The sequence below is a fragment of the Micromonospora sp. NPDC051925 genome (assembly GCF_044548625.1).
GTDB lineage: Bacteria > Actinomycetota > Actinomycetes > Mycobacteriales > Micromonosporaceae > Micromonospora.
Window position 1 is genome coordinate 113642 of the sequence record NZ_JBIUCH010000005.1, and the last position, 57671, is coordinate 171312.

Here is a 57671-nt window from a genome sequence, read left to right on the forward strand (position 1 = left end):
TGGATGGTGCCGCCCAGCGCCCGCATCCCGGCCAGCGACGGCCACTCGCGCAGCTCGCTGCCGGAGACCGGCAGGCCCCGGGTGAGGAAGAGCCGGGCCAGGCCGCTCATGCCGACCCCGCCCACCCCGATCAGGTGGATCCGGCCCAGATCCTCCGCGGTGAGCGTGCCGGCCGGAGTGAACTGCGCGGTGTTCATGCCAGGCACCTTCCCGTCGCGGTGGTCCGGCTCATCGGGCCACCGCCTCGTAGACGAAGTTCAGCAGGGCCACGTCGCCGTCGCGTCGCCCGTACCCGGCGGCGGCGGCACCCATCGCGTGCAGCCGCTGCGGGTCGCGCAGCAACGGGATCACGGTGCGCTCCAGCCAGGCCGGGGTCAGCTCCGCGTCGTCGACGAGCAGCCCGCCACCGGCCTCCACCACGGGCAGCGCGTTGCGCTTCTGCTCCTGGTTGGAGTGCGGGTACGGCACGTAGATGGTGGGCAGGCCGATGGCGGCCACCTCGGCGCAGGTCATCGCCCCGCCCCGGGCCAGCATCAGGTCGGCGGCGGCGTAGCCCAGCTCCATCTCGGACAGGTAGGGCAGTGCCACGTACGGCACCGGCAGGTCACTGGGGATCGGCACCGGCTCGTTGCGGGCGCCCATCACGTGCAGCACCTGCACGCCGTTGCGGGCCAGCTCCTTGGCCGCGCCGGAGACCGCCAGGTTGATCGACCGGGCACCCTGCGAGCCACCGGCGACGAAGAGCACCGGCAGGTCGGGGCGGAGCCCGAAGTGGGCGCGGGCGGCGGCGCGCACGGTGTTGCGGTCCAGCCCGGCGATGCCCCGGCGCAGCGGCACGCCGACCACCCGGGCGTCGCGCAGCGCCTCGGACTGGGCCGGCTGGTGCGGGAAGCCGACCGCGAGGTTCCTGGTGAACTTCATGCCGAGCCGGTTGGCCACCCCCGGCGGGACGTTCACCTCGTGGATGACGATCGGCATCTCGCGCCGCCAGGCGGCGAGGTAGCCGGGCACCGAGACGTACCCGCCGAAGCCGACGACCACGTCGGCGGCGACCTCGTCGATCACCTTGCCGGCGGCGCGGGCCGCCTTCCACATCCGGTCGGGGGTACGCATCAGGCCCAGGTTGACCGAGCGGGGCAGTTGGTAGGCCGGGATCTGCCGCAGGTCGTAGCCGGCCGGCGGGATCAGCTCGTTCTCCAGCCCCTTGGGTGTGCCGAGGCAGGTGATCCGGACGCCCGGGTCGTGTCGGCGCAGGCAGTCGGCGAAGGCGAGCAGCGGGTAGATGTGCCCACCGGTGCCCCCTCCACAGAGCACCACCGAACGCAGCGGACCCATCAGCGTCTCCTCTCGCTCGCCGACCCGCCCCGGGTCCGGTCCTGCCGGACGCCGCGCGGTACGGCCTGTTCGTCGGGTCGCCGCCCGCGCGCCCGGGGTACGGACCCCGGGGCAGCCGGTGGCGACGCCGGTCGGCTCCGCGCACCGGGAAGCGGCGGCAACGGGGCCCAGACTAGTCGGACCCATCGGGCGGGCGGACGGGCATGCAGGGCTCGGGCCGCGTCGGGTTCGGCACGGGCGAACGAGGCGAGCATGCCGACCGCCGCCAGGGTGACGACCAGGGCGCTGCCCCCGTCGGAGATGAACGGCAGCGGCACCCCGGTCAGCGGCAGCAGCTTGGTCACCCCACCGATGTTGATCACCGCTTGGCCGACCAGCCAGGCGGTGACGGCGGTGGCGGCGAGCCGGCGGAACGGGTCGGCGACCCGCCGGGCGATCCGCAGGCCGGTGTAGGCCAGCACGGCGAAGAGCACCAGGATGACGGTGCAGCCGACCACGCCCAACTCCTCGGCGATGACGGCGAAGATGAAGTCGTTGTGGGCCTCCGGCAGCCAGCCGAACTTGATGCTGCTCTTGCCCAGCCCGACGCCGAACCAGCCGCCGTGCTCGATGGCGTTGCGGGCCTGGACCATCTGCCAGCAGCCCTCCAGCCCCTGCTCGACGCAGACCTTGGGGTCGGGAGTGTCGAGGAACGAGGTGAGCCGGGCCAGCCGGTAGTTCTCCTGGCCGCGTGCCCCGGAGCCGGCACCGAGCGAGGCCACCGCGATCAGCAGGCCGATGCCGACCAGGCCGACCGCGGAGAGGGCGGCGAAGACCCGCAGCCGCACCCCGGCCGCCCAGAGCAGGCCGACCACGATGGCCAGCAGGCAGAGCATGCTGCCCAGGTCGTTGTAGCCGACCAGCACGAACAGCAGGCCGACCACCGGGAAGAGCGGGGTGGCCAGTTCCTTCCACCAGCCCAGCGCGGCCCCCTTGCGGGCCACCACGTGCGCGCCCCAGAGCACCAGTGCCAGCTTGGTCAGCTCGGCGGGCTGCACCTGGATCGGCCCGAGGTAGAGCCAGAGCAGGTGGGCCCGCAGCGGCCCCAGGGACGTCAGCCCGAACAGCGCGTCCAGGGCCACCAGCAGGTTGAGCACCAGCAGCAGCACCACGGCGACGCCGAGCATCGGTCGGCCCAGCGAGCGGAAGGTGCTGGCCGGCAGCCGCTGGCAGGCCCAGAACGCGACGATGCCGATCACCGCGAAGATCGCCTGCTTGGTCACCGAGGCGGCGGCGTCGCCCGCCTCGGCGTAGTCCCGCACGCTGGTGGCGGAGAAGACCATGGTCAGGCCGATCAGCAGCAGCAGGCCGGCGCTGGACAGCAGCAGGTAGTAGGAGGCCAGCGGGCGGGCCAGCAGGCCGCGCAGCGCCGCCAGGCCGCCGGCCGGGTCCAGCCCGGCCAGCGCCGCCGGCGGATCGGCGGTACGCCCCGCGCCCGCGACCCGCCGCGGCTGGGTCTCCGTCGTCGTACCGCTGGTCGTGCCTCGGTCCTCCCCCACCTGCCCATCATCGCCGCTGCGGGCGGCCCGTTCCTGCCGTTCGTCCCGGTCGGCGTGTCGAAATGCGGAACAGGGGCCCCTCCGGTAGGAGGAACCCCCGTCCGTGGTCGGGGCGCGGCGGCCGGCGCGGAACGCCGGTCAGCCCATGCTGGCCAGGAAGTCGCTGTAGAAGAGGCCGAGCGCGATGGCCACGCCGATGCCCGCGATGATCCAGAACCGGACCACGATGTTGACCTCGCTCCAGCCGGCCAGCTCGAAGTGGTGCTGGAGCGGGGACATCCGGAACACCCGCTTGCCGGTGGTCCGGAACGAGATGATCTGGATCACCACGGACATCGTGATGATCACGAAGAGGCCGCCGAGGATGGGCAGCAGCAGCACCGTCCGGGTGGACATCGCCATCCCGGCGATCAGCCCGCCGAGGCCCAGCGCGCCGGTGTCGCCCATGAAGATCCGGGCCGGCGAGGTGTTCCACCACAGGAAGCCCACGCAGGCCCCGGCCGCCGCCCCGGCGATCAACGCGATCTCCAGCGGATCCCGGACGGCGTAGCAGTAGTTGTTCGGGTTGGCGGTGTACGTCGGGTCGGCGCACCAGTGCCGGTACTGCCAGAACGCGATGAGCGCGTAAGCGGCCAGCACCATCACCGACGCGCCGGTGGCCAGCCCGTCCAGGCCGTCGGTCAGGTTGACCCCGTTGGTGGCCGCCATCACCACCATGATGATCACGATCACCGAGGCGATCTTGCCGATCTCAAAAGCCGGGATGTCCCGGATGAAGCTCAGCGTGGTGCTGCCCACGGTCTCGGTGTTGGTCGTCGCGCCACTGGCGTCGGTCATGCTGCTCGGGAAGTAGAGCGCGACCACCCCGAAGATCGCACCGACCAGGATCTGCCCGAACAGCTTGCCGCGCTTGTTCAGCCCGCCGCTGTGCCGCTTGCGCACCTTGAGGAAGTCGTCGATGAAGCCGACCGCCCCGGAGAAGACCATCAGCCCCAGCAGCACCAGCGCGGTGATGGTCGGCTCGACCTGGGCGATCTGCGCGTCCGGCAGGGTGGTCAGGGCGAGGTGGCCGGCGACGTACGCGATGACCGTGGCCAGGATGAAGACCACGCCGCCCATCGTCGGCGTGCCCTTCTTGCCCTCGTTGCTGGCGAGCCCGAGGTTCGATCGGATCGGCTGGCCGGCCTTGAGCCGGGCGAACACCCTGATCGCCAGCGGGGTGGCCAGCAACGACACCAGGAACGCCACGCCGATGGCGACGATGACCGCCCTCACGCGGCACCCCCCGCGCCGGCCCCGTCACCCTGGGCGTCGACACGCAGCGCGTCGGCCACCTCCCAGGTGCGGTACCGGGAGCCCTTCACCAGGACGACGTCGCCCGGTCGTAGCTCGCTACGCAGCACCTCGATGGCCGCCGCCTGATCGGTGAGCAGCACCGACCCTCCTCCCCAGTCACTTACCGCTGTCGCGCCCTCGTGGATCGGCGCGGCCGGCTCGCCCACCACGAGCAGCCGGTCGACACCGAGTTCGGCCGCGAGCCGGCCGACCTCCCGGTGCCCCTCGTCCTCGTACTCGCCCAGCTCGGCCATGTAGCCCAGCGCGGCGAACGTCCGTCCACCCCGGTGCATGCCGGCCAACGCGCGCAGCGCCACCGCCGTCGACGCCGGGTTGGCGTTGTACGAGTCGTCGATCACGGTCACCCCGTCGGGACGCGTGAAGACGTCCATCCGGCGGGTGGAGACCAGTCCCAGGTCGCCCAGGGCCACCGCCAGCTCCCCGAGCGGCATGCCCAGCTCACGGGCGACCGCCGCCGCAGCGAGCGAGTTGGAGACCTGGTGCCGGCCGGTCAGGCCGAGCCGCACCGGGGCGGTCCCCTCCGGGGTCACCAGGGTGTACGCCGGCCGACCCAGACCGTCCAGGGTCACGTCCACCGCGCGGACGTCGGCGGTCTCCGCCTCGCCGTAGCGGACCACCCGGGCGACGGTCCGGGACGCCATCGCGGCGACCAGCGGGTCGTCGGCGTTGAGCACGGCCAGCCCGTCGGCCGGCAACGCCTCCACCAGCTCCCCCTTGGCCAGGGCGATGTTCTCCACCGAGCCGAACTCACCCAGGTGCGCCACCCCGACGTTGAGCACCACCGAGATCCGCGGCGGCACCACGTCGCACAGGTAGCGGACGTGCCCGACGCCCCGGGCGCCCTTCTCCATCACCAGGTAACGGGTCTGCCCGGTGGCCTGCAACGCGGTGTACGGGTGGCCCAGCTCGTTGTTGAACGACCCCGGCGGGGCCACCGTCGGGCCGAGCCGGACGGCGAGCTGGGCGATCAGGTCCTTGGTGGTGGTCTTGCCCGACGAGCCGGTCAGCCCGATCACGGCGAGTCCGGGCAGCCGGTCCACCACGGCGCGGGCCAGCCGGCCCAGCGCGGCCAGCGCGTCGTCCACCAGCACCATCGGCACCCCGGGCAGTTCCCGGGTGCCGAGCACCGCCACCGCACCGGCGGCGACCGCACCGGCGGCGTAGTCGTGCCCGTCGACCCGCTCACCGGGGAAGGCGACGAAGAGCGCCCCGTCGGTGACCTTGCGGGAGTCGAACTCGACCGGGCCGGTGACCCGGACGTCCGGGTCTGCGGCGCGCAGTCGGCCGCCGACCGCCGAGGCGACCTCGGCCAGGCTCAGCGGGATCACCGCTGACCCGCCAGGTCGCCGAACCGGACGCGCAGCGCCTCCGCCAGCTCGGTGCGGTCGTCGAAGGGGTGCATCTCGCCGGCGATCTCCTGACCGCGTTCGTGCCCCTTGCCGAGCAGCGCCACCACGTCACCCGGCTCGGCCAGCCGGACCGCCTCGGCGATCGCCTCCCGGCGGCCCGGCACCTCGATGATCCGGGCGGCGACGGCGACGCCGTACGCACCGGCCAGCACCTCGGCCCGGATCGCCGCCGGGTCCTCGGTACGCGGGTTGTCGTCGGTCACCAGCACCACGTCGGCGCCCCGGGCGGCGGCGGCGCCCATCGCCGGGCGCTTGCCCCGGTCCCGGTCGCCACCGGCGCCGATGACGCAGATCACCCGCCCGGTTCCCGAGTCGCGCAGCGCGGCCAGCGCGGCCACCACGGCGTCGGTCTTGTGCGCGTAGTCGACCACGCCGCGCACCGGCGCATCCCCGCTGACCAGTTCCAGCCGGCCGGGCACACCGCCGCAGGCGGCCACCCCGGCGGCGGCGGTCACCGGGTCGACCCCGGCGGCGACCAGGCTGGCGATCGCCAGCAGCGCGTTCGCCACGTTGTGCCGGCCGGGCAGCGCCACCCCGGCGGGCAGGACGAGGTCGTCCGGACCGTGCGCGGTGAAGCGCTGGGCGTAGCCCACGCCGCCGACCCGGTCGGCCCACCAGGTGGCGGTCGGGTCACCGGCCGCCGAGTAGCTGACCGTGGCCGGCCGGAACAGCGGGCGCAGCCCCGGATCGTCGTGGTTGAGCACCTCGACCCGGCAGCGCCCGTCGAAGAGCTTCGCCTTGGCCGCGAAGTAGTCCGCCGAGTCGGTGTGGAAGTCGAGGTGGTCGGAGCCGAAGTTGGTGTAGCCGCCGACGGTGAACCGGACCCCGCCGACCCGCCCCATCGCCAGGGCGTGGCTGGACACCTCCATGACCACGGCGGTCACCCCGCGCTCCCGGGCGGCGGCGAGCAGGGCGTGCAGGTCGGTGGCCTCCGGGGTGGTCCGGACGCTGTCGATCACCAGGTCGCCCAGCCGGGTCTCCACCGTGCCGATCAGGCCGGTGACGTGGCCGGCGGCCCGCAGCCCGGACTCGATCAGGTACGCGGTGGAGGTCTTGCCGGCGGTGCCGGTCACCCCGATCACGGTCAGCCCGTCGGTCGGGTCGCCGTAGACCGCGGCGGCCAGCTCACCCAGGACGGCCCGGGGATCGGGCGTCACCAGGACGGGCAGCCCCGTCGCGCCGGCCATGGCGGCACCGGCCGGGTCGGTCAGCACGGCCACCGCGCCGGCCGTGGCGGCACCGGCGGCGAACTCCGCGCCGTGTCGGCGGGCGCCGGGCAGCGCGGCGTACAGGTCGCCGGGGCGGACCTCCTGGCTGGCGTGGGTCACCCCGGTCACGGTCACCTCGGCGGCGCCGGCCGGCGGCGCTACGGCGAGCCGGTCGGCGAGGTCGCCGAGCCGGACTCCGGGCACGGTACGGGGGCGTGGATTGCCGGGCACGGCGTCAGACCCTACCCGGTCGTCCGGTTCCGGCCGCACAGCCGCCCCGGTGGTTCGTCGGCACTCACCGATGATGTCCCGCCGTTCCCGGTCAGCGCGGAAAGACCTCGAAGTTGGGGGATTTCCCGCTCGATGGCGGGACCCGGTAGTGACGCAGGGTGAAGCCCATCAGCTCGCGGAACGCCGGTGCGACGACCGCGCCGCCACCGCCCTCGGGGTTCCACACGAAGACCGCCACCACGTACCGGGGCGCCTCCGCCGGGGCCATCCCGATGAACGAGGCCACCTCGCCCGGTTGCTGCTTGCCGTCGACGTACCGCAGGCCGGTGCCGGTCTTGCCGGCGACCCGGTAGCCGGGCACCGCGGCGGCCAGGCCGGTCGCGCCGTCGACGGTGGTGACCGCCTCCAGCAGGGTACGCAGCGCGGCGGCGTTCTGCGGGCTGAGCACCGAGCGGGTGACCGGGGCGGCGGACGGGGTGCGCTTGCCGTCCGCCCCGACCACCTCCTTGATCAGGTGCGGCTGCACGTAGGTGCCGTCGTTGGCGATGGTGGCGTACGCGGCGGCCATCTGCAGCGGGGTGGCGTCGACGCTGTGCCCGATCGGCACCGACCCCTCCGACGAGCCGCTCCACTGGTCGGCCGGGAGCAGCCGCCCGGACGCCTCACCGGGCATCCCCTCGCCGGTGGGCTGCCCCAGCCCGAACCGCTTCTGGTAGTCGATCAGCCGGTCCCGGCCGAGCCGGTCACCGATCTCGATGGTGCCGACGTTGGACGAGTACGCCAGCATCCCGGCCACGCTCAGCTTCTTGCCCTCGGCCGGGTGGGTGTCGCGGAAGGTGACGTCGCCCTTGGTGATGGTGTTCGCGACCGGCCAGGCGCTGTCCGGCGTGATGACGCCCTCCTGCAACGCCGCGCCGTAGGTGATCGCCTTGTGCACCGAGCCCGGGTCGACCACGAAGCTGGTGGCCACGTCCTCCCGGTCGGTGGGCTGGCTCTGCTCGGGGGTGGCCGCGTTGTAGGTCGGACTGCTGGCCTGGGCCAGCACGTCGCCGTTCTTGGCGTCCATCACCACCGCCGTGCCGATCCCGCCCCGGATCTGCGCCATCTGCCGGCGGAGCACCTGCTGCGCCTGGAACTGGAGATCCTGTTCGAGGGTGAGCACCAGCGAGCTGCCCGGTTTGGGTTCGGTGGTCTGGCTGTAGCCGCCGGGGATCGGCGCGTTGAGGTCACCCACGCCGGCCTCGTAGACCCGCCGGCCGTCCTGGCCGCGCAACACGTCGTCGTAGCGGGCCTCCAGCCCCTCCAGGCCGTCCATGTCCGGGCTGGTGAAGCCGACCAGGTTGGCGGCCAGGTCACCGCCGGGCACCTCGCGGCGCTCGTCGCGGTGGGTGCCGATGCCGGCGAGCTCGAGCGCCTCGATCTGCTTGGCCTTCGCGATGTCGACGCCCCGGGCCAGGTACCGGAACTGGAGCTCGCCCTGCCGCTTCATCTTCTCGGCCAGTTCGGAGACCGGGATGCCGAGCAGCGGCGAGAGCGCCTTCGCGGTCGCCGTCCGGTCCTTCACCAGGGTCGGGTCGGCGAAGACGTACCGCGCCTCGACGCTGCGGGCCAACGGTGCGCCGTTACGGTCCTCGATCGACCCGCGCGGGGCCAGCAGGTCGATCCGGGTGAGCCGATCGCTGACGCCACCCCCGGCGTACGCCGGGGTGTCCACGGCCTGGAGGACGACCAGCCGGATGCCGATGACGGCGAAGATCGCCAGCACGAGCACGGTGCCCAGCCGGAGCCGGCGACGCGGTTCGGCGAGCTTCGGCGGGCGGCGCGGCTTGCGCACCGGCCGCCGACCGGCCGGCCGGTCGGTACGGCGGGGCGCCTCGGTGCGGCGTGGGCTGCCGCGGCCGGGCGTGTCGGTCCGGCGCGGGCCGGCGCGGCCGGGCCGCCGCCGCGGCGCGGGCGGTTCGGCGAACTCGTCGTCGTCATCGGGGGCGGCGCGCGGCGGCACGGTCCGGATGACGCCGGTGCGAGCGGTCGGGGCGACCTCCCGGCGACCGGCCCGGTTGGCGGCGGCCCGGCCGCCGTCGAGCACCTGGAGGGCGGGCCGGAACGGGTCGCCGGAACGGCCGGCGCGCGGAGTACGCCGCTGCCCGCCCCGTTCCTCGCTGCTCTCCCGGATGGTCCGGCCCCGAGGGGTGTACGCCCGCGCGTCGGAGATCCCCCCGACGTCCCCGGTCCGCGACTCCCCCGTCCGTGGTTCGCCGGCCCTTGGTTGCCCGGCCCGTGGTTCGCCGCCCCGGGCGGCCCCACCACGAACCGCACCGCGCCGGGAGCCTGTGGCGTCCCGACGCGGTTCGTCCGATCTCGGCGGCACGGGTGCTACCCCCCGTTGCCCTGCTGGCTGGTGATCGCCGGCTGCCCGTCGGCCGGCTGCGGCACGCCGATCAGCCGGCCGTCCGGGAGCCGGATGTACGCCGGTTCGCCCGCCTCCACCAGACCCAGCTTGCGGGCCTCGGCGGTCAGGTTGCCCGGCTCCTTCGCCTCCTCGATCTGCTTCTCCAACTGCTGCTGGTCGACGTCGAGGCGGGCCTGCTGCTGCTGGAGCTGCTGGAGCTTGAAGGCGTTCTCGTTGATCTTGGTGTTGACCGCGAGGATGCCCAGCACCCCGCCGACCACCAGCACCACGATCAGCGCCGCGAACGGCGCGCGGGGCACCCGGACCGGCGGCGGCGGCGCCACCCGCAGCCGGGGCGACCCGGCGGTGGCGGCGGTCCGGGTGGCCGGCTGCTCCGCCGGCCGCAGCGCGGCGCTGCCCTGGGTGGGGAACTCGCGCGCCCCCCGGCCTGCCGTGCCCTGTCGACCGGCGAGGTCCGCCGGAGTCGCGGTACGGGTGGAGCGCTGCGCCGTGGTCCGGCCCCCCGACCGCGGTGCGCGCTGCCCGACGACCGCGTCGCGGCCGTCACGCTTGTTGACGTTCATGTCCCCTCCCCCTGTTCGTCCGTCCTGCCGTCCCCCGGGGTCGGCCCCTGGTCCACTGTGGAGCCAGGTGTCGACCCCGCCCCTGGTTGGTGCATCGCCCTGACCCGTCGGCGGGACCGTTCGCGGTCGGTCCGCCCCTGGTGCCCGGTGGCCGGGTCGAGGCGCTCCGCGGCCCGCAGCCGCACGGATGCGGCCCGCGGGTTCGCGGTGACCTCGGCTTCCCCGGCGAGCTCGGCGCCCCGGCTCAGCAGCCGGAACGTCGGACCCGACCCGGGCAGTTCCACCGGGAGGTCGACCGGGCCCTTACTGCGGACCCGGTCGGCGAGCGCCTGCTTGGTGAGCCGGTCCTCCAACGAGTGGTAGGACAGGACCACCATGCGACCACCCACGTCGAGCTTGTCGAGGGCAGCCGGCAGCGCCGTCTCCAGCACTGCCAGTTCCCTGTTTACCTCGATGCGTAAAGCCTGAAACGTTCTCTTGGCCGGGTGTCCCCCGGTTCGTCGCGCTGGTGCCGGAATGCTCTCCCTGACCAGCTCGGCGAGCCGGGCCGAGGAGGTGATCCGGCCACGCTCCCGCTCCCGGAGGATCGCCGAGGCGATCCGGCCGGCGAACTTCTCCTCGCCGTAGACCCGCAGCACCCGGGCCAGATCCGGATGGGAGTAACTGTTGACCACCTCCTCGGCGGTCACCCCCCGGGTCTGGTCCATCCGCATGTCCAGCGGCGCATCCTGGGCATAGGCGAACCCGCGGTCGGGCGCGTCGAGCTGCAACGAGGAGACGCCCAGATCGAACAGCACCCCGTCGATGCCCGGATAGCCCAGCCGCTGCACCACCTCGGGCAGCTCGTCGTAGACGGCGTGCTCCAGGTGGACCCGGTCGGCGAACCTGGCCAACCGGACCCGGGCGTGCGCCAGGGCCTCGGTGTCCCGGTCCAGGCCGATCAGCACCGTGCGCGGATGCCGTTCCAGCACCGCCTCGGCGTGCCCGGCCAGACCCAGCGTGGCGTCGACGTGGACCGTTCGGTCACCCCGGTCCAGCGCGGGGGCCAGCAGCTCGAGACACCGCTCGAGCAACACCGGCACGTGCGTGCCGCGTAGCTCCCCCATGTCGACCCCCACTGTGGAATAAGTCTTTTCGTGTCGCGCCCTGCCCGTCGGACGACGCCGTGCCGTCGTACCGCCAGATCCCCATCCGCTCCCGCCCCGGCTCCGGGCCACCGACCCGGAACGGAGATCGTGCCCCTGGCACCGGGGAAGGGGCGCCAGGAACTCGAAAGCGGCTGGAGATCTCGCAGTACGTCGGGCGTCGCCACGCCCTACAGACCGCCGGGCAGCACCCCCTCCTCGATGTCGGCGAAGTCGTCTTCGCTGTCGGCGAGGTAGCTCTCCCAGGCCGCCCTGTCCCAGATCTCCACCCGGGTGGACGCCCCGATCACCACCAGATCCCGGTCGAGCGCGGCGTAGGACCGCAGGTGGGCCGGGATGGTGACCCGGCCCTGCTTGTCGGGGACCTCGTCGTGCGCGCTGGCGAAGAAGACCCGGCTGTAGGCCCGGGCCGCCTTGTTCGTCATCGGCTGCGCGCGCAACTGGTCGGCGATCCGCTGGAACTCGGGCGTGGGGAAGACGTAGAGACAGCGATCCTGTCCTTTGGTGATCACTACACCCCCCGCCAGTTCGTCCCGGAACTTGGCCGGAAGGATCAATCGGCCCTTTTCGTCCAGGCGCGGAGTGTGGGTGCCGAGAAACATCGGCCCAACCCCCTCGCCCTGAGCGGCGTTCGCGGCGCCGCTGACCCCCTGGGCCGGTGGGCCCTCCCGGCCTCACCAATGCGCCCCACTCTACTCCACTTCCCTCCACCTGCAACCAGAATCGCCCGCCCGGCGCGTCGCCGTCGCGGATAAAGCCGCACGTCAGAGCCGGTGGAGCGAAGTGGAGGGCAGAGCGCCCCCGCGCCGCGTCCACTACCCGACATTGATCGACTCCGTCCGGTGGAGCGCCCGCCGACCGGACGCCCCGTCCACCCCGACCGAACGGTTCGCCGTCGGCGGCGATCTGGCGGGCGCGGGGGTCCGGTAACCTCGCTCGGGTGACGGACGCGAAGATGCCCCTGCGGGCGAAGGTGGCAAGCTCGGTGTCGCGGACCGCCGCGGCGCTGTCGCGCGCCGCCGGCCGGGGCGACGGCTCGGTGATCGGCGGTTGGATCGGGCTGAAGATCGACCCGGACCTGCTGGCCCACCTCTCGGCCGGACGCGCCATCGCGCTGATCTCCGGCACCAACGGCAAGACCACCACCACCCGGCTCAGCGCCGCCGCCGTCGGCGTGCTCGGCCGGGTCGCCACCAACTCCTTCGGCGCCAACATGCCCTCCGGGCACACCTCCGCGCTGGCCAAGGCCGGCAGCACCCCGTACGCGGTGCTGGAGGTCGACGAGCACTACCTCGCGCAGGTGTTGGAGGCCACCGAGCCGCACGTGGTGGCCCTGCTCAACCTCTCCCGCGACCAGCTCGACCGGGCCAAGGAGGTCGCCATGATGGCGCAGCTCTGGCGGGCCGCGCTGGTCCGGCACACCGACGTGCGGGTGGTGGCCAACGCCGACGACCCGATGGTGGTCTGGGCGGCCACCCCACCGGCCGACCCCGTGCAGGGCATCCGCCCGCCCCACGTCACCTGGTTCAGCGCCGGCCAGCGCTGGCACGACGACTCCTGGGTCTGCCCGGAGTGCGGCTCCACCATCCAGCGCTCCGGCGGGCAGTGGTGGTGCACCGGCTGCCCGCTGCGCCGCCCGGAGGCGCAGTGGACGGTGGAGGACGACGGCGTGCTCGACCCCGCCGGGGCCTGGCACAAGGTGACCCTCCAGCTCCCCGGCAAGGTCAACCTCGGCAACGCGGCCACCGCCCTCGCCGTCGCCGCCGAGTTCGGGGTACGTCCCGTTGACGCCGTCTCCCGGCTGCACACGGTGACCTCGGTCGCCGGCCGGTACGCCCAGGTCGACCGGGACGGCCGCAACATCCGGCTGCTGCTGGCCAAGAACCCGGCCAGCTGGCTGGAGGCGTTCGACATGGCCGACGAGGCGCCCACCCTGCTCTCCATCAACGCCCGCGACCCCGACGGGCTGGACACCTCCTGGCTCTTCGACGTCGACTTCGCCCCGCTGCGCGGCCGGCAGGTGCTGATCACCGGTGACCGGGCGTACGACCTGGCGGTCCGGCTCGACGTCAACGGCGTGCCGTTCCAGCACGTCCGGGCATTCGGCGAGGCGGTCCGGGCGGTCCCGCCGGGCCGACTGGAGGTCATCGCGAACTACACCGCCTTTCAGGACATCCGAGCGGAGTTGGACCGTGTCAACTGAGAGCCTGCGTATCGTCTGGATCTACCCCGACCTGCTCTCCACCTACGGGGACCGGGGCAACCTGCTGATCCTGGCCCGGCGGGCGCAGCAGCGCGGGATGCCGGTCGAGGTGCTGGAGGTCCGCTCCGACCAGCGGTTGCCCGCCACCGCCGACATCTACCTGCTCGGCGGCGGCGAGGACGGCCCGCAGGCGCTCGGCGCGCAGCGGTTGCTCGCCGACGGCGGCCTGCACCGGGCCGTCGCCCAGGGCTCGGTGGTCTTCGGCGTCTGCGCCGGCTACCAACTCCTCGGCACCTCCTTCTTCGCCAAGGGCACCCGGTGCGCCGGGCTGGAACTGCTCGACTTCTCCTCCGACCGCGGTCCCACCCGGGCGGTCGGCGAACTGGCCGGTGAGATCGACCCGAGGCTGGGCGTACCGGCGCTGTCCGGATTCGAGAACCACGGCGGCCGGACCCACCTCGGCCCCGGCGTGTCGCCGCTGGCCCGGGTCAGCGCCGGGGTCGGCAACGACGGTGTCACCGAGGGCGCCTGGCGGGGCAAGCTGCTGGGCACCTACTCGCACGGGCCGGCGCTGGCCCGCAACCCGGCCCTGGCCGACCTGCTGCTGCGCTGGGCCACCGGCGCGCACCAGCTGCCGCCGCTGGACGACACCTGGGCCGACCGGCTCCGCACCGAGCGCCGCGCCGCGGTGGCCGCCGCCGCCCGCCCATGATCCCCGCCGCCGGCCCGTGATCCCGGCCGGGCGACCGTGATCCCCGCCGTCCGGCGGCTGCTCGGCCAGCCGTCGGCCCGCCGGTTCACCCTGCTGCTGTGCATGCTCGCCGGGTTCGCGGCGCTGCTCCTGCTGGCACCCCGTCCGGACGTCGCCGACCTGCCCCGGCTCGCCGACTCCCTCGGCGGGTACGCCCCGGTCGCCGGGATCGTCGTCGGGGCGCTGCTGCTGGTGGCGCTGGTCCCGCGTACCTTCGTCACGCTCGCGGCGGGGGCCGTCTTCGGCCCGTGGGAGGGCGCGGCGTACGCGCTCGGCGCGGCGCTGCTGGCCGCCGCGCTCGGCTTCGCCGTCGGCCGGGTGCTGGGCCGGGAGTTCGTCGCCGAGCGGGTTCGCGGCCGGCTGGCCCGGCTCGACGGCTGGTTCGCCCGGCAGAGTGTCCTCGGCGTGGTCACCGTACGGCTGCTGCCGATCGCCGGGTTCGGCCTGGTCAGCTACGGGTACGGCACCACCGGGGCGCGGGTGACGCCGTTCCTGGTCGGCAGCGTGCTGGCCTCCGCCCCGACCGCCTTCGGCTACGCCGCGATCGGCGCGGCGGTCAGCTCCCCAGGGCAGGTCAACTGGTTCGCCGCCGCCCCGGCCAGCCTGGGGCTGATCGCCAGCGCGGTGCTGGCGTACCGCTGGTGGCAGGCCGAACGCCGACGCCGGCTCGCCGTCACCGACGCACGTCCCTGAGCGGTCGACGACGGCGCCGCGCCGATCGGGGCCGCCGGGACACCCGAGTCGTCCGAGCGGTGTGCCGCAGAGGCATCATCGTTGCCCTGCGGCACACCGCTGCACAGACGCCCGGCACCACCGACCCAGCGGCACGACGAGGACGGGTGATCGCGGTCAGGCGACCACGGAGACCAGTCGACCCGGCACCACGATGACCTTGCGGGGCTCCTTGCCGGCCAGCGCGGACGCGACCGCCTCCAGGGCCGCCGCCCGGACGACGTCCTCGGCCGCGTCGGCGGGAACCTCGATCCGGCCCCGCACCTTGCCGTTGACCTGCACCGGGTAGGTGACCGTCTCGGCGACCAGCAGCGCCGGGTCGGCGGCCGGGAAGTCCACGTACGCCAGGGAGCCGTCGTGGCCCAGCGTGCGCCACAGCTCCTCGGCGACGTGCGGGGCGAACGGGGCCAGCATCAGCACCAGCGGCTCGGCCACCTCACGCGGGGTCTCCGGCAGCCGGGTCACCGCGTTGGTCAGCTCGATCAGCTTGGCGATGGCGGTGTTGAACCGGATTCCCTCCATGTCGACCCGGACCCCGTCGACGACCCGGTGCAGCAGCCGGCGGGTGGCCTCGTCGGCCGGCGCGTCGGTGACCCGCAGCGCACCGGTCTGCTCGTCGACCACGGCCCGCCAGACCCGTTGCAGGAACCGGTACGACCCGACCACCGCGCGGGTGTCCCAGGGGCGGGACACCTCCAGCGGACCCATCGACATCTCGTAGACCCGGAAGGTGTCCGCACCGTAGGCCGCGCACATGTCGTCCGGGGTGACGACGTTGCGCAGCGACTTGCCCATCTTGCCGTACTCGCGGGTCACCTCGGCCTCGCCGTGCAGCCACCGGCCGTCGACCTCGACGACCTCCTCCGCCGGCACCGGCGTGCCCCGGGAGTCGCGGAACGCGTACGCCTGGATCATGCCCTGGTTGAACAGCTTGCGGAACGGCTCGAACGAGGAGACGTGGCCCAGGTCGTACAGCACCTTGTGCCAGAACCGGGCGTACAGCAGGTGCAGCACGGCGTGCTCGGCGCCGCCGACGTACAGGTCGGTGCCCCCGCAGTCGCCCTCGGCGCGCGGCCCCATCCAGTAGCGCTCGTTCTCCGCGTCGACGAACCGCTCGGAGTTGGTCGGGTCCAGGTAGCGCAGCTCGTACCAGCAGGAGCCGGCCCACTGCGGCATCACGTTGGTCTCCCGGGTGTACCGCTTCGGCCCGTCGCCCAGGTCCAGCTCCACCTCGACCCAGTCGCGCCGCCGCGACAGCGGGGTCTCCGGGTTGCTGTCGGCGTCGTCGGGGTCGAAGGTCTTCGGGGAGAAGTCGTCCACCTCGGGCAGTTCGACCGGCAGCATCGACTCGGGCAGCGCGATGGCCGCCCCGGTCTCGTCGTACACGATGGGGAACGGCTCGCCCCAGTAACGCTGGCGGGAGAACAGCCAGTCCCGCAGCCGCCAGGTGACCGCGCCGACGCCGTGGCCGTTGGCCTCCAGCCACTCGATCGTCGCCGCCTTGGCGTCGGCGACCCCCAGCCCGTTCAGGTCCAGGCCGCGTTCGGGCGCGGCGCTGTTGATCGCCGGCCCGTCCCCGGTGTACGCCGTGCCGTCGAAGCCGTCGGCCGGCTGCACGGTACGCACGATCGGCAGCTCGAACACCTCGGCGAAGGCCCAGTCCCGCTCGTCCTGGGCGGGCACCGCCATGATCGCGCCGGTGCCGTAGCCGGCCAGCACGTAGTCGGCGACGAAGATCGGGATCTGCCCGCCGGTGACCGGGTGGGTGGCGTACGCGCCGACGAAGACGCCGGTCTTCTCCTTGGTGTCGGCCTGCCGCTCCAGGTCGGTCTTGGCCGCCGCCGCCTTCCGGTACGCCTCGACGGCCGCCCGGGGGCTGGTGTGCCCGCCGGTCCAGGCGTCCCTGGTCCCCACCGGCCAGGCGGCCGGCACCAGCGGGTCGACCAGCGCGTGCTCGGGGGCCAGCACCAGGTAGGTGGCGCCGAAGATGGTGTCCGGTCGGGTGGTGAACACCGTGATGCGGGCTTCGCCCGGGGCGCCGGAATCAGCGGTCGAGGCCGCGAAGTCGATGTGGGCACCGGTGGAGCGGCCGATCCAGTTGCGCTGCATCAGCTTGATCGACTCGGGCCAGTCCAGCGTGTCCAGGTCGTCCAGCAGCCGGTCACCGTAGGCGGTGATCCGCATCATCCACTGCTTCAGGTGGCGCTTGAAGACCGGGAAGTTGCCCCGGTCGGAACGGCCGTCGGCGGTGACCTCCTCGTTGGCCAGCACGGTGCCCAGCCCCGGGCACCAGTTCACCGGCGCCTGCGAGACGTACGCCAGCCGGTGGTCGTCGACGATCTGCCGCCGCTCGGACTCGGTCAGCTCGGCCCATCCGCGGCCGTCCGGGGTGGGCCGGTCACCGGCGGAGAACTCGGCGATCAGCTCGGCGATCGGGCGGGCCCGGCGGGCGTCCGGGTCGTACCAGGAGTTGAAGACCTGCAGAAAGATCCACTGGGTCCACCGGTAGAAGTCGGTGTCGATGGTGGCCACCGAGCGCCGCTCGTCGTGGGCCAGCCCCAACCGGCGCAGCTGCGCCTTGTACCGCTCGATGTTGGCCACGGTGGTCGTCCGGGGGTGGGTGCCGGTCTGCACCGCGTACTGCTCGGCGGGCAGGCCGAACGCGTCGAAGCCCATCGCGTGCAGCACGTTGCGGCCGGCCATCCGCTGGTAGCGGGCGAAGCAGTCGGTGCCGATGTAGCCCAGCGGGTGACCGACGTGCAGCCCCGCACCGGACGGGTACGGGAACATGTCGAGCACGTACAGCTTCTCCGCGTCCGCGCGCGGGTGGGCGGGATCGGCCAGCGGGCCGGTCGGGTTCGGGGCGTGGAAGGTGCCCTCCCGCGCCCAGGTGTCCTGCCACCGACGCTCGATCTCGTCGGCCAGGGCCGCGGTGTACCGGAACGGGGGAATGTCGCCCGCCGGTGCGGCTGCCTCACTCATGGCTACTCCTTGGCGCGGTGTCGAACTGGCGCGGTCGTGTCGATGGGCGCGGCCAGGTGGACTGGCGCGGTCGTGTCGGGTCCGGGAGCCCTGCCGAGGGCACGAAAAAGCCCCTCGCACAGGAGGGGCCGCCGTGCTGTCGCGCGTCAGCGCATCAGCACGGCCCGGTAAGAAGCAGGAAGACTCCGGCCATGCCTCGCATTGTACCCCCTGGCACCCGCCGGCCGGGGGCCGCGTCCAGCTCGACGATCACCTTCCGTGACCATCCGGCCGCGTCAGGTCCCCCGACCTGACGAATATCCGCGGCATGGCCCGCCGACTTCCGGCAGGGGTCGGCGTTCACCGTAAACATGGTTAGCCTGAGAGACCAGTGCGATTCCTGCGGCAGACGAGGCTTCCCGTTGCGAACCGAACGACGGGTCCAGGTGCTCCTAACCGAGCTGCCGTCGCGGCGACGAGGGGAAGACCCGTGACACAACAGACCTGGGACGAGGTGGGCGGCGTCCTGCCGCACGACGAGTTCCGCGCCGCCAGCGAGGCCATCGTGGCCAACATCGAGCAGGTCATCGAGGGCAAGACAGCGACGGTACGACTCGCCCTGGCCGTCCTGCTGGCCGAGGGACACCTGCTGATCGAGGACGTCCCGGGCGTCGGCAAGACCAAGCTGGCCAAGGCGCTCGCCCGGTCCATCGACTGCTCGGTCCGGCGCATCCAGTTCACCCCCGACCTGCTGCCCAGCGACGTCACCGGGGTCAGCGTCTACAACCAGGAGACGCACGACTTCGAGTTCCGGCCGGGTGCGGTCTTCGCCAACCTGGTGGTCGGCGACGAGATCAACCGGGCCTCGCCGAAGACCCAGTCCGCCCTGCTGGAGTGCATGGAGGAGCGCCAGGTCACCGTCGACGGCGTCACCTACCAGCTCCAGACGCCGTTCATGGTGATCGCCACCCAGAACCCGATCGAGATGGAGGGGACGTACCCCCTCCCCGAGGCGCAGCGCGACCGGTTCACCGCCCGTATCGCGATGGGTTACCCGGGTCCGGAGGCCGAGCTGGCCATGCTGGACGGGCACGGCGCGGCCGACCCGCTCCAGGAGCTGCGCCCGGTCTCCGACGCCGACACGGTCCGTCGGTTGATCGCCACCGTCCGCAACGTACACGTCGCCGACGCCGTCAAGCAGTACGCCGTCGACCTGGTCACCGCCACCCGGGAGGCCCCCGACCTGCGGCTGGGCGCGTCCCCCCGGGCCACCCTCCAGTTGCTGCGCACCGCCCGCGCGGTGGCCGCCCTGGAGGGGCGCGACTACGTGCTGCCCGACGACCTCCAGGCGCTCGCGGTGCCGGTGCTGGCCCACCGGATCATCCCCACCGCGGACGCCCAGCTGGCCCGCCGCACCACCGACGCGATCGTCGCCGAACTGGTGCACCGGCTGGCCCTGCCACCGGACCGCAAGCGCCCCACCGGGTACGACACGGCCCGCCCCGCCGCCGGTAACGGCCGCCCGCCGTTCGAGCCGCGGAGGCCGTGAGGTGCGTGACGGGCTGCGTGGTCTGACCACCCGGGGCCGCTCGTTCCTGGCGGCGGCGATCGCCGCGGCGATCTCCGCCGGCATCCTCGGCGAACGGGACCTGCTCCGGGTGGCGGTGCTGCTCGCCGTCCTGCCGCTGCTCGCCGCGCTGTACGTCGGGCGGACCCGGTACAAGCTGGCCTGCAACCGTTCGCTGGACCCGCACCGGGTGCCGGTCGGGGCCAGCTCCCGGGTGGTGCTGCGGTTGCAGAACATGTCCCGGCTGCCCACCGGCACCCTGCTGCTGGAGGACCGGCTGCCGTACGCCCTGGGCAGCCGGCCCCGGGTGGTGCTGGAACGGCTCGGCGCGCACCAGGCCAGCTCGGTGGCGTACACGGTCCGTGCCGACGTGCGCGGCCGGTACGAGGTGGGCCCGCTGGTGGTCCGGATGACCGACCCGTTCGGGCTGTGCGAACTGAGCCGGGCCTTCCCCAGCACCGAACAGCTGACCGTGATCCCCCAGGTCACCCCCCTGCCCTCGGTACGCCTGCCCGGCGAGTACGCCGGCAGCGGCGACAGCCGGGCCCGGTCGGTGGCCGTGCACGGCGAGGACGACGCGGCCACCCGGGAGTACCGGATGGGCGACGACCTGCGCCGGGTGCACTGGAAGTCGACCGCCCGCACCGGTGAGCTGATGGTGCGCCGCGAGGAGCAGCCCTGGGAGAGCCGGGCGACGGTGCTGCTGGACACCCGGGCACACGGCCACCGGGGCGACGGCCCGACGGCCAGCTTCGAGTGGTCGGTCTCCGCCGCCGCCAGCATCGCCTCGCACCTGCGGCAGGCCGGGTACAAGCTGCGCCTGGTGACCGGGTCCGGGGTGGACGTCGACGCCACCGAGGCCACCGGGGACGGCCTGCTCCTCGACCACCTCGCCGACGTCCGGCTCGACCAGCGCGGCGACGTCGCGAGCCTGGTGCAGCGGGTCCGGCAACGCGCCGACGGGGGCCTGATCATCGCCCTGTTCGGCTCCCTGACCACCACCGAGGCGGAGCTGCTGAGCGGGCTACGCGGCAGCGGCGCGACCTGCGTCGGCTTCGTTCTCAACAGCTCCACCTGGCTCAACCTGCCCGAGCGGGCCCGGTTCGAGGCCGAACAGGCCCACGCCGCCGCCGCGTTGGCCCTGTTGCAGGGTGGCTGGCGGATCATCGGGGTGAACCACGACGGCCAGCTGCCGGCGCTCTGGCCGCAGGCCGGGCGCGGTTCGCAGGGCTTCGCGCTGCGCGCGGCGCTCGCCGAGACCGTTGCCGGGGGTGTCCGGTGAGAGGTCCGACGACAGAGAGGGTCACGTCGTGATCGCGTCCCGGAACATCGGCTTCGTGGCCGCCGCGGCGACCCTGCTCGCCGCGGCCCCGCTGTCGTCGATCTTCCAGCAGTGGACCTGGCTGATCCAGTCGGCCATCGCGGTCGCCGTGGTGGCCGGCGCGGCGGCGCTCACCCGGCTCGTCCGGGCCCCGCTCTGGGGTCAGGTGCTGGGCATGCTCGCCGGCCTGCTGCTCGCCCTGACCTGGCTCTTCCCGGGCGGCAGCGAGCTGGTCGCCTTCCTGCCCACGCCGGCGACGCTGGCCCACTTCGGTGAGCTGGCGCAGGGGTCGTTGCAGGACATGCGCTCGTACGGGGTGAAGGTGCCGGACACCACCCCGCTGCTGTTCATCAGCGTGCTCGGGGTGGGCGCGGTGGCGGTCGTCGTCGACGTGCTCGCCGTCGGGCTGCGCCGCCCGGCCCTGGCCGGGCTGCCCATGCTGGCCATCTACTCGGTGCCGGTGGCGGTCTACGTGGACAGCGTCCCCGCGCTGCCGTTCGTGGTCGGCGCCTCCGGCTACCTCTGGCTGCTGGTGACCGACAACGTCGACCGGGTCCGCCGGTTCGGCCGCCGGTTCACCGGCGAGGGCCGCGACGTGGACGTCTGGGAGTCCTCCCCGCTGGCCGCCGCCGGCCGCCGGCTGGCGGCGGTCGGGGTGGCGCTGGCCGTGGTGCTGCCGCTGGCCGTGCCCGGGATGACCGGCGGGCTGCTGGACCAGTTCACCACCGCCGGCGACGGCACCGGCAACGGACGCGCCGGGCAGGGCGGCGGCCCCGGCCGGATCGACCTCTTCGCGGCGCTCAGCGGGCAGCTCAACCAGTCCGAGGTGGCCGACATGGTCACTGTCACCACCACCGAGCAGAACCCGTTCTACCTGCGCTTCGGTGTCGCCGACGAACTGCGCCCGGACGGTTTCCGGGTACGGCCGCCCACCGGCCGGCCGGTCAACCGGGAGCTGCCCGACCCGTCGGACCGGGCCGGGCAGGGGGTGGAGCAGCAGACGTACCGGGCGACCGTGGAGGTCAACCGGACGCTGAACATGCCCTTCGTGCCGGTCTACACCGACCCGGTCAGCTTCGACGGGCTCAACGGCAACTGGTCGTACGACCAGAAACTCGGGGTGGTCTTCTCCAACCGGGACAACTCCCGGGGCAAGCGCTACTCGTTCGAGTACGTGCGCTCGACGTACACCCCGGCGGCGCTGCGCCGGGCCCGACCGCTGCCGGCCGAGCACCCGGTCCGGCTGGAACAGACCCGGACCCCGGAGGTTCGGGAGGTCGGTCTGCTGGTCAGCCGGCTGGTGGAGGGGAAGTCCACCGACTACGACAAGGTCCGGGCGATCTACGACTACTTCTCCCGGGAGAACGGCTTCAGCTACTCGTTGAGCACCAAGGGCGGCACCAGCGGCCAGGAGATCGTCGACTTCCTCACCAGCAAGGTCGGCTACTGCCAGCAGTACGCGGCGGCGCTGGCCTGGCTGGTGCGGGCAGCCGGCATCCCGGCCCGGGTGGCGTTCGGCTTCACCAACGGCAGCAACGCCAACGGCGACAGCTTCACGTTGACCAACCGGAATCTGCACGCCTGGACGGAGGTCTACTTCGACCAGTTCGGCTGGGTGCCGTTCGACGCCACCCCCGCGTACGGCGTACAGGGGTCGAACCGGTCGGCGTGGGCGCCGGACTCCGACGCCCCGGACCCGGAGCCGTCGGACACCACCGCCCCGGCCGCCCCGGGCGACCCGGGCGCCACTGCCGGACCGCAGCGGAACGAGGCCGCCGAGAAGGACATCGACCCCGGTTTCGACGCGACCGCCAACGCCCCCGTCGAACGCCTCCCGACCTGGCCGTGGTGGACGGTGGGCGCGCTACTCGCGTTACTGGCGCTGCTGGCCGTACCGGCGCTGCGCCGGCGTACGCTGCGCCGGCGACGGCACCGCTCACCCGTCCCGGTGCCGGCCGGCGTGGCCCCCGACGACGGGGCGGGCGGGAGCGTCCCGATGACGGTGCTGGGCGCGGACGCCGAGCGGGCTCGGGCGGACGCCCACGCGGCCTGGGACGAACTGCTCGACACCCTGGTCGACTACCGGGTGCGGATCGACCGGACGGAGACGCCCCGGGCGACCGCCGAGCGACTGGCCCGGGAGGCGGTCGGCGCCGACGCCGACTCGGCCACGGCGGTACGGCTGCTCGGCCGGGCCGAGGAACGCGCCCGGTACGCCCGTGACCCGCTCACCGGCGAACCGCTGCACCCGGCGTTGCGGACGGTGCGCGGCACTCTCGCCGCGCAGGCGGATCGGCGCACCCGGCTCCTCGCCGCCGTGCTGCCCCCCTCGGTGCTGCTGCGCTGGCGTACCTCGCTCGGCGACACCTCGGCTCACCTGGTGACGGCCTCCGGCCGACTCCGCCGCCTGCTGCTGCGCTGGAATCCCCGCCGACTGCTCGCCACCCGGCGCGCCTGACCCACCATCGTCGACCGCCCCCGCGCCGCCCCCGGCCGGGGGCGGTCGTCGTCCGTGGGGCGTAGCGGTGAGCGGGGCCGGACACGACGGTACGACGGAGGTGGCCGGACTGCGTCCGGCACCCACCGTCGGCGGTGACACCCGTCCACTCAGGGGTGGGCAGGGTTCAGCGATGTCCCTCCGGACGTTGCCGCCACCGATCCTCCATGCGGTCCAGCAGCGACGGCCGACGGCCGCCCCGGCCACGCGGACGACGGCTCGTCGTACCGCCCACCACGTGCAGGTCCGGTGACTGCGCCCGCCGGTGCGACTGCACCGCGTAGCCCAACGCGGCCAGCATGACGACGAACCCCGCCACTGCCAGTGGCGGAGTCTTGATCACCGCGCCGTAGACCAACAGGGCCAGGCCGACGACCACCACGCCGGCAGCGACGAGCAGGCGACGTCGCGTATGGAAACGCGGGTCACTGGCGCGCACGGCCGAGGCGAATTTAGGGTCCTCGGCAAGCGACCGCTCGATCTGCTCGAACAGCCGCTGCTCGTGCTCCGAGAGCGGCACGGCACTCCTCCCCGGTCACGTTGGTCGGCCCGGTCGGGCCGACAGACCGTGGCAGCCAACCGGCTGCTTGCCGCCAAGTCTACGAGGGGGGTCGCGCGTCGGAAAGCGGGACGACCTATGGTCGACTGCTATTTTCCCCGCGCCGGGGATCACGTTTGCCGAGCAGACTGGCTGGACCTATGACGGACCGCCCGAAACGGGCAGCCGCCGCGTCGGCGGCGGTCTCCGCTTCCCGCCATCCCCGCTCGGGTGCGCCGAGGGTCAGCTGCCTCGGCGTATCGGCCACCCCGGCCAGGTTCTCCACCCGGACGCCGACCAGCCGGACCGGCTCACCGGGGTCGAGAACCGTCCAGAGGCCCCAGGAAGTGTTGAAGATCTCCCGAGCCACGTCGGTCGCCACGCCGAGGGTCCGGGACCGGTTGACGGTGCGGAAATCGGACAGTCGCACCTTGAGCGAGACCGTCCGGCCGACCTGACCGGCCCCGCGCAGCCGGCTGCCCACCTTCTCGCTGAGGGCGAGCAACACCCGGCGGATCTCCTGCGGGTCGACGACGTCGACGTCGAAGGTCAGCTCGGCGCCGATCGACTTCTCCACCTGCTCCGGGCGGACCGGGCGCGGATCTTGCCCCCGGGCCAGCTCGTGCAGGTGGGTCGCGGACGCCACCCCGAGCGCCTTGCGGAGCATCCCGGCAGGCGCCTCGGCCAGGTCGCCGATGGTACGCAGGCCGAGCCGGCGCAACGTCTCGGCGGACCGCTCCCCCACCCCCCACAGCGCGTCGACCGGCAGTGGGTGGAGGAACTCCAGCACCCGGCCGGCCGGCACCACGAGCAGACCGTCCGGCTTGGCCCGGGTGGAGCCGAGCTTCGCCACGAACTTGCTCGGGGCCACCCCGACCGAGCAGGTCAGCCCCTGCTCGGCCGTCACCCGGGCGCGGACCTGCCGGGCGATGGCGGCCGGCGGGCCGAACAGCCGGCGGGCGCCCGTCACGTCGAGGAACGCCTCGTCGAGGGAGAGCGGCTCGACCAGCGGGGTGACGTCCCGGAAGATCCGCATCACCGCCTCGGAGGCCGCCTGGTACTGCGGGAAGTCGGGCGGCAGGTAGACCGCACCGGGACAGAGCGCCCGCGCCCGCGCGGTGGGCATGGCGCTGCGGACGCCGTACCGGCGGGCCTCGTAGCTGGCGGAGCTGACCACCCCGCGCGGCCCGATGCCGCCGACCACCACGGGCCGGCCGCGCAGCTCGGGGCGGCGGCGCACCTCGACGGAGGCGTAGAAGGCGTCCATGTCGACGTGCAGGATCGGGCTGGCCGAGTCGTCGGCGTCGGGCCCGAAGCGCGGGTCACCGCCGCGCGGCAACGACTGGCTCCGACCCATCCCCGCAGGCTAGCCCCCTGGTACGACAGCCGACCCGCAACGGTCAGCCCCGGACCACCAGCAGCGGCACGGTCATCTCCGCCGCGGTGTCCGCCCCGTGGTACGCCACCAGCCGGGACACCGCCGGCGGCTCGGCGCGGGTGGCCAGCACCACGTACGTGTCGCGGCAGGTCACCACCACGTCGCCGACCCGGCCCAGGTGTTCCTCGCCGACCGGGCCGAACCAGCCCTCGGCGACCACCTGCTCGCGGGTCCGTACCCGGGCGGCCGGCCCGAGCACCGCCGACCAGGTGGCCACCACGTCGTCCACCGCGCCCGGTTCGACGTGCAGGTAACGCACCCGGGGCTCGCCGGCGACCACCCGGACGCCGGCCCGCAGCCGCAGGTCGGTGTCCAGGTCGAAGCGGTGCGCCACCGGCACGTCGAGTTGACCGTGGTCGGCGGTGACCAGCAGCGCGGCGTCCGACGGCAGCCCGTCGACGAGCCGGGCGAGCAACCCGTCCACCTCGGCGACGGCGATCCGCCACGGCGTCGAGTCGACCCCGCTGAGGTGCCCGTGCCGGTCCAGGTCGGGGTGGTAGCCGGAGACCAGCGTCGGCCCGGTCCCGGCGGCCAGCGCCGCCAGCATCGTCCGGGCCAGGGCGTCCACCCCGGCGGCCCCCCGGTAGTCGCCGCCCCGGTTGGCGGCCAGGGTCAACCCGCTGCCCGCGTACTCCGGGCGGCTCACCACGGTCACCGCGACCCCGGCGGCGCGGGCCCGCTGCCACTGGGTGCGGACCGGCTGCCAGTGCAGCGGGTCCGGGTCGCCGTCCCAGTCGATGTGGTTGAGCACCCGGTCGGTGCCGGGCACCCGGACGGTGAAGCCGAGCACGCCGTGCGCCCCGGGGGCCGCGCCCGCGCCCAGGGTCACCAGGCTGGTCGGGGTCGTGGAGGGGAACCCGGAGGTCAGCGGCCGGCCCACCGTCGCGGCCAGCCCGGCCAGGGTCGGGGCGTACCGGGCGGCGGTGGGGAGCTGGTACCAGCCGAGGCCGTCGACGAGCAGCACGGCGATCCGCCGTACCCCGGCCAGGCCCGGGACCAGCCCGAGCAGGTCGACCGCGCCCGGCACGCCGAGCACGGCCAGCGCGCTGGGCAGCACGTCGGCCAGGCTGCCACCGCCGTAGCACGGCGACACCGCCGCCAGCGGGTCGACCGGGGGCGTGGGCCCGGCAGCCCGGGGCACGGGCGCACCGGTCGGGGGCCCGGCGGTCATGCCGGGCGGCGGGCGAACAGGTGCAGCTGGGCGGCGAGATCCCGGTACGGCGACCGGCCGGCCAGCGACCGTTCCAGCTCGACCAGGGCGGCCGACTGACCGTCGGCGACGGTGGCGGGGAGCAGATCGGCGAGGACGCGTACCCCGTGGATCTCCTCCACGGTGAGGCCGGCGGCGCGCAGCAGCGCGGCGGCCCCTTCGGCGTCGAACCGGCGGCGCAGGGTGTCCCGTGGGCCGGTGGCGCCGTCAGCCGCGGCGGCCAGCGCGGCGGCGACGGTCAGGTGGCCGCTCATCGCCCGTCCCAGCACGGCGGCGGCCCGCCCGGCGACCAGCACACTCGCCGCGCCCCCGGGCCGCAGCGCGGCGACCAGCGCGGTCGCCACCGGGACCGGGTCGTCGACCACCTCCAGCACCGAGTGGCACAGGACCAGGTCGACGGTGGCCGGTTCGACCAGGCCGGCCAGCGCGTCGCCGTCACCCTGCACGGCGCGTACCCGATCGGCCACCCCGGCCTCGGCGGCCCGGCGGGTCAGCGCGGCGAGCGCGTCGGGGCTGGCGTCGACCACCGTGACCCGGTGGCCGGCCTGGGCGAGCGGCACGGCGAACCCGCCGGTGCCGCCACCCACGTCGAGCACGGTCAGCTCGACGTCGGTCCGCCGGTCCAGCTCGGCGGCGAGCACCGACCAGATGACGGCGGTACGGGGGGTCAGCGGCGGCTCGGCGAACCGGCCTCGGGTGCTCTGTTCCACCCGGTCGAGCCTAGTCACCCATACCACCCGACCCCCCGCTGGCGGTGCCGTCGCCGACGGCTCAGATCTCCCCGCCGCCGGCCGGGTCCTCCTCGGCGCGGGACCGGCGGGTGTTCGCCACCGGGCCCTCGGTCACCTGGTACTCACGCGGCTCGGCGTCCTGGGCGGGCGTCCAGCCGGCACCCAGCCGGGTGCGCCGGGCGTTCGCCAGTCCACCGGTGTACGTACTGTCCATCGTCACTGGTCATCCCCCTTGCCGCGAGCGGGCCGCTCTGCCCGCGCGTGCCGGAAGTCTCCCGTCTCGCGGCCCGGAAAACCGTAATGTGGATCACTTCACCGGAAGTCGCGGGAGGCCGGCGCGACCGGCGGCGTGATCGGGTCCAGCCGGTCGGCGGTGAGGTTGGTGACCCCCTCGTGCCGCTGCAACCGACCGCGGACCACGAGGGCGACGCTGGTGCGGGCAACTCGACGATAGCGCTGCCACAGCCCGGGGGAGCACGTGACATTCAGCATTCCGGTCTCGTCCTCCAGGTTGAGGAAGGTGACCCCACCGGCGGTCGCCGGGCGCTGCCGGTGGGTGACGATCCCGCCGACCCTGATCCGCCGACCCGGCTCCACCTGGCCGAGCCGGGCGATCGGCACCGCGCCCAGCGCGTCGAGCCGGTCGCGGACGAACCGGGCCGGGTGGCTCTCCGGGGACAGCCCGGTGGCCCAGACGTCGGCGACGAGCCGGTCCACCGCCGCCATCCCGGGCAGGGTGGGGGCCGCCGCGCCGGTCACCGTGCCGGGCAGCCGGCCCGGCCGGTCCTGGGCCGCCGCCCCGGCCGCCCAGAGCGCCTGCCGCCGGGTCAGCCCGAAACAGGCGAAGGCGTCCGCGGTGGCCAGCGCCTCCAGCTGCCCGGCGGTGAGACCGGCCCGCCGGGCCAGATCCGGCATGTCCCGGTACGCCCCGTGCGCCGTCCGCTCCGCCGCGATCCGCTCGGCCACCTCGTCGCCGAGGGTACGCACGCCGCCCAACCCGAGCCGGACCGCCGGACCGCCCAACCCCCAGGCGTGCGGCGGCTCCCCCGGCGTGCTGCCCCACCGGGTCTGCGGGGTGGACTCCAGCACCGCCTTCGCTCCGCTGGCGTTGACGTCCGGCCGACGGACCTCGACACCGTGCCGGCGGGCGTCGTCGACCAGGGTCTGCGGCGAGTAGAAGCCCATCGGCTGGGCGTTGAGCAGGGCGGCCAGGAACGCCGCCGGGTGGTGGCGCTTGAGCCAGGAGCTGGCGTACACCAGGTAGGCGAAGCTCATCGCGTGGCTCTCCGGGAAGCCGTAGCTGGCGAACGCGGTGAGCTTGCGGTAGACGTCGTCGGCCAGCTCGCCGGTGATCCCCCGCTCGGCCATCCCGGCGTAGAGCCGGTCGGCGAGCTCCGCCATCCGCTGCACCGACCGTTTCGCCCCCATCGCCCGGCGCAGCTGGTCGGCCCCGGCGGCGTCGAAGCCGGCCAGGTCGATGGCGAGCTGCATCAGCTGCTCCTGGAACAGCGGCACGCCGAGGGTCTTCTCCAACGCGTTGCGCATCAACGGATGCGGGTACGTCACCGGCTCCTGGCCGTTCTTGCGCCGGATGTACGGGTGCACCGAGCCGCCCTGGATCGGGCCGGGCCGGATCAGCGCCACCTCCACCACCAGGTCGTAGAACTCGCGCGGTTTCAGCCGGGGCAGGGTGGCCATCTGGGCGCGGCTCTCCACCTGGAACACCCCGACCGAGTCGGCCCGGCAGAGCATGTCGTAGACCTCGGGGTCGTCCAACGTCATGTCGCCCAGGTCGAGGGTCTGGCCGATCATGTCGTAGCCGTAGTGCAGGGCCGACAGCATGCCCAGGCCGAGCAGGTCGAACTTGACCAGCCCGACGGCGGCACAGTCGTCCTTGTCCCACTGGAGCACGCTGCGGCCGGGCATCCGCCCCCACTCCACCGGACACACCTCGATCACCGGCCGGTCGCAGATCACCATCCCACCGGAGTGGATGCCCAGGTGCCGGGGGAATCCCGCCCACCTCCCCGAGCCACCGGCCAGCTCGTTGGCGTACGCCACCACCTGCGCGGGGATGCCCTCGACGTCCACCGAGGCGACCGAACCCCACCGGTCGATCTGTTTGCTCCAGGCGTCCTGCTGGCCGGGCGAGAAGCCGAACGCCTTCGCCACGTCCCGCACCGCCGACCGGGGCCGGTACGAGATGACGTTGGCGACCTGGGCGGTGTGCTCCCGGCCGTACCGGGCGTAGACGTGCTGGATCACCTCTTCCCGCCGGTCGGACTCGATGTCCACGTCGATGTCGGGTGGCCCGTCCCGTTCCGGGGCGAGGAACCGTTCGAAGAGCAGCCGGTGCCGGACGGCGTCCACGTTGGTGATCCGCAGCGCGTAGCAGACCGCCGAGTTGGCCGCCGAACCCCGGCCCTGGCAGTAGATGTCCTGCGCGCGGCAGAACGCGACGATGTCGTAGACCACCAGGAAGTAGCCGGGGAAGCCCAGCTCGTCGATCATTCGCAGCTCGTGCGCCAACTGCGCGTACGCCTCCGGGTGCGCCTCGGGCGGGCCGTACCGCTCCCGCGCGCCGTCCATGGTCAGCCGGTGCAGCCAGCTCATCTCGGTGTGCCCCGCCGGCACCGGGTACGCCGGCAGCCGGGGCGCGACCAGCTGCAGGTCGAAGGCGAGTTCCGTGCCGAACTCGGCGGCCCGCGCCACCGCCCCCGGGTAGCCGGCGAACCGGGCCGCCATCTCCGCGCCGCTGCGCAGGTGGGCGGTGGCGGCAGCGGGCAGCCAGCCGTCGATCTCGTCCAGGCTGCGCCGGGCCCGTACGGCGGCCAGGGTGGTCGCCAGCTGCCGCCGACCCGGGCTGGCGTAGTGCACGTTGTTGCTGGCCACCGTGGGCAGCCCGGCGGCGGTGGCCAGCTCGGCGAGGGCGTCGTTACGGTCGGCGTCGACCGGGTGCCCGTGGTCGGTCAGCTCCACCGCCACCGTCTCCGCGCCGAACAGCGCGGTGAGCCGGTCCAGCTCCCGGGCCGCCGCGTCGACCCCCTCGGTGAGCAGCGCCGCCGGGACGTGCCCCTTGCGGCAACCGGTCAGCACCAACACGTGGTCGCGCAGCTCGGCGGCGACCTGCTCCAGCTCACCGTAGACCGGGCGGCCCTTCTCCCCGCCGCGCAACTGGGCCCGGGAGATGACCGACGCGAGCCGGGCGTACCCCTCGTGGCCGTGGGCGAGCACCAGCAGGTGCCGGCCCGACGGGTCCGGTTCGCCGTTCTGCGGGCCGGGCAGCCCCAGCGACAGCTCCGCGCCGAAGACCGTCGGCAGGTGCAGCGCACGGGCCGCCTCGGCGAACCGGACCACGCCGTAGAAGCCGTCGTGGTCGGTGACGGCGAGCGCGGTCAGCCCCAACCGGGTGGCCTCCTCGGCCAGCTCCTCCGGGTGACTCGCCCCGTCGAGGAAGCTGAAGTTGGTGTGTGCGTGCAGCTCGGCGTAGGGCACCGTGCCGTCCGGGCGGGTCAGCTCGGCAGGCGCGTACCGCTCGCGGTGCCGGCTCCAGGCCGGCGAGTCGCCACCGTCGGCGGCGAGCGGGTCCACCACGTGCAGGTGCCGCTCCTCGCGCCGCCGCCCGCCCTGGGACCGGTCGCCCTGGCCGCCGTCGGCGGGCCGGCCGGACAGTACCCGCTCCAGCTCCGACCAGGGCAGCTTCGGATTGTGGAAGCTCATCCGGCCACCCCCGCGCTGCCGGACGCACGGCGGGGCAGGGTCACCGCGGGCCGGACCAGCACGGGCGACCGGTCAGTCATAGATCGCCTCCACCAGCCACCGGCCCGCCTCGACGGCCAGCAGCAGGGCGGCGCCGTCGGCCAGGCAGACCTGGAACCGGGCCCGGCGGCGGGCCTCGGCGGGGGCCCACCACCGCTCGTCCACCGGCCACGGACCGGCCCAGCCGACGATCTCCGCCGGTGCGGTGCCGCCGACGGCCAGTCGGGCGGGGGCGGCGCTGATCGCCAGCCGGGCGCTGACCGTCACCGGTTCCCCGGTGGCGTCGTGCACGGTCGCGGTGAGCGGGACGGGCAGCACCACGGCCGGCGCGGGCGGCGGCAGTCGCCCCGGCCAGGGCGGTACGGGACTCACCTGCCGCGCCCCGGCCCGCACGGCACCGCCCCGACCCACCCCGGCGTCACCGGACCGCCTCGGCCCCACCGGCGACGACCCACCCACCGGCTGCACGGCCGGTGACGACCCACCCACCGGCTGCACGGCTGGCGACATACCACCCACCACCGGCCCGACGGGGACGCCCGGCAGTGGTGGCGGGCCGGGGCGGGTGGGGAGTCGCTCGTCCCCCCACGGGACCAGGCGGGTCTGGTCGGCCGGCGACCGGCCACCGCCCAGCACGGCGGTGACCACCGCCTCCGGGCCGAGGATGCCCTGTACCCGGCTCAGCGCCCGGTGCGCCCGGTCCCGTTCCTCACCGGCCTCCCCCCACAGGCCGGGTTGCAGCCCTCCCCGGGCCAGCAGCCCGTCGGGAACCAACCGCAGCCGGACGATCCCGGCGGTCGGCCGGGCCGGTCGGGCACCGGCCCGACCGGTGCTGCCGGAGAGCCAGCCGTCGAGCTGCCAGCGCACCCGGTCGGCGATGGCGGCGGCGGTGAGCAGCCCGTCGTGCCGCCATACCCGGTGCAGTTCCTGGCCGTGTGCGGTGACCGCCTCGATGCCGAGCCGGGTGCAGGCCAGCCCGTGCCCGGCCAGCCGGTCGTGTAGCCGTTCGGCGAGCACCCGGGCGGCGAAGGCCGCCGCGTCGACCCGGTCGAGGGGCTCGTCATGGTGGGCGGTGACCGCCAGGTCGACCGGGGGCTGCCGGGCGGCGAGCGGGCGGTGGTCGTACCCGGCGGCGAGCCGGTGGGCGAGTGCCCCGTCGAAGCCGAACCGGGCCAGTACGTCACCGGCGGGCAGCGCGGCGAAGTCGCCCAGGGTCCGTACGCCGAGCCGGCGCAGCAGGTCGGCCAGGGCCGGCCGGCCGATCGCCTCGACGGGCAGCCCGGCCAGGAACCCCGGCGTCCCGCCCGGCGGCACCACCTGCCCGGTACGCGCGGCGAGACCGGCGGCGAAGACCCCGTCGGCGATGCCGATCTGGCTCTCCACCGCGCAGGACTGGGCGACCTGTTCGACGATCCGCTCGGCGGCGGCCTCCTCGCCGCCGAGGTGGCGGGCGGGGCCCCGGGCGGCGAGCGCGCACACTCCGGGACGGACCACCTCGACGCCGGCGACGACCTCCTCGACGGCGGCGACGACCGGTTCGAAGGCGCGGGCGTCCCGACCGGGGTCGTGGTCCACCACGGTCAGCGAGGGGCAACGCCCCTGCGCCTCCCGGCGGCGCAGGCCCCGGCGTACCCCGGCGGCGCGGGCCTGTGCGGAGCAGGCCACCACCCGGTTGGCGTGCAGCACGGCCACCGGGCCGGTGGCGGGCACCCCGTCGACGATCTCGACGGCGAGCACCGGCCAATCCGGACACCAGAGCAGCAGGGTGCGTACCGGCGTGCCGGTCACGCCGACCCGACCACGGTGAACCCGCCCGACGGGGGCCCGGTGGTGGATGCGGACGGGCCGGCCGGCGCGGCCCGGGGAATGACCCGGGTGAGGCCGTCGCCGGGCAGCCAGACCTTGATCTCCTTCGGGCGGGCCGCCGCCCCGCGTCCGCGTGCCGACACGGTGACCTCCCGACGGCGCAGCCGGCCCCGTCCCGGCCCGAGCCCCTCCCAGACCCCGCGGACCACCTGGAGCGTGACGTCCGCGCCGGCCCACCGGCCGTACGGGACGAGCACGCAGCCGCGTTGCCGGGCCCGGGCGGCCAGCCGGTCGGCGACCGAGGCGGAGACGCTGTGCGGTACGGCGGTCACCACCACGTCGACCCCGTCGATCAGGGCGGCGACCACGGTGGGCCACTCCGGGCCGGGGTGGGGCACCAGGGCCAGCCGGTCCAGGGCGATGCCGACCTCGGCGGCGGCGCCGGCCCCGAAGGTGGGCACCCCGACCACCGCGCACCACGACCCGGCCCGGGACGCCTCGGCGAGCAGCGCCAGCACCAGGGAGGCGCCGCCGCTGTGCCGGGGCTGGCCGACGGCGACGGCGATCGTGCTGCCCCGGCGCAGCCCCCGGTGCGGCAGCAGGCCGGTCAGCTCGGGCGCCACCGGGAGCACCCGGTGGCCGCCCGCCGGGTCCGGTGCGGTCGCCGGACGTACCAGAGCGGCCAGTGCGGCGGAACCGACCACCATGCGGCCCGCCATCGGACCAACCCCCCGTCGTGTCGTTGCTCGGATCAGGTGCCCGCCCCACGGGGCGCGTCGCCGTCGGCGGTGCTGCACCACGTCGGGCCGCGACCCCGGCACACCCGGCGGGTGGCGATACGGGTGCCGGGCGCACCCGGTGGACAGTGCCGCCGCAGCGGAGCCGGGCTTGTCCTCTCGGTCAGGCCGCGAGACCGTCGAGGGCGGGCTGATGGGCCAGCCCGAGAGCGTGCTCCACCACCGTCACGAACTGCTCGGCGGCCCGGAGCAGGTCGTCGGCCTCCCGGGCGCTCACCACCCGGGGTATGCCGGCCTCGGCGGCGGCCCGCTTGCCGGCGGCGGCGGCGAAGTAGCGGGACCACTCGTCCAGCTCGGGGGCGACGGTGGCGAGCAGCACCCAGACGCTGGTGATCCGGCGTCGCCGGGCGGGCGCGGGCCGGGCTCGGGCGGCCAGCAGGGCGGCGGCGGCGCGCAGTGCGGCCAGGTGGGCGGCGGCGTAGCGCAGCCCGTCGGGGCGGGTCTGGGCGGCCTCGGCGAGCCCGCGCCGGGCCACCGCGAGGAGCTGGGTCGGGGTGCGGTGCGGCAGCACGTGCGCGGGCACCGTCGGTGCCTGGGCCGGGTTGGTCGGCATGACTGTCTCCTCCGCGTGACCGGGTCGGGCGGGACACGCGGAGGAGGAGATCCACCGACGCGACGCCCGGGGCGGGTGGTGCGGAGGAAGACGCACCGATGGGGGCCGGCCGGGTGTGGATGCTTCCCCACACCACACCCGGCCGGCGAACCGGCGGGTTCGTCGCCCGCCGCCCGGGGGTCGTGGGCGGCGGGCGACGACCTGCCTTGACGGGACCGGGCTCGCGACTGCCCGGAACCCGGTGCGGTCCGCGAAACCGCACCTGCCCGGGTCGGCGCCGCGAAACACCGACCCCGGGGCGTTGGAACGGATGTGCGAGTGAATCGAACACCCGTTCTAACTGTTCTGACAGTACACCCTGCCCCCGACGAAAACGCAACGTGTGGCGTACGGCGTGCCGCCGGTGATTCCCAGCCCGCGCACAGCGACGGCAAAGCCGGACCCGAGATCGCCCCCGCAGGGTGAAGCCATGAGAGAAGGACCCGCCGAAACACCCCTGGGATGAGCGCCACCGTCCTGGACCGACGTACCCCGCGCCGGCCACTGCCCACCACGCCCGGCTGGTGGGCCGACGTGGCCGGCAGCGCGGCGGTGCTCAGCCTGCTGGTCGTCACCGCGCTCTGGACCGCCGACCGGGGAGTGCAGGAACTGCTCTCGGGAGTGGCCACCGGTCTCACCTCCGCCGGCCGGCTCACCGCCCTGCTCAGCACCGACCTGATGCTCATCCAGGTGGTGCTGATGGCCCGGGTGCCGCTGGTCGAACGACGCTTCGGCCAGGACCGGATCGCCCGTTGGCACCGCCTCGCCGGCTTCACCTCGTTCCACCTGCTGCTGGCCCACGTGCTGCTGACCACCCTCGGGTACGCCGGCACCGCCCGGGAGAACCCCGTCGTACAGCTCTGGTTGCTGGTCACCGAGTACCCGGGGATGCTGCTGGCCGCCGCCGCGCTGGCGCTGCTGGTGCTGGTCGTGGTCACCTCGATCCGGGCGGCCCGCCGCCGGCTGCGCTACGAGTCCTGGCACCTGCTGCACCTGTACGCGTACCTGGGGATCGGGCTGGCGCTGCCGCACCAGTTGTGGACCGGTGCGGACTTCGTCTCCTCGGCCGCCGCCCGGGGGTACTGGTGGACGGCGTACCTGGCGGCGCTGGGCAGCGTGCTGGTGTTCCGGCTCGGCCTGCCGGCGTACCGCTCGCTGCGGCACCGGGTCGAGGTGGCCGCCGTGGTCCCCGAGGCCCCCGGCGTCACCTCGGTCTGGTTGCGCGGGCGGAACCTGGACCGGCTGCCGGTACGGGCCGGACAGTTCTTCGGCTGGCGCTTCCTGGACGGCCCCGGCTGGTCCCGGGCACACCCGTACTCGCTGTCCGCCCCGCCGACGGATGACCTGATGCGGATCACCGTCAAGGACCTCGGCGACGGCAGTTCCCGGGTGGCTGCCCTGCGGCCGGGCACCCGGGTGCTGCTGGAGGGCCCGTACGGGCGGCTGACCGGGGAGCACTGGCGCGGCGGCGGGATCACCCTGCTCGCCTGCGGTGTCGGCATCACCCCGCTGCTGGCCCTGCTCTGGGAACTGCCGTACGCACCCGGGCAGGCGGTGCTGCTCTACCGCGTGCGTACCCCGCAGGAGCTGGCCTTCCGGGCGGAGCTGGAACGGCTCGCGGCCGAGCGCGGCGTGCTGGTCCACCAGCTGGTCGGCCCGCGCGGCCGGCAGCCCGCCTGGCTGCCCGGCTACGCGGCAGGGCTGTCGGACGCCGAGGCGCTGCGCCGGCTCTCCCCCGACATCGCCACCCACGACGTCTACCTGTGCGGCCCGGACGGCTGGATCGACGCGGCGCGGGCCGCGGTCCGGGCCGTCGGGGTGCCCGAGCGGCACACCCATCACGAACGCTTCGCCTGGTGACGGGCAGGAAAGGAGTATCCGTGCGACGGATCACCATCTGGCTGCTCTCCACGGTGGCCACCCTGGTCCTGCTGTTCAGCTACAAGACCAGCACCATGGGCGTGGGCGGGGAGACCAGCGCGGTCGCCGCCGGCGACCGCGGCGGCACGAGCCTCGGCTCCGGGGGTACGTCCGACGACCCGACCCCGTGGGCCGACCCGGACTCCGGCTCGTCCACCGGCTCCGGCTCGGGCTCGGCGAACAGCAGCGACGACAGCAGCGGCGGCGGGAGGTACGACGGATCGGTGGCGCAGACCCGGTGGGGGCCGGTGCAGGTCCGGATCACCGTGTCGGGCGGGAGGATCACCGACGTCACGGCCCTCCAGGTGCCCGACGGCAACTTCCGGGACCAGCAGATCAACGACTACGCGGTGCCGATCCTGCGGCAGGCGGCGATCACCGCGCAGAGCGCCCGGATCGACACCGTGTCCGGGGCGACCGTCACCAGTGACGGCTACCGCGAGTCCCTCCAGGCCGCCATCGACGCGGCACACCTGAAGTGAGCCCGACGGTGGACCCGGCGGCGGAGTCGGACCGGCGGGCCTGGGTGGTGCACGTGATGGGGCTGCCGGTGAGCGTGCACCTGCGCGGCCCGGACGTGCGCCACGACGCGGTCGCCGCCCGGGTGGAGCGGGTCTTCGCCGAGCTGCGCGCGGTCGACGCGACGTTCAGCACGTACCGGCCGGAGAGCGAGATCGGGCGGCTGGCCGGCCGGGCACCGGACCCGGCCACCGCCGGCCCGTTGGTACGGGAGGTGGCGGAGCTGTGCGACCTGGCCCGGATGCGCACCGCCGGCCGGTTCGACGCCCGGCGGCTGCCGCTGCCCGCGGGCGGCACCGGTTTCGACCCGTCCGGGCTGGTCAAGGGGTGGGCGGTGCAACGGGCCGCCGGCTGGCTGGCAGACCTGGCCGGGCACGACCTCTGCCTCAACGCCGGCGGGGACGTGCTGCTGCGCGCCGGGGCGGACCGGCCGGCCTGGCGGGTCGGCATCGAGGACCCGGACCACCCCGGTCACCTGCTGGACGTGCTGGACCGGCGCGACGGCGCGGTCGCCACCTCCGGCACCGCCCGGCGCGGTGCGCACATCGTGGACCCGCGTACCGGTCGGCCGGCGACCGCGCTGCGGTCGGTCACCGTGGTCGGGCCGGAGCTGCTCTGGGCCGACGTGTACGCCACCGCGGCGATGACCCGGGACGCCGACGACGCGCTGGCCTGGCTGACCGGCCTGACCGGCCACGAGGCGCTGCTGGTGACCGCCGAAGGCCGGCTCCGCACCACCCCGGACTGGCCCGGACCGGTGCGCGGGGGCACGGGCGTGGCCGGCTGTGGGGCGTCGGGGCGTACCGGGAAGAATGGACCGCATGCAGTCACACCCGAACGTGCAGGCGGTGCAGCGGGCGCTCGACGACGCGGGCGCGCGTGACGGTTCCGGCGCGGCCAGCCAGGTCCGCCTGCTGCCCGAGGCGGTGCACACCGCCGCCGCGGCGGCCGGCGCGCTCGGCGTCGACGTCGGCGCCATCGCCAACTCGCTGGTCTTCGACGCCGACGGCACGCCGCTGCTGGTGCTCACCTCCGGCGCGCACCGGGTGGACACCGCCGGCCTGGCCGCCCGGCTCGGCGTGACCCACCTGCGCCGGGCCACCCCCGACTTCGTCCGGGAGCACACCGGCCAGGTGATCGGCGGGGTCGCCCCGGTCGGCCACCCCGGGCCGCTGCGCACCCTGGTCGACACCGCCCTGACCGGGTACGCCGAGGTGTGGGCCGCCGGTGGCGTACCGCAGGCGGTCTTCCCCACCACCTACCCGGAGCTGCTGCGGATCACCGGCGGCACGCCCGCCGAGGTGGCGTGAACACCACCCCGGAGCTGGTCACCCTGCACGTGTGGCAGGTCCCCCGGGCCGCCGTCGGTCGGGCGTTGGTGCGGATGGCCCGGCATCCGGGCCGGCTGCGGCGTACCCCCGGCGTACGGTTCGGCAAGCTGCTCGGCACCGGAACCGGCACCGGCTTCGGCCCGGGTGACGCCGACCTGACCCGGTGGGCCGCCCTGGTGGTGTGGGATTCTCCCGCCTCGGCGGCCGGCTTCGACGCCTCCCCGGTGGGCCGCTCCTGGGCCCGGATCGCCCGCGCGTCGGCCCGGCTGGAGCTACGCCCGGTGACCAGCCGGGGCGAGTGGTCGGGCCGGCGTCCGTTCGGCGATCCGGCGGGTGGCCGGGTCGACGGGCCGGTGCTGGCGCTGACCCGGGCCCGGTTGCGTCCCCGCCGCGCGCTCACCTTCTGGAAGGCCGTCCCGCCGGTCGCCGCCGCGCTGCACGCCGCGCCGGGGCTGCTCGCCCGGTTCGGCGTCGGTGAGGCGCCGCTGGGCTGGCAGGGCACGGTCAGCGTGTGGCGTGATCCGACGGACCTCGTGGCGTTCGCGTACCGTCACCCGGAGCACCGCGCGGCGATCACCCGCACCCCCGTCGAGGGGTGGTACGCGGAGGAGTTGTTCGCGCGCTTCGAGGTGCGCGGAGTGGTCGGCGACCGGTCGGTGCTGGGATGGGTCGCCGACGGTGACCCGCAACCGTGAGAGGACACGCATGAGGTTGGTGCGGTGGACACCGGAGGATCTCGTCCGGCGGCTCGACGACGTGGTCGCGGTGTACGGGGAGGCGATGGGCTACCGCACCGACCTGCTGGAGGCCCGACGCGGCTACATCGCCACCCACGCCCGCCGGCCCGGGTTCCGCGCCGTCGCCAGCCTCACCACCGAGGGCCACCTGGCCGGCTTCGGGTACGGCTACCACGGCGCGGGTGGACAGTGGTGGCACGACCAGGTCTACCGGGCGCTGGACCCGGACGCCCGACGACGCTGGCTGACCGACTGCTTCGAGGTGGTCGAGCTGCACGTCCGGCCGCCCGCGCAGGGGCACGGCCTGGGCGCCCGACAGCTCACCGCCCTGCTCAGCCTGGCCGAGGGCGGCACCACCCTGCTGTCCACCCCGGAGGCCGACGAGCGGACGTCCCGGGCCTGGCGGCTGTACCGGCGGTTCGGCTTCGTCGACGTACTGCGGCACTTCCAGTTCCCCGGCGACGAGCGTCCGTTCGGGGTGCTCGGCCGGGACCTGCCCCTGCCCCCGCCCGGTACGTCCGGTCCGGCCGGGTCATGACCCGCCGGCACGTCCCCTGGCTGATGCTGGCCGTCCTGGTCCTGGCCCAGATCTGCTATCCGCTCACCACCGGCGTCACCCGGGCCCGGCTCACCGTCGCCACGGTCGTCCTCGGCTACCTGCTCTCGGTGGGGCACGCGCTGCTGCGCCGGGGTCCACGGGTGGCGGCGGCACTGGTCGCGGTGGCCACCGGCGGCGGGTTCGCGATCGAGGCGCTGGGGGTGGCCACCGGATTTCCGTTCGGCAGCTACGACTACTCGGGCGAGTTGGGACCGAAGCTGGCCGGGGTGCCGTTGATCATCCCGCTGGCCTGGACCTGGATGGCCTGGCCCGCGTGGCTGGCCGCCGTCCGACTGACCACGCCCGCCGGCCGGGCACCCGGCACGGCGACGCCCGGCTGGGCGGGGCACGCCGGGCGGGTGGCGTTGGCCGCCGTCGGGCTGGCCGGCTGGGACCTCTTCCTCGACCCGCAGATGGTGGCCGAGGGCTACTGGGTGTGGCGCGACGCCACCCCGGCGCTGCCCGGACTGCCCGGCATCCCGGTCAGCAACTACCTGGGCTGGCTGCTCTTCGCGGTGCTGCTGATGAGCGCGCTGCGCCCGCTGGCCGGGCCGGCCGTCGCGGTCACCGACTCCCGTGACGACCCGATGTTCGCGCTCTACCTGTGGACGTACTTCTCCAGCGTGCTGGCGCACGCCGTGTTCCTCCGGCTGCCCGCCTCGGCGGTGTGGGGCGCGGCCGGCATGGCGGTCGTGGCGGTACCGCTGGCGGTGGCCCTGCTGCGCGCCCGCCGACGACCCGCCGCCCGGCCCGCACCGGACCGGCCCGGCGTCGACACCCCGGCATGAGCCCGGCGTCGACCGTGGTCGCCCTCCTCGTGGCCGTCGCGGTGCTCGCGCTGACCGGGCACACCTGGGTCAACGCCGCACACTGGCTGCGCCGGCCCACCGACGGGCCGGTCGAGGTCGGCGAGACGGTGGCGGTGCTGTTGCCGCTGCGCGACGAGGCCGACCGGGTCACCCCGTGCCTGCGCGCGCTGCTCGCCCAGCGGGGGGTACCGGGGCTGCGGATCGTGGTGCTCGACGACGGCTCGACCGACGGCACCGCCGAGGTGGTCCGCGCGGTGGCCGGCGACGACCCCCGGGTCACCCTGCGGACCGGGACCACCCCGCCGCCGGGCTGGCTGGGCAAGCCGTACGCCTGCCACCAGCTCGCCGGGCACGCCGACCCGGCCGCCACCGTGCTCGCCTTCGTCGACGCGGACGTGGTGCTCACCCCGTACGCGGTCGCGGCGGCGGTGACCGAGCTGCGCGCGGCGCAGGCGACGCTGCTGTCGGCGTACCCGAGGATTCTGGTGCGGACGGCGGGCGACCGGCTGGTGCAGCCGTTGTTGCAGTGGTTGTGGCTGACCTTCCTGCCGCTGCGCGCGATGGAGCGCTCGGCGCGGCCGTCGCTGGCCGCGGCGGGCGGGCAGTTCCTGCTGGTGGACCGGGCCGGCTACGACCGGGCCGGTGGGCACGTCGCGGTCGCCGGCCGGGTGCTGGAGGACATCGAGCTGGCCCGTGCGGTGAAACGCTCCGGTGGCCGGATCGCGCTGGCCGACGGCTCCCGGCTGGCCGCCTGCCGGATGTACGAGACCTGGCCGCAGCTGCGCGACGGCTACACCAAGTCGCTCTGGGCCACCTTCGGCCACCCGGGCGCCGCCGCGACCGTGGTCGGCCTGCTACTCCTGCTCTACACCGCGCCGCCGCTGCTGGCGGTGGCGGCGTTGGCGGCGGGCGCGGCCCCGACCGCCGGGCTGGCCCTGCTCGGGTACGCCGCAGGGGTGGCCGGGCGGGTGCTCAGCGCCCGCGCCACCGGTGGACGGGCCTGGCCCGACGCGCTGGCCCACCCCGTGTCGGTCGTGGTCCTCGGTTGGCTGACCCTGCGGTCGTACCATCTGCGGAAGCGGCGTCGCCTGTCCTGGCGGGGTCGTCCGGTCAGCTAGGAGGACGCGGCATGGCGCGGATCGTGGTCATCGGCGCCGGCGTGGGTGGGCTGGCCACCGCCGCCCGGCTGGCCGTCAGCGGGCACGACGTGACCGTCTTCGAACGGTCCGACACCGTCGGCGGCAAGCTCGGCCGGTACGTCCACGACACCCCGGCGGGCAGCTTCCACTTCGACACCGGGCCGAGCCTGCTCACCCTGCCGCAGGTCTTCCACGACCTGTTCGAGGCCACCGGCGCGAAGCTCGACGAGTACCTGGACCTGGCCCCGCTGGACCCGATCGTGCGGCACGTCTTCCCCGGCGGCGGGCCGACCCTCGACTCGTGCGCCGACCCGGACGAGTTCGCCGCCCGGATCGGCGGCACCCTCGGCGGCCGGTCCGCCGACGACTGGCAGCGGCTGTGGCGGCGGGCCGCCCGGGTGTGGGAGGCGTCGCACCGGGACATCCTGCGGCGTACCGTCGACTCCCCCCGCGACCTGGCCGCGCTGGCCTGGCGGCTGGGCGACCTGGCCGCCATCGGCCCCGGCCGCACCCTGCGCGGGCTGGGCCGCAGCCACCTGTCCGACCCCCGGCTGCGGATGCTGCTCGACCGGTACGCCACCTACACCGGCGCGGACCCGCGCCGCGCCCCGGCCGCACTGGTCGCCGTCCCCTACGCCGAGCTGACCTTCGGTGGCTGGTACCTGCGCGGCGGGCTGGCCACCCTGGCCGACGCGCTGCTCTCCCGCTGCCTGGACCTGGGCGTCACGGTGCGCACCGGGGAGACGGTCACCCGGATCGACGCCGCCGGTGGCCGGGTGCACGGGGTACGTCTGGCCGGGGTCGCCGCGCCGGTGGCCGCCGACGTGGTGGTCGCCAACGCCGACGCGCTCACCGTCTACCGGGACCTGCTGCCGCACCCGCGCCGGCTGGCCGCGCTGACCGACCGCAGCCTGGCCGGTTTCGTGCTGCTGCTGGGGGTACGCGGCGGCTCCGGGCTGGCCCACCACAACGTGTTCTTCCCCGGCGACTACGACGCCGAGTTCGACGCCGTCTTCGGCGACCCCGGGCGGGGAATCCGGGCCCGGCCGGCGACCGACCCGACGGTCTTCGTCACCGTGGCCGACGACCCGACGGCCCGCCCGGACGGGCACGAGGCGTGGTTCGTGCTGGTCAACGCCGCCCGCCACGGCACCGCCACCGGCGCGGTCGACTGGCGTCGGCCGGGGCTCGCCGACGCGTACGCCGACCGGATTCTCGACGTGCTCGCCGAGCGGGGTGCCGACGTACGGGACCGGCTGGTGTTCCGGGAGATCCGTACCCCCGCCGACCTGGCCGCCGCGACCGCCGCGCCGGGCGGGTCGATCTACGGCACGGCCGGTGGGCTGCTCCGCCCCGCCAACCGGGGCCCGGCGCACGGGCTGTGGCTGGTCGGCGGCTCCAGCCACCCCGGCGGCGGCCTGCCCATGGTCACCATGTCCGCCCAGATCGTCGCCGACGAGATCGGCCCCGCCTGGTAACGCCCCCCGACCCGTCGCCCGGCCGCCCGGGACGGGCCGCTGGGGCGGGCGGTCCCAGGTGCGGCGAAACAGCGGTATCCCGCGTCTCGGAGGCCGCCGTTTCGCCGACATTGAGTCGATCATCGCCGGCCGCGCCGTCGACCAGACGGCGGGTGCGGGCGGGTCAGCCGGCGTCGAGCAGGGCGCGGCGGACGGTGGAGAGGAGCTGCCCCAGGCCGAAGCCGGCCAGCAGCAGCCAGACGGCGGTGGCCATGGTGATGGTGCCGGCGGCCAGGTCGAGATCGATCATCCCGGTCAGCCCGGCCAGCAGCAGCCCGACCAGGGCGACGCAGACCCGGGTGGGCCGCTCCCCCACGGTGACCGCGCCGATCTCCCGCATCCCGGCGGCGACCGCGCGGGCCCGGACGTACTCGTGCAGCCAGGACAGCGCGCCGGCGGCCACCACCATCGCGCCGGGTGCCCCGACCAGCCAGAACGCCGCCAGCCAGGCGATCTCACCGAGCCGGTCGGCGACCGAGTCGTAGACGTAGCCGAGCCGGGTGGTCCGGCCGGTGGCGACCGCGACCGCCCCGTCGACGCTGTCGGCGACCGAGGCGAGCAGCACGAACAGCGCGCCGACGATCGGTCCCTGGGACGACCGGACGCTGAACAGCGGCACGCACAGACAGAGCAGCACCCCGCCGACGGTCACCGCGGTCGGGGTGACCCGCAGCCGGCCCAGCACGTAACCGACGTGGTACGCGAAGCGCAGCCAGGCACGGACCACCGGTGCCGCGACCCGAGGGTCGAAGCCGCCGTGCAACCGCGCCCACGCGGTCGCGTACTCGTCCCACTTCAGCTGTGTACCCACCCTCGGTCAACCGTCACGGCGCGGTCGAGGTGTCGGGGTCGGCGGGTTCACACCCGGGCGTCGGCCCGCAGGCTGCGCCACACCTCCCGGGTCGCGGGCGAGCGGTTGAGGGTGATGAAGTGGATGCCGGGCACCCCCTCGTCGAGCAGCCGGGCGCACATCTCGCTGGCCTGTTCGATGCCGAGCCGGCGGACCGCCTCCGGGTCGTCGGCGACCCGCTCGAACCGCTCGGCGAGCGCAGCCGGGAAGGGCGCGCCGGACAACTGCACCGAGCGTTCGATGGTGCCGATCTGGGTCACCGGCATCACCCCGGCCAGGATCGGCGTGTCGCAGCCGGCCGCCGCCACCCGGTCCCGCAGCCGCAGGTAGTCGTCGGCGTCGAAGAACATCTGGGTGATGGCGAACTCCGCGCCGGCCCGACACTTGCGGACGAAGTGCGCGGTGTCGCTGGCCACATCGGCCGAACGGGGATGCTTGTACGGGAAGGCGGCCACCCCGACGCTGAAGTCGCCGGCCTCGCGGACCAGCCGGACCAGGTCCTCGGCGTAACCGACGCCCTCGGGGTGGCGGACCCACTCGCCGCCCGGGTCGCCGGGCGGATCCCCGCGTACGGCGAGCACGTTGCGGACGCCGACGCCGGCCAGCCGGCCGATCACGTTACGCAACTCGGCGACGGAGTGGTTGACGGCGGTCAGGTGCGCCATCGGCAGCAACGTGGTCTCGGTGGCGATCCGTTCGGTCAGCGCCACGGTGGTGTCCCGGGTCGAGCCGCCGGCCCCGTAGGTGATCGACACGAACGACGGGCGCAACGACTCCAGCTCGCGGATGGCCTGCCAGAGCAGCCGCTCGCCCTGTGCCGTCTTGGGCGGGAAGAACTCGAACGAGAACGTCGGCTGGCGGTCGCGGATCAGCTCCCCGATCGCCGGCTGCGGATTGGGAAGGACGGAGGGAAGACCGAGCGCCACGTGATGACTCTAGCGGGCGATGTCGCCCGCCCCCATCCACTTCCCACCAGAACATCGACGCCCGCCGAGACACCGCGACGCGACCTCCCGCCGGGGCCGGGCAGAGACACCCTGACCCCGTCGCCGCGAATCGGGCGACCGGCCCCGTCCGCCAGATGACGCGCCGGCCCCGAGGTGAGGCGTCGGCGGTGGGGACCGGCTAGCGTCGTGGCGTGACCCACGCTGCTCCCGTCTCCCCCGTCGACCGTGCCGGCCTGCGGCAGCGCGTCGACAAGGCCCTGACCGAGTTCCTGGCCGGCCGACGCAGCTGGGTGACCGGCATCGACGAGGCCCTGACGCCGGTCGCCGAGGCGATCGAGGGTTTCGTGCTCGGTGGCGGCAAGCGGCTGCGCCCGGCCTTCGCGTACTGGGGGTTCCGGGGGGCCGGTGGGCTGGACGCCGACCAGGTGGTGACCGCCCTGGCGGCGCTGGAGTTCTTCCAGGCCAGCGCCCTGATCCACGACGACCTGATGGACCGGTCCGACACCCGGCGCGGCGAGCCGGCGGTGCATCGACGCTTCGCCGCCCGGCACCGCTCGTCCGGCTGGGGCGGTGACCCGGACGGCTTCGGCGACGCGGCGGCGATCCTGCTCGGTGACCTCTGCCTGGTCTGGTCCGACGAGTTGCTGCACTCCGCCGGGCTGGACCCGCACACGGTGGCTCGGGCCCGACCGGTCTTCGACGAGATGCGCGCCGAGGTCACCGTCGGGCAGTACCTGGACGTGCTGACCCAGGCGACCGGGGAGGTCTCGCTGGAACGCGCCGGCAAGGTGGCCCGGTACAAGTCGGCCAAGTACACCGTCGAACGGCCGCTGCTGCTCGGCGGCGCGCTCGCCGACGCCCCGGCCGACGTGTGCGCCGCCTACTCGGCGTACGGGTTGCCGCTCGGTGAGGCGTTCCAGCTCCGCGACGACGTGCTGGGCGTGTTCGGCAACCCGGCGCAGACCGGCAAGCCGGCCGGGGACGACCTGCGCGAGGGCAAGCGCACCTACCTCGTGGCAGCGGCGGTGGAGGCTGCCGACGAGGCCGGCCGGGACCTGCTGCTCGGCCGGCTCGGCGATCCGGAGCTGGACGAGGACGGGGTGGCCCGGCTACGCGAGCTGATCAGCGCCACCGGCGCGTTGGCCCGTACCGAGCAGCGCATCGTCACCCTCACCGACACCGCTCTGGCGGCCCTGGCCGGTGTCGACCTCGACACCGAGGCCCGCCAGGCCCTGGTGGACCTGGCCATCGCCGCCACCCGCCGCACCGACTAACCCCACCCACCCCTCCCTCCCCTCCCTCCCCACCCCACAGGTTGATCAAGAGGTTTCGGTCACGGATGCCGCTGATCGTGACAGAAACTTCTTGATCAACCGGGGACAGCGCGGGCAGCAGGCAGCGCGGGTGGGTGGGTGGGGTGGGGGGCAGGGTGGGTGGGTGGGGGGCAGGGTGGGTGGGTGGGGGCAGGGTGGGGGTCAGAAGCCGAGGGCTTGGGCGCGGCGTTTCACCTCGCGGGCGTGGTCGCCGCCGAGGGTGACCGCACCGGTGCCACCGGAGAGCGTGTCGTCGGGCTGGTAGAGCCAGCGCAGCGCGGCCTCGTCGTCGTAGCCGGCGTCGGCGAGCAGGTTGAGCACGCCGGGCAGGTGCTTGAGCACCGTCTTGTTGGCCACCAGGTCGGCGGGGATCCGGCGGACGCCGTCCCGGCGGACGGCGATCAGCTCGCGGTCCCGGATCATCTGGTGGACCTTGCTGATCGACAGGTCGAGCCGCTCGGCGACGTCGGGGAGGCTCAGCCAGTCGGCCGGGTCGCTGGGGCCGGCGAGGTCGCTGCCGACGGACTGGTCGGCGGGTACGGAATCGGTCACCGGACCACCCTGCCACGTCGCCCGGCCGCACGTGCAGCGGCACCCCGTCGGGCCTGCGTGAGCGCGCCGGGACGGACCGGGTCGGGTGCCGGCTGTAGCATCCTGTTCAACCTTCACCCTCAGGACACATAGACTCCCTGCCGATGGACATTCAGGTCGCCGACACGTTGCTGGGCTCGCTGCTCGACGGGCGCTACCGCATTCGCGGTCGCGTGGCCCGTGGTGGCATGGCGACCGTGTACACCGCCACCGACGAGCGCCTGGAGCGCACCGTCGCGGTGAAGATCATTCATCCGTCCCAGGCCCCCGAGGCACGGGCCCGGATGGCGCGTTTCCCGGACAGGTTCACCGACGAGGCCAAGGCCATCGCCCGGCTGACCCACCCCAACGTGGTCGCCGTCTACGACCAGGGCACCCACAACGGGCTGCCCTACCTGGTGATGGAGTACGTCCGGGGTCGCACCCTGCGGGAGGTGCTGGCCGAACGCCGCCGGCTCAATCCCGACGAGGCGTTGGCGATCATGGAGCAGATGCTCGCCGCGATCGCCGCCGCACACCGGGCCGGGCTGGTCCACCGCGACGTCAAGCCGGAGAACGTGCTGGTCGCCGAGGCGCCCACCGGCGGGGTGGCCAACCTGGTCGACAGCGTGGTCAAGGTGGCCGACTTCGGCCTGGCCCGCGCGGTGGAGGCCAGCGCCGAGGAGGGCGACGGCAACCAGCTGATGGCGACCGTCGCGTACGTGGCACCGGAGCTGGTCACCGACGGGCGCGCCGACCCCCGTACCGACGTCTACTCGGCCGGCATCGTGCTGTTCGAGATGCTCACCGGCCGCGTCCCGTACGACGGGGACCGCCCGGTCGACGTGGCCTGGCAGCACGTCGACCGGGACGTCCCGGCCCCGTCGGTCCTGGTGCCCGCCCTGCCCCGGGCGCTCGACGAGCTGGTCGCCCGGTCGACCCGGCGGGATCCGGGCGCCCGCCCGGCCGACGCGGGCGCCCTGTTGGCGGAGGTGCAGGTGGCCCGGGACGACCTGGGCAACCCGAACGCGCACACCGCCGTGCTGGGCCGGGTGGCCGAGGAACTGCCGGCGGTGTCCCAGCCGACGATGGTGGTCGCGGCGGTCAGCCCGGTGGCCCGGCCGAACTGGGCCCGGTTGCCCGAGCCGGCCGCCCCGCAGCGCCCACACCGTCGCCGGGCCGCCGAGAGTTCCGACCCGTGGTCCCGCCTGGCGGAGCTGCGTACCCGGATGATGGGCACCCCGCGCGGCCGGCTGTCGGTGGCGGCGGCCGTGGTGGTGGTCGGCCTGCTCGCCGCGATGGGCGGCTGGTGGGTCGGGGTGGGCCGCTACACGGTCGCTCCGCAGCTGGTGAACCTCAGCCGCGCCGACGCGCAGGCCCAGGCGGACCGGGCGGGGTTCGCCCTCGCCTTCGCCGAGCCACGCTACGACGAGAAGATCCCCCGCGACGGCGTCATCGCCCAGGACCCCGGCTCGGCTGCCAAGATCCTCAAGGGTGGCACCATCACGCTGACCCTCTCCCTGGGGCCGGAGCGGTTCCCGGTGCCGGACGTCGTCGGCAAGGAGTTCGACCTGGCCGAGGCCGACCTGACCAGCGCGAAACTGGTGGTCGCCAAGGGCACCCCGCGCTACGACGACAACCTGCCGGCCGGGGTGGTGGTGGACACCGACCCGAAGGTGGGCGCCGAGGTGAAGCCGGGCGCCAAGGTGACCGTCATCCTGAGCCGGGGCCGGGCCCCCGTCACGGTGCCCAACCTGGTCGGCAAGAACCTCAACGAGGCCCGCACCGCCCTGGCCCAGCTCGGGCTGGTGCTGGTCGAGACGTACAAGGACTCGGACAAGCCTCGCGACGAGGTCCTCGGGCAGAGCCCGGCCGACGGCACCGGCGTCGAGAAGGGCATCAAGGTCAAGCTGGACGTCAGCAAGGGCCCGCCGCAGGTGGTCGTCCCCCGGGTGATCGACCTGCCCTGCCAGCAGGCCAAGCAGCAGTTGGAGGGCGCGGGATTCCCGGTGACCACGCAGTTCAACCCCAACGGCACCGTCCGGTTCCAGAACCCGGGCGAGAACTCCCAGGTGCCGCCGGGCACCCCGGTCACCCTGGGCTGCCTGTGACCACCCTCCGGCCGGTCGGCTCGCACACGCCCACCTCGGGTGGGCTGGCCAGGGCGGCCCTGCCGTACGTGGACGCGACCGGCTCCCGGGTGGTGCAGGTCTACGTCTCCAACTCGCGTGGTTGGGCGTTGCCGGCCGGCGACCCGGCCCAGGACGCGCTCTTCGCCGACGGCTGCGCCGCTCGTGACGTGCCGGTCTACATCCACGCGTCGCTGCTGGTCAACCTCGGCTCGCCGACCGCGGCGACGGTGGAGAAGTCCACCCAGACCCTGGCGCACGCGCTGCGCCGGGGTCGGGCGATCGGGGCCCGCGGCGTGGTCTTCCACGCCGGCAGCGCGGTCGACGCCGGCTACGCCGAGACCGCCCTGCGGCAGGTACGCGAGTCGCTGCTGCCGCTGCTCGACGAGACCATGGCCACCGGCGGCCCGCTGCTGCTGGTGGAGCCGAGCGCCGGCGGCGGCCGGTCGCTGGCCTCCCGGGTCGAGCACCTCGGCCCCTACCTGGACGCCGTCGACCGGCACCCGGGGCTGGGCGTCTGCTTCGACACCTGCCACGCCTGGGCCGCCGGGCACGACCTGGCTGCCGAGGGCGGCATGACGGCGACCCTGGACACCCTGGTCGCCACGGTCGGGGCGGAACGGCTGAAGCTGATCCACGCCAATGATTCCAAGGACCTGTGCGGCTCCACCCGGGACCGGCACGAGAACATCGGCAAGGGCAGCATCGGCGAGCCGGCCTTCGCCGAGCTGATGGCCCACCCGGCAACCGCCGGCATCCCCGTCGTGGTGGAGACCCCGACGGAGAAGCACGAGGGCCACGCCACCGACATAGCCACCCTCACCCGCCTCCACCCCTAACCCCACCCCACCGGCCCCCACCGGCCCTCCGCCGCCACTGTTGATCAAGAGGTTTACGTCACCCGCCGTCGGAACGGTGACGTAAACCTCTTGATCAACAAATGACAGGGCGGGGGGCGGGGCAGGGTGGGTGGGGCAGGGTGGGTGGGGGTTTGGGGTTAGGGGTTAGGGGGTTAGGAGGTGGGTGAGGATCTTGGTGGCGCGGTCGATGGCGGTGTCGTCGATGTCGAGGTGGGTGACCAGGCGGGCGGTACGCGGGCCGAGCACCGAGAGCAGCACGCCCTCGGCGCGGGCGGCGGTCGCCAGGGCCCTCGCGTCGAGGGGGTGCGTGGTCAGGTCCAGCGGGACGATGTTCGTGCGCACCGGCCCGGCCAGCACGCCGTACGGGGCGATCGCCTCGGCGAGCCGGGCGGCCCGAGCGTGGTCGTCGGCGAGTCGCTCCAGGTGGTGGGTCAGGGCGTACCGGCCGGCGGCGGCGAGCACACCGACCTGCCGCATCCCCCCGCCCATCCGCTTGCGCAGGAAGCGGGCCCGGGTGATCTGCTCGGTGCTGCCGACCACCAGCGAGCCGACCGGCGCACCGAGGCCCTTGGAGAGGCAGACCGACAGGGTGTCGAAGAGCGCGCCGTACTCGCGTAGCGGCACCCCGTCGGCGATGTGGGCGTGCCAGATCCGGGCGCCGTCGCAGTGCAGTGCGAGGCCGGCGGTGTCGGCGACCCGGCGCAGTTCCCGCAGGGTCGCCAACGGGATCACCCCACCGCCGCCCCGGTTGTGGGTCTGCTCCACGGCGATCGCCCGGGTCGGCACCGCGAAGTAGCCGTCCGGCCGGATCATCCCGGCCACCAGGTCCGGGTCGACGTCCGCGCCGACCGCCGGCCAGGTCCGCGAGGAGATGGCGCCGTACGCCGCCGCCGCACCGACCTCGTACGTCACCACGTGCGCGTCGGCGTCACAGAGCAGCTCGTCGCCCGGTGGGACGACCAGTTGGAGGGCGATCTGGTTGGCCATCGAGCCGGTCGGGGCGAAGAGCGCCGCCTCGTGCCCGAAGAGCGCGGCGACCTCGGCCTCCAGCGCGTTGACCGTCGGGTCCTCGCCGTACACGTCGTCGCCGACCTCGGCGGTGGCCATCGCCTCGCGCATCCCGGCGGTCGGCCTGGACACCGTGTCGGAGCGGAGGTCCACCACCGGATCCGCGCTGCCGGAGTGCCCGCCCGGCCAGCGGTCGGAGCCGCCCGTGCCCTGCCCGGCCAGCGGGTCGACGGTCAGACGGGTCGGATGGTCAGCCACGGAGCATCTCCGCCACCAGGAAGGCCAGTTCCAGCGACTGCTGGGTGTTCAGTCGCGGGTCGCAGGCGGTCTCGTACCGGTCGGGCAGGTCGAGGTCCTCGATGCCCTGGGCACCACCGAGGCACTCGGTGACGTCCTCGCCGGTCAGCTCGACGTGGATGCCGCCGGGGTGGGTCTCCAGCCCCCGGTGCACCTCGAAGTAGCCGAGCACCTCGTCGACGATCCGGTCGAAGTGCCGGGTCTTGTAGCCGTTGGAGGACTCGTGGGTGTTGCCGTGCATCGGGTCGCACTGCCACACCACCTTGGCCCCGGCGGCGGTGACCTTGGCGACGATCGGCGGCAGGGCGTCGCGGACCTTGTGGTTGCCCATCCGGCTGATCAGGGTGAGCCGGCCGGGGATGTTCTCCGGGTTGAGCTTCTCGCACAGCTCGATCGCCTCGTCCGGGGTGGTGGTCGGGCCGAGCTTCACCCCGATCGGGTTGGCGATCCGGGAGATGTAGTCGATGTGCGCGCCGTCGAGCTGCCGGGTCCGCTCGCCGACCCAGAGGAAGTGCCCGGACAGCCCGTACGCCCGGCGGTCGGAGACCCGGGTGAGCGCCCGGTCGTACTCCAGGGCGAGCGCCTCGTGGGAGCAGTAGAGGGTGACGGTCCGCAGCGCGTCGTCCTCGGTCATCCCGCAGGCCCGGATGAACGCGATGGCCCGGTCGATCTCCCGGGCGATCGCCTCGTAGCGCTCCCCCGCCGGGGAGCTCTTCACGAAGCCCTTGTTCCAGTCGTGCACGGCGTGCAGGTCGGCCAGCCCGCCGGCCAGGTAGGCGCGGAGCATGTTCATCGCGGCGGCCGAGTTCGCGTACGCCCGGATCATGCGCTGCGGGTCGGCGACCCGGGCGGCCGGATCGGCCTCCAGCGCGTTGATCATGTCGCCCCGGTAGGCGGGCAGGCCCCGGGCGTCGGTCGGCAGCGAGCGGGGCTTGGTGTACTGGCCGGCGACCCGGGCCACCTTCACCACCGGCAGGGACGCGCCGTAGGTGAGCACGATCGCCATCTGGAGCAGGGTGCGGGCGTTGGCCAGCAGGTGGCTCTCGGTGTTGTCGGCGAAGGTCTCGGCGCAGTCGCCGCCCTGGAGCAGGAACGCCTTGCCCTCGCAGACCATGGCGAGCTTGCGTCGGAGCTGGTCGACCTCGTAGGGGGCGACCACCGACGGCACGGTGTCGAGCACCTTGCACACCTCGGCGACCTGGGCCGGGTCGGACCACGGTGGGGTCTGCTGACGGGGCAGGTCACGCCACCGGTCGAGGCCGAGAGCGGCGTCCTCGGCCGAGTCGACGGTGGGGCGGCTGGTCTGCAGCCCGGGGCTGCTCACGGCGGGGTAGCTCAGCTGATGCCACTCATGGCGCATGGGAGAAAGCGTACGGCGACGGTCCGGACGGTCGGGCGGCGAGGGGCGCGGTTCCGGCAGTTGGGAGTCAGGGGGTGACCGACGGCTCCGAGGTGTGTCCGCCCGGCTCCTCGCCTGCGATGCACCAGTCCGCGCCCTCTCGGGTGACCGTGAACAGCAGGGGCCTGGTGGCCTTCTTCGCCCCCGCCGCCTTCTTTCCCACCGTGACGGTCACCGTGGTGCTGACCTCCTGGCCCAGGGGACCGGTCCGGATGTCGGTGATCGTCGCCTCGGGCACCTCGAAGTGGTCGGCGAAGTCGCCGTTCGGCCCGGTCGCGGCGGCGTCGAAGCGCACCTGCATGGCCGCGCAGAGCTGGTTGCGGCCGGCGTCGGGGTCCTTGGCCGTCATCGCGTCGAGGTACGCCTGGACCCGCTCGCGGGCCTTGGTGGACGCCTCCGGGGCCGGAACCTTGTCGGTCCCGTCGTCGGCGTCGTCCTCACCGAGACCGCAGCCGAGCAGCGTGAACGGCAGCAGCGCCAGCAGCGCGACGCCGGCGGTACGGAGCCTCGGACCCATGGCCCCTCCCTGGGTGCGGATGTCGACCGGATACCGAGCGGCGAGTCTGTCACACCACCCCGGCCGGGTGGCAACCCCGTCACGGTCGCGTCGCTTCGGTCAGTGCCGTTCACCGTTCCCCCCGGCCGGGACACCCCGGGTGTAGGGGCTGGCTGACCTGCCGCTGACCCATCGGGACGTGCGGGCGGGGAGGACCCGGTGTCCGGTTCCTCCCCGCCCGCGTGGGTGGTGCGTCGGCGTTCGGCTCAGCCGAGACCGCCCTTGATCGCGCCGATCAGCTCGCCGTTGCCGGTGTCACCGGAGAGCTCCCAGAAGAACGCGCCACCGAGGCCCTGGTTCTTCGCGTAGGTCATCTTGCCGCCGATGGTGGAAGGCGTGTCGTAGCTCCACCAGTTGCTGCCGCATTTCGCGTACGCCGTGCCGGCGATCGTGCCGGTCGACGGGCAGCTGTTCTTGAGGACCTTGTAGTCCTCGATGCCCGCCTCGTAGGTGCCGGGGGCCGCGCCGGTGGCGGTGCCACCCGGAGCGGCCTGGGTCACTCCGGTCCAGCCCCGGCCGTAGAAGCCGATGCCGAGCAGCAGCTTGCTGGCCGGGACGCCCTTCGACTTGAGCTTCTGGATCGCCGCGTCGGAGTTGAAGCCCTCCTGCGGAATCCCGGCGTACGAGGTGAGCGGCGAGTGCGGGGCGGTGGGGCCCTGCGGGTTGAAGGCGCCGAAGTAGTCGTAGGTCATCGGCATCAGCCAGTTGAGGTTGCCCACCGCACCGGCGTAGTCGGTGGCGTCGATCTTGCCACCGTTGCTGCCGTCGGCGGTGATCGCGGCGGTGACCAGGGCGGACGAGCCGAACTTGGCGCGCAGCGCGGCGATCACGTTCTTGAAGGCGTTCGGGCCGCTGGTGTCGCAGCTGAGGCCGCAGGCGTTGGGGTACTCCCAGTCGACGTCGATGCCGTCGAAGACGTCCGCCCAGCGCGGGTCCTCGACCAGGTTGTAGCAGCTGTCGGCGAACGCGGTCGGGTTCTGCGCAGCCTGGGTGAAGCCGCCGGACCAGGTCCAACCGCCGAAGGACCAGATCACCTTCAGGTGCGGGTACATCTTCTTGAGCTTGCGCAGCTGGTTGAAACTGCCACGCAGCGGCTGGTCCCAGGTGTCGGCGACGCCGTCCACGCTGTCCGCCGCGGTGTACGCCTTGTCATAGTCGGCGTAGCTGTCCCCGATCGTGCACCGGCCACCGGTGGTGTTGCCGAAGGCGTACAGGATGTGGGTGAGCTTGGCGGCGGAGCCGCTGGTGGCGATGTTCTTGACGTGGTAGTTGCGGCCGTAGACGCCCCACTCGGCGAAGTAGCCGACGACCTTCTTGTCACCGTTGGGTGGCGTGGTCGTGGGTGGTGGCGTGGTCGGCGGGGCCGTCGTCGGCGGGGCGGTGGTGGGCGGTACGGTCGTCGGCGGGGCCGTGGTGGGCGGTGGGGTGCCCCCGCCGCAGGACGCGCCGTTGATCGTGCAGTTCAGCGGCGCCTTGTACGGCCCGGTGCCGTTGTAGCCCCAGCTGAAGCTGGCCCCGGGGGCGAGCGGCCCGGCCCAGCTCTTCTTCACCGCCACGTAATGGTTGCCGCTGCTGGTGACGTCGGCGTCCCAGAAGGTGCTGATGGTGGTGCCGGCCGGCAGGTCGAACTCGATGCGCCAGGTGCTGACGCTGGTGCTGGAGCCGTTGGCGACGGTGACCCGGCCCTCGTGGCCGGTCCCCCAGTCCTGGGCCGAGGCGAAGGTAGCGGTGACGCTTCCGGCACCGAACGCCGAGGTCACCGGAACCGCCGCAATGGTCAGCGCAGCGACTGCGCCGGCCCAGAGGGCGCGGCGGAGCGATCTCTTCATGGGGCGCCTCCTCAAACAGTTAGGAAAGTTTCCAAATCGATGGGGAGACGCTACTCACACCGTCATCACTTCGTCAAGATGCGCATCCGTCGATTCATCACCCCCGGATGACGACCCGTCGCCGCAGCACCGCAGCGGTACGGCCCGGCCGGGCCAGCGGGGCGCTCCGGCCGGGCCAGCGGGGCGCGTAGCCTCGCGGCATGACCGTCTTCGACATCGAGATCGACGCCCTGACCGGCGGACCTGCCGACCTGGCCGACTACCGGGGCCGGGCGCTGCTGGTGGTGAACGTGGCCTCCCGCTGCGGCCTCACCCCGCAGTACGCCGGCCTCCAGGAGCTGTCCACCGAGTACGCCGACCGGGGCCTGGTGGTGCTCGGCGTGCCGTGCAACCAGTTCGCCGGGCAGGAACCCGGCACGGCCGCCGAGATCGGCGAGTTCTGCCAGGTCAACTACGGGGTCACCTTCCCGCTGACCGAAAAGGTCGACGTCAACGGCCCGGCCCGGCATCCGCTCTACGCAGCGTTGGTCGACACCCCCGACGCCGAGGGACACACCGGGGACGTCCGGTGGAACTTCGAGAAGTTCCTGGTAGCCCCGGACGGCACGGTCGCAGCCCGGTTCGCGCCGACGGTCACCCCGGACTCGGCCGCGTTGCGGGCCGCCGTCGAGAAGGTCCTCCCGACCTGATCGGACGCTCCCCCACCCTCGGCGACCCCGCTTGCTGGCCTCCTTCGCCTTCGCCGCGCTGGGCCGCACAGCCGGCCCACCCATCCGTTCCCCCGGTCCGCAGGCCCCGCGTGGCCGGACCACCCCGCCGTGCCGGCCTGGGCCGCAGCCGTCGAGCACGCCGCCGGGAACGCGGCACCGTCGGTCAGCACCGACGGCCAACGCCCGCCCATCCCCCCGACCTTTAGCGCCCGCCCATCCGCCCCGACCTCCAGCACCCCGCCAACCCACCCCCGACGGCCAACGCCCACATCAACGAACACCGACTGCCAGCGCCTGCCCATCAACCCCGTCGGCCAGCGCCCACCAACCAACGCCGTCGGCCAGCACCCACCCATGTATGGGCAGGCCCTTTCGAGCTGATGACGTCAACGAGTCAGACCTTCGACATGCCTGTGAGTCGTTGACGTCATCAGCTCCAAAGCACCCGGAACAGGTAACCGGCCCCCGGGGGCAGCCGCGCGCCAGAGCCCTCGGGCAGCCCCGCGCCGGAGCCCCAGGGCAGCCGCGCGCCAGAGCCCTCGGGCAGCCGGGCGCCAGAGCCCTCGGGCAGCCGGGCGCCGGAGCCCCAGGGCAGCCGCGCGCCGGAGCCCCGCGCCCGCCGCGCCGGGAAGCCACATCCGCCGCCCGACGGTCGGGCCACGTACCGGCACAAAGCAGGCACATGCTGCAGCAAGCCGGCACGAAGCAACGGCAAGTAGGCACGAACCGCAGGCAAGCCAGCCCGGTAATACCGCGAGCCGGCATGAACCGTGGCAAGCTGCCACGGAGCGCCGCAGAGCCGGCACGAATCGCCGCAGAGACAGGCCAGGAGACCCAGGAGACCGGCAGAGCCGGCAGAAAGCGGATCGGCCGCACCGACGGCCGGTTGGTGGAACCGGGGCGGCTACGCAACGAGGACGTAGGCCGAGAGGGCCGACCGGCCGGGCCGGAATGGACCATGGCCGCGCCGACCCCGGGGCGGGTCGACACGGCCATGGGGAGCCGGTGGGACGCGGGTGCCGGGTCAGCCCGCCGCGGAGCGGAAGACCGGGTAGTAGCCGCCGGACTGGCCGGCCGCCGTCGGGTGGTACGAGATCCCGAGGTTGACGAAGTTCAGCGCGTGCAGCCACTTCTCGCCGTAGCTGCACAGCTGGTGACCGACGAAGATGGACCGGACGTCGGCGAACGTGAAGCCGGCCGAGGTGGCGGCGGTGCGGGTGATGTCGTCCACCAGGTTGATGCCCTCGTTGATCTTCGCGCGGGAGTTCGCGCTGAGCCCCACACAGACCGTGCCGAGCTGGTAGAAGACGGGGTAGCCGACGACCACCACCCGGGCGGACGGCGCGCGGGACCTGATTCCGTTGTAGACGGTGGCCAGCTTGGCGGGCAGCTCCGCCCGCGCCTTGTTCTCGGCGGCCTGCACGGCCGCGACACACTGCGTCTCCCCCTGGAGCACACAGGTCGACATGATCGACGTGAAGCCGACGTCGTTGCCGCCGATGGTGACGCTGACCAGGGTGGTGGTCGAGGTCAGTGCGGAGAGCTGACTGTTGACCACGTCGGTGGTGGTCGCCCCGGAGCAGGCCACCGACTTGTACGAGGCGGGCTTGACGTTGGCGTTGTACAGCGCCGGGTAGGCGTTGGTGCTGCGCTGACAGGCGCCGCTCTCCGAGGTGTAGCTGTCGGCGCCGACGCCGGAGGCGTACGAGTCACCGAGGGCCACGTACCGGTCGGTGGGGGCCGCCTGGACCGGCACCGCCACGCCGAGGGTCACGCCGATGGATGCCGCGAGACTCACGGCGAGGGTCACGAGTCGGGATCTCCGCACGTCGCACTCCTGGGGGATGGGAAGTGGTGGTGGGAGATAGATATCACTCATTCACATGTTTAGGGAAGGTCATCGATGCATAGCAGGGGTTGCCAGGGGTGCCGAAAGCCGCCGAATAACCAAGCGAAGCGGTCGGGAATTCTCTCGCGAGCGGGCCGGTTGGCACCGGTATGACAACTGTGGGACTCATCGGCAGCGGCAACATCGGCGGCACCGTGGCCCGGTTGGCGGTCACCGCCGGCCACGACGTGGTGCTCAGCAACTCGCGCGGCCCGGAGACGCTGAAGGACCTGGTGGAGGAGTTGGGTCCGCGGGCCCGCGCGGCCACCCCGGCCGAGGCGGCGGCAGCGGGCGACCTGGTGGTGGTCACCATCCCGCTGCGGGCCTACCGCGAGGTGCCCGCCGCGCCGCTGGTCGGCAAGACCGTCATCGACACCAACAACTACTACCCGGAGCGGGACGGGCGTTACCCGGAGCTGGACGACGAGTCGACCACCACCAGCGAACTGCTCCAGCGGCACCTGCCACAGTCGCATGTGGTCAAGGGCTTCAACAACATCTACTTCAAGCACCTGCTCGCCCTGGCCCGCCCGGCCGGGACCGCCGACCGCACCGCGCTGCCGGTCGCCGGGGACGACGCCACGGCCAAGGCCGAGGTCACCGCGTTCCTCGACTCCCTCGGGTACGACACGGTCGACGTCGGCCCG

47 protein-coding genes and 1 pseudogene (2 of these 48 running past the window's edge) are annotated in these 57671 nt (G+C 74.0%); 20 read left to right on the top strand and 28 right to left on the bottom strand.

Annotation, left to right across the window (positions count from 1 at the left end; genetic code table 11):
• The 10 genes from murC to mraZ form a co-directional block, all read right to left on the bottom strand.
• On the bottom strand, nt 1-197 hold the beginning of the coding sequence (gene murC / locus ACIG87_RS08555; protein WP_396849430.1) for a UDP-N-acetylmuramate--L-alanine ligase. It extends 1294 nt beyond the left edge of the window; 197 of the gene's 1491 nt are visible here — the first part of the coding sequence; its start codon is at nt 195-197; its stop codon lies beyond the left edge, outside the window.
• 31 nt (nt 198-228) lie between these two features.
• Complete coding sequence (gene murG / locus ACIG87_RS08560) at nt 229-1335, bottom strand: undecaprenyldiphospho-muramoylpentapeptide beta-N-acetylglucosaminyltransferase (RefSeq protein WP_396849431.1); 1107 nt, start codon at nt 1333-1335, stop codon at nt 229-231.
• Nucleotides 1335-2750, bottom strand: a complete 1416-nt coding sequence (locus tag ACIG87_RS08565) for an FtsW/RodA/SpoVE family cell cycle protein (protein WP_396849703.1) — start codon at nt 2748-2750, stop codon at nt 1335-1337. The genes murG and ACIG87_RS08565 overlap by 1 nt, the downstream gene beginning before the upstream one ends.
• Before the next feature lie 261 nt (nt 2751-3011).
• Nucleotides 3012-4148: a phospho-N-acetylmuramoyl-pentapeptide-transferase gene (gene mraY, locus ACIG87_RS08570; RefSeq protein WP_396849433.1), complete on the bottom strand. Its 1137-nt coding sequence runs from the start codon at nt 4146-4148 to the stop codon at nt 3012-3014.
• Nucleotides 4145-5557 carry a UDP-N-acetylmuramoyl-tripeptide--D-alanyl-D-alanine ligase gene (gene murF / locus ACIG87_RS08575; RefSeq protein WP_396849434.1) on the bottom strand — a complete coding sequence of 471 codons (1413 nt, stop codon included), beginning with the start codon at nt 5555-5557 and terminating at the stop codon, nt 4145-4147. The genes mraY and murF overlap by 4 nt, the downstream gene beginning before the upstream one ends.
• Nucleotides 5554-7116, bottom strand: a complete 1563-nt coding sequence (locus tag ACIG87_RS08580; RefSeq protein WP_396849435.1) for a UDP-N-acetylmuramoyl-L-alanyl-D-glutamate--2,6-diaminopimelate ligase — start codon at nt 7114-7116, stop codon at nt 5554-5556. The genes murF and ACIG87_RS08580 overlap by 4 nt, the downstream gene beginning before the upstream one ends.
• 52 nt (nt 7117-7168) lie before the next feature.
• A complete protein-coding gene (locus tag ACIG87_RS08585) occupies nt 7169-9445 on the bottom strand; it encodes a peptidoglycan D,D-transpeptidase FtsI family protein (protein WP_396849437.1) in 2277 nt (758 codons plus the stop codon).
• A 5-nt stretch (nt 9446-9450) separates the two neighbouring features.
• On the bottom strand, nt 9451-10050 hold the full coding sequence (locus tag ACIG87_RS08590; RefSeq protein WP_396849439.1) for a hypothetical protein: 600 nt from the start codon (nt 10048-10050) through the stop codon (nt 9451-9453).
• Nucleotides 10047-11156: a 16S rRNA (cytosine(1402)-N(4))-methyltransferase RsmH gene (gene rsmH / locus ACIG87_RS08595; protein ID WP_396849440.1), complete on the bottom strand. Its 1110-nt coding sequence runs from the start codon at nt 11154-11156 to the stop codon at nt 10047-10049. Before rsmH ends, ACIG87_RS08590 begins: the two co-directional genes overlap by 4 nt.
• Nucleotides 11157-11365: 209 nt before the next feature.
• Nucleotides 11366-11797 carry a division/cell wall cluster transcriptional repressor MraZ gene (mraZ, locus tag ACIG87_RS08600; RefSeq protein ID WP_396849442.1) on the bottom strand — a complete coding sequence of 144 codons (432 nt, stop codon included), beginning with the start codon at nt 11795-11797 and terminating at the stop codon, nt 11366-11368.
• Between the two features lie 353 nt (nt 11798-12150).
• Here mraZ and ACIG87_RS08605 point away from each other — a divergent pair, with 353 nt between their 5' ends.
• The 3 genes from ACIG87_RS08605 to ACIG87_RS08615 are packed head-to-tail and all read left to right on the top strand — an operon-like array spanning nt 12151 to nt 14842.
• Nucleotides 12151-13398: a MurT ligase domain-containing protein gene (locus tag ACIG87_RS08605; RefSeq protein WP_396849705.1), complete on the top strand. Its 1248-nt coding sequence runs from the start codon at nt 12151-12153 to the stop codon at nt 13396-13398.
• Entirely contained in the window at nt 13388-14110 is a 723-nt protein-coding gene (locus ACIG87_RS08610) for a type 1 glutamine amidotransferase (protein ID WP_396849444.1), read from the top strand. The genes ACIG87_RS08605 and ACIG87_RS08610 overlap by 11 nt, the downstream gene beginning before the upstream one ends.
• A gap of 36 nt (nt 14111-14146) precedes the next feature.
• Nucleotides 14147-14842, top strand: a complete 696-nt coding sequence (locus ACIG87_RS08615; protein WP_396849445.1) for a TVP38/TMEM64 family protein — start codon at nt 14147-14149, stop codon at nt 14840-14842.
• 156 nt (nt 14843-14998) lie between these two features.
• Here the strand turns inward: ACIG87_RS08615 and leuS are convergent, their stop codons facing one another.
• A complete protein-coding gene (gene leuS / locus ACIG87_RS08620) occupies nt 14999-17863 on the bottom strand; it encodes a leucine--tRNA ligase (protein ID WP_396849447.1) in 2865 nt (954 codons plus the stop codon).
• 469 nt (nt 17864-18332) lie between these two features.
• Here leuS and ACIG87_RS08625 point away from each other — a divergent pair, with 469 nt between their 5' ends.
• Genes ACIG87_RS08625 through ACIG87_RS08635 form a run of 3 tightly spaced genes read left to right on the top strand, consistent with a single transcriptional unit; the run spans nt 18333 to nt 23188 of the window.
• Nucleotides 18333-19391, top strand: coding sequence for an AAA family ATPase (locus ACIG87_RS08625; protein WP_396849449.1), 1059 nt, complete (start codon nt 18333-18335; stop codon nt 19389-19391).
• A gap of 1 nt (nt 19392) precedes the next feature.
• Nucleotides 19393-20691, top strand: coding sequence for a DUF58 domain-containing protein (locus ACIG87_RS08630; RefSeq protein WP_396849450.1), 1299 nt, complete (start codon nt 19393-19395; stop codon nt 20689-20691).
• Nucleotides 20692-20719: 28 nt separating this feature from the next.
• Nucleotides 20720-23188: a DUF3488 and DUF4129 domain-containing transglutaminase family protein gene (locus ACIG87_RS08635; RefSeq protein WP_396849452.1), complete on the top strand. Its 2469-nt coding sequence runs from the start codon at nt 20720-20722 to the stop codon at nt 23186-23188.
• A 166-nt stretch (nt 23189-23354) separates the two neighbouring features.
• Here the strand turns inward: ACIG87_RS08635 and ACIG87_RS08640 are convergent, their stop codons facing one another.
• The 9 genes and pseudogenes from ACIG87_RS08640 to ACIG87_RS08680 form a co-directional block, all read right to left on the bottom strand.
• A complete protein-coding gene (locus ACIG87_RS08640) occupies nt 23355-23747 on the bottom strand; it encodes a DUF3040 domain-containing protein (protein WP_396849453.1) in 393 nt (130 codons plus the stop codon).
• Nucleotides 23748-23862: 115 nt separating this feature from the next.
• Nucleotides 23863-25122, bottom strand: a complete 1260-nt coding sequence (locus ACIG87_RS08645) for a DNA polymerase IV (RefSeq protein WP_396849455.1) — start codon at nt 25120-25122, stop codon at nt 23863-23865.
• 43 nt (nt 25123-25165) lie between these two features.
• Nucleotides 25166-26374 (bottom strand): alkaline phosphatase family protein, encoded by a 1209-nt coding sequence (locus ACIG87_RS08650; protein ID WP_396849457.1) that lies wholly within the window; start codon nt 26372-26374, stop codon nt 25166-25168.
• On the bottom strand, nt 26371-27141 hold the full coding sequence (locus ACIG87_RS08655; protein ID WP_396849459.1) for a methyltransferase domain-containing protein: 771 nt from the start codon (nt 27139-27141) through the stop codon (nt 26371-26373). The genes ACIG87_RS08650 and ACIG87_RS08655 overlap by 4 nt, the downstream gene beginning before the upstream one ends.
• Before the next feature lie 43 nt (nt 27142-27184).
• Nucleotides 27185-27358, bottom strand: a complete 174-nt coding sequence (locus ACIG87_RS08660) for a hypothetical protein (RefSeq protein WP_232378670.1) — start codon at nt 27356-27358, stop codon at nt 27185-27187.
• A 98-nt stretch (nt 27359-27456) separates the two neighbouring features.
• Complete coding sequence (locus ACIG87_RS08665; RefSeq protein WP_396849461.1) at nt 27457-30864, bottom strand: error-prone DNA polymerase; 3408 nt, start codon at nt 30862-30864, stop codon at nt 27457-27459.
• A 72-nt stretch (nt 30865-30936) separates the two neighbouring features.
• Nucleotides 30937-32691: pseudogene (locus ACIG87_RS08670) on the bottom strand (DNA polymerase Y family protein).
• Nucleotides 32688-33428 carry a hypothetical protein gene (locus ACIG87_RS08675; protein ID WP_396849462.1) on the bottom strand — a complete coding sequence of 247 codons (741 nt, stop codon included), beginning with the start codon at nt 33426-33428 and terminating at the stop codon, nt 32688-32690. The pseudogene ACIG87_RS08670 and the gene ACIG87_RS08675 overlap by 4 nt, the downstream one beginning before the upstream one ends.
• A gap of 181 nt (nt 33429-33609) precedes the next feature.
• Nucleotides 33610-34059: an SAV_6107 family HEPN domain-containing protein gene (locus tag ACIG87_RS08680; RefSeq protein ID WP_396849463.1), complete on the bottom strand. Its 450-nt coding sequence runs from the start codon at nt 34057-34059 to the stop codon at nt 33610-33612.
• A 501-nt stretch (nt 34060-34560) separates the two neighbouring features.
• On the opposite strand from ACIG87_RS08680, the gene ACIG87_RS08685 reads away from it, so the two are divergent.
• The 9 genes from ACIG87_RS08685 to ACIG87_RS08725 are packed head-to-tail and all read left to right on the top strand — an operon-like array spanning nt 34561 to nt 42629.
• The gene (locus ACIG87_RS08685; protein ID WP_396849465.1) at nt 34561-35958 is read left to right on the top strand and encodes a ferric reductase-like transmembrane domain-containing protein; all 1398 of its coding nucleotides are present in this window, start codon (nt 34561-34563) and stop codon (nt 35956-35958) included.
• Nucleotides 35959-35978: 20 nt separating this feature from the next.
• Nucleotides 35979-36500: an FMN-binding protein gene (locus tag ACIG87_RS08690; RefSeq protein ID WP_396849467.1), complete on the top strand. Its 522-nt coding sequence runs from the start codon at nt 35979-35981 to the stop codon at nt 36498-36500.
• An 8-nt stretch (nt 36501-36508) separates the two neighbouring features.
• Nucleotides 36509-37420 carry an FAD:protein FMN transferase gene (locus tag ACIG87_RS08695; protein WP_396849469.1) on the top strand — a complete coding sequence of 304 codons (912 nt, stop codon included), beginning with the start codon at nt 36509-36511 and terminating at the stop codon, nt 37418-37420.
• Nucleotides 37359-37847 (top strand): YbaK/EbsC family protein, encoded by a 489-nt coding sequence (locus ACIG87_RS08700; protein WP_396849470.1) that lies wholly within the window; start codon nt 37359-37361, stop codon nt 37845-37847. Before ACIG87_RS08695 ends, ACIG87_RS08700 begins: the two co-directional genes overlap by 62 nt.
• Entirely contained in the window at nt 37844-38563 is a 720-nt protein-coding gene (locus ACIG87_RS08705) for a monooxygenase (protein WP_396849472.1), read from the top strand. The genes ACIG87_RS08700 and ACIG87_RS08705 overlap by 4 nt, the downstream gene beginning before the upstream one ends.
• 10 nt (nt 38564-38573) lie before the next feature.
• Nucleotides 38574-39143, top strand: a complete 570-nt coding sequence (locus tag ACIG87_RS08710) for a GNAT family N-acetyltransferase (RefSeq protein WP_396849474.1) — start codon at nt 38574-38576, stop codon at nt 39141-39143.
• Nucleotides 39140-39991: a carotenoid biosynthesis protein gene (locus ACIG87_RS08715; RefSeq protein ID WP_396849476.1), complete on the top strand. Its 852-nt coding sequence runs from the start codon at nt 39140-39142 to the stop codon at nt 39989-39991. The genes ACIG87_RS08710 and ACIG87_RS08715 overlap by 4 nt, the downstream gene beginning before the upstream one ends.
• Nucleotides 39988-41130: a glycosyltransferase gene (locus ACIG87_RS08720; RefSeq protein ID WP_396849477.1), complete on the top strand. Its 1143-nt coding sequence runs from the start codon at nt 39988-39990 to the stop codon at nt 41128-41130. Before ACIG87_RS08715 ends, ACIG87_RS08720 begins: the two co-directional genes overlap by 4 nt.
• Nucleotides 41131-41141: 11 nt before the next feature.
• Nucleotides 41142-42629 (top strand): phytoene desaturase family protein, encoded by a 1488-nt coding sequence (locus tag ACIG87_RS08725; RefSeq protein ID WP_396849479.1) that lies wholly within the window; start codon nt 41142-41144, stop codon nt 42627-42629.
• 163 nt (nt 42630-42792) lie between these two features.
• Here ACIG87_RS08725 and ACIG87_RS08730 read toward each other — a convergent pair whose 3' ends face one another.
• Both ACIG87_RS08730 and metF read right to left on the bottom strand, forming a co-directional pair.
• On the bottom strand, nt 42793-43479 hold the full coding sequence (locus ACIG87_RS08730; RefSeq protein ID WP_396849480.1) for a CDP-alcohol phosphatidyltransferase family protein: 687 nt from the start codon (nt 43477-43479) through the stop codon (nt 42793-42795).
• A 47-nt stretch (nt 43480-43526) separates the two neighbouring features.
• A complete protein-coding gene (gene metF, locus ACIG87_RS08735) occupies nt 43527-44444 on the bottom strand; it encodes a methylenetetrahydrofolate reductase [NAD(P)H] (RefSeq protein ID WP_396849482.1) in 918 nt (305 codons plus the stop codon).
• A 212-nt stretch (nt 44445-44656) separates the two neighbouring features.
• Between metF and ACIG87_RS08740 the strand changes: the two genes are divergently transcribed.
• Nucleotides 44657-45739, top strand: a complete 1083-nt coding sequence (locus ACIG87_RS08740; protein ID WP_396849483.1) for a polyprenyl synthetase family protein — start codon at nt 44657-44659, stop codon at nt 45737-45739.
• Between the two features lie 201 nt (nt 45740-45940).
• On the opposite strand, the gene ACIG87_RS08745 is transcribed toward ACIG87_RS08740, so the two are convergent.
• Nucleotides 45941-46330 carry an Rv2175c family DNA-binding protein gene (locus ACIG87_RS08745; RefSeq protein ID WP_396849484.1) on the bottom strand — a complete coding sequence of 130 codons (390 nt, stop codon included), beginning with the start codon at nt 46328-46330 and terminating at the stop codon, nt 45941-45943.
• Nucleotides 46331-46473: 143 nt separating this feature from the next.
• Between ACIG87_RS08745 and pknB the strand changes: the two genes are divergently transcribed.
• Together pknB and ACIG87_RS08755 are read left to right on the top strand one after the other, a co-directional pair.
• Nucleotides 46474-48459, top strand: a complete 1986-nt coding sequence (gene pknB, locus ACIG87_RS08750; protein WP_396849486.1) for a Stk1 family PASTA domain-containing Ser/Thr kinase — start codon at nt 46474-46476, stop codon at nt 48457-48459.
• Nucleotides 48456-49316, top strand: a complete 861-nt coding sequence (locus tag ACIG87_RS08755; protein WP_396849488.1) for a deoxyribonuclease IV — start codon at nt 48456-48458, stop codon at nt 49314-49316. Before pknB ends, ACIG87_RS08755 begins: the two co-directional genes overlap by 4 nt.
• A 165-nt stretch (nt 49317-49481) precedes the next feature.
• Here the strand turns inward: ACIG87_RS08755 and ACIG87_RS08760 are convergent, their stop codons facing one another.
• The 4 genes from ACIG87_RS08760 to ACIG87_RS08775 form a co-directional block, all read right to left on the bottom strand.
• On the bottom strand, nt 49482-50501 hold the full coding sequence (locus ACIG87_RS08760; RefSeq protein WP_396849707.1) for a threonine aldolase family protein: 1020 nt from the start codon (nt 50499-50501) through the stop codon (nt 49482-49484).
• 94 nt (nt 50502-50595) lie between these two features.
• Nucleotides 50596-52002 (bottom strand): class II 3-deoxy-7-phosphoheptulonate synthase, encoded by a 1407-nt coding sequence (locus tag ACIG87_RS08765; RefSeq protein WP_396849490.1) that lies wholly within the window; start codon nt 52000-52002, stop codon nt 50596-50598.
• Between the two features lie 67 nt (nt 52003-52069).
• Nucleotides 52070-52558: a hypothetical protein gene (locus ACIG87_RS08770; protein WP_396849491.1), complete on the bottom strand. Its 489-nt coding sequence runs from the start codon at nt 52556-52558 to the stop codon at nt 52070-52072.
• Nucleotides 52559-52803: 245 nt separating this feature from the next.
• Nucleotides 52804-54426 (bottom strand): glycosyl hydrolase family 18 protein, encoded by a 1623-nt coding sequence (locus ACIG87_RS08775; protein WP_396849493.1) that lies wholly within the window; start codon nt 54424-54426, stop codon nt 52804-52806.
• Between the two features lie 200 nt (nt 54427-54626).
• On the opposite strand from ACIG87_RS08775, the gene ACIG87_RS08780 reads away from it, so the two are divergent.
• Entirely contained in the window at nt 54627-55115 is a 489-nt protein-coding gene (locus tag ACIG87_RS08780; protein ID WP_396849495.1) for a glutathione peroxidase, read from the top strand.
• A gap of 1045 nt (nt 55116-56160) precedes the next feature.
• Here ACIG87_RS08780 and ACIG87_RS08785 read toward each other — a convergent pair.
• Nucleotides 56161-56964: an SGNH/GDSL hydrolase family protein gene (locus ACIG87_RS08785; RefSeq protein WP_396849497.1), complete on the bottom strand. Its 804-nt coding sequence runs from the start codon at nt 56962-56964 to the stop codon at nt 56161-56163.
• Between the two features lie 170 nt (nt 56965-57134).
• On the opposite strand from ACIG87_RS08785, the gene ACIG87_RS08790 reads away from it, so the two are divergent.
• A protein-coding gene (locus ACIG87_RS08790; protein WP_396849499.1) for an NADPH-dependent F420 reductase crosses the window boundary here: on the top strand, nt 57135-57671 show its 5' portion. Its footprint extends 153 nt past the window's final position; only the first 537 of its 690 coding nucleotides appear in the window; the start codon lies at nt 57135-57137; its stop codon lies off the right edge, out of view.

Excerpts from the sequence above, each read along its gene's own strand:
- ACIG87_RS08650 (WP_396849457.1), bottom strand. The coding sequence starts at position 26,374 with ATGACCGCCGGGCCCCCGACCGGTGCGCCCGTGCCCCGGGCTGCCGGG.
- ACIG87_RS08725 (WP_396849479.1), top strand. The coding sequence starts at position 41,142 with ATGGCGCGGATCGTGGTCATCGGCGCCGGCGTGGGTGGGCTGGCCACC.
- pknB (WP_396849486.1), top strand. The coding sequence starts at position 46,474 with ATGGACATTCAGGTCGCCGACACGTTGCTGGGCTCGCTGCTCGACGGG.
- ACIG87_RS08680 (WP_396849463.1), bottom strand. The coding sequence starts at position 34,059 with ATGCCGACCAACCCGGCCCAGGCACCGACGGTGCCCGCGCACGTGCTG.
- ACIG87_RS08775 (WP_396849493.1), bottom strand. The coding sequence starts at position 54,426 with ATGAAGAGATCGCTCCGCCGCGCCCTCTGGGCCGGCGCAGTCGCTGCG.
- ACIG87_RS08720 (WP_396849477.1), top strand. The coding sequence starts at position 39,988 with ATGAGCCCGGCGTCGACCGTGGTCGCCCTCCTCGTGGCCGTCGCGGTG.
- ACIG87_RS08645 (WP_396849455.1), bottom strand. The coding sequence starts at position 25,122 with ATGGGTCGGAGCCAGTCGTTGCCGCGCGGCGGTGACCCGCGCTTCGGG.
- ACIG87_RS08770 (WP_396849491.1), bottom strand. The coding sequence starts at position 52,558 with ATGGGTCCGAGGCTCCGTACCGCCGGCGTCGCGCTGCTGGCGCTGCTG.
- ACIG87_RS08765 (WP_396849490.1), bottom strand. The coding sequence starts at position 52,002 with ATGCGCCATGAGTGGCATCAGCTGAGCTACCCCGCCGTGAGCAGCCCC.
- leuS (WP_396849447.1), bottom strand. The coding sequence starts at position 17,863 with ATGAGTGAGGCAGCCGCACCGGCGGGCGACATTCCCCCGTTCCGGTAC.
- ACIG87_RS08660 (WP_232378670.1), bottom strand. The coding sequence starts at position 27,358 with ATGGACAGTACGTACACCGGTGGACTGGCGAACGCCCGGCGCACCCGG.
- mraZ (WP_396849442.1), bottom strand. The coding sequence starts at position 11,797 with ATGTTTCTCGGCACCCACACTCCGCGCCTGGACGAAAAGGGCCGATTG.
- ACIG87_RS08715 (WP_396849476.1), top strand. The coding sequence starts at position 39,140 with ATGACCCGCCGGCACGTCCCCTGGCTGATGCTGGCCGTCCTGGTCCTG.
- ACIG87_RS08605 (WP_396849705.1), top strand. The coding sequence starts at position 12,151 with ATGCCCCTGCGGGCGAAGGTGGCAAGCTCGGTGTCGCGGACCGCCGCG.
- ACIG87_RS08685 (WP_396849465.1), top strand. The coding sequence starts at position 34,561 with ATGAGCGCCACCGTCCTGGACCGACGTACCCCGCGCCGGCCACTGCCC.
- murG (WP_396849431.1), bottom strand. The coding sequence starts at position 1,335 with ATGGGTCCGCTGCGTTCGGTGGTGCTCTGTGGAGGGGGCACCGGTGGG.
- ACIG87_RS08665 (WP_396849461.1), bottom strand. The coding sequence starts at position 30,864 with ATGAGCTTCCACAATCCGAAGCTGCCCTGGTCGGAGCTGGAGCGGGTA.
- ACIG87_RS08780 (WP_396849495.1), top strand. The coding sequence starts at position 54,627 with ATGACCGTCTTCGACATCGAGATCGACGCCCTGACCGGCGGACCTGCC.
- ACIG87_RS08700 (WP_396849470.1), top strand. The coding sequence starts at position 37,359 with ATGCAGTCACACCCGAACGTGCAGGCGGTGCAGCGGGCGCTCGACGAC.
- ACIG87_RS08710 (WP_396849474.1), top strand. The coding sequence starts at position 38,574 with ATGAGGTTGGTGCGGTGGACACCGGAGGATCTCGTCCGGCGGCTCGAC.
- ACIG87_RS08590 (WP_396849439.1), bottom strand. The coding sequence starts at position 10,050 with ATGAACGTCAACAAGCGTGACGGCCGCGACGCGGTCGTCGGGCAGCGC.
- rsmH (WP_396849440.1), bottom strand. The coding sequence starts at position 11,156 with ATGGGGGAGCTACGCGGCACGCACGTGCCGGTGTTGCTCGAGCGGTGT.
- ACIG87_RS08675 (WP_396849462.1), bottom strand. The coding sequence starts at position 33,428 with ATGGCGGGCCGCATGGTGGTCGGTTCCGCCGCACTGGCCGCTCTGGTA.